Origin of the sequence: Faecalibacterium sp. IP-1-18, assembly GCF_023347355.1 — a bacterium.
Classification (GTDB): domain Bacteria; phylum Bacillota; class Clostridia; order Oscillospirales; family Ruminococcaceae; genus Faecalibacterium; species Faecalibacterium prausnitzii.
On sequence record NZ_CP094472.1, the window covers coordinates 572694 to 630364 of the forward strand.

General features: G+C 59.1%; 45 protein-coding genes, 1 riboswitch and 1 other annotated feature (2 of these 47 cut by a window edge). Of the genes, 29 read left to right on the forward strand and 16 right to left on the reverse strand.

The window, feature by feature from the left end:
- On the forward strand, window positions 1-776 hold the 3' portion of the coding sequence (locus MTP43_RS02760) for a hypothetical protein (protein ID WP_238057035.1). It extends 259 nt beyond the left edge of the window; 776 of the gene's 1035 nt are visible here — the last part of the coding sequence; the start codon falls outside the window, past its left edge; its stop codon occupies window positions 774-776.
- A gap of 336 nt (window positions 777-1112) precedes the next feature.
- Here MTP43_RS02760 and MTP43_RS02765 read toward each other — a convergent pair whose 3' ends face one another.
- The 3 genes from MTP43_RS02765 to serC form a co-directional block, all read right to left on the reverse strand.
- Window positions 1113-2057, reverse strand: a complete 945-nt coding sequence (locus MTP43_RS02765) for a bile acid:sodium symporter family protein (protein ID WP_005924165.1) — start codon at window positions 2055-2057, stop codon at window positions 1113-1115.
- Window positions 2058-2164: 107 nt separating this feature from the next.
- Window positions 2165-2424: a binding site (T-box leader), on the reverse strand.
- A 203-nt stretch (window positions 2425-2627) separates the two neighbouring features.
- Window positions 2628-3788, reverse strand: coding sequence for a phosphoglycerate dehydrogenase (locus MTP43_RS02770; protein ID WP_097782665.1), 1161 nt, complete (start codon window positions 3786-3788; stop codon window positions 2628-2630).
- A 15-nt stretch (window positions 3789-3803) separates the two neighbouring features.
- Complete coding sequence (gene serC / locus MTP43_RS02775) at window positions 3804-4886, reverse strand: 3-phosphoserine/phosphohydroxythreonine transaminase (protein ID WP_015536611.1); 1083 nt, start codon at window positions 4884-4886, stop codon at window positions 3804-3806.
- 483 nt (window positions 4887-5369) lie between these two features.
- Between serC and MTP43_RS02780 the strand changes: the two genes are divergently transcribed.
- The 3 genes from MTP43_RS02780 to MTP43_RS02790 all read left to right on the forward strand — a co-directional run bounded on the left by MTP43_RS02780 (window position 5370) and on the right by MTP43_RS02790 (window position 7737).
- Window positions 5370-5792 (forward strand): BlaI/MecI/CopY family transcriptional regulator, encoded by a 423-nt coding sequence (locus MTP43_RS02780; RefSeq protein ID WP_097782666.1) that lies wholly within the window; start codon window positions 5370-5372, stop codon window positions 5790-5792.
- Window positions 5793-5910: 118 nt separating this feature from the next.
- On the forward strand, window positions 5911-7269 hold the full coding sequence (locus tag MTP43_RS02785; RefSeq protein ID WP_097778542.1) for a citrate/2-methylcitrate synthase: 1359 nt from the start codon (window positions 5911-5913) through the stop codon (window positions 7267-7269).
- A 15-nt stretch (window positions 7270-7284) separates the two neighbouring features.
- Window positions 7285-7737, forward strand: a complete 453-nt coding sequence (locus MTP43_RS02790; RefSeq protein WP_097782668.1) for a MarR family transcriptional regulator — start codon at window positions 7285-7287, stop codon at window positions 7735-7737.
- 69 nt (window positions 7738-7806) lie between these two features.
- Here the strand turns inward: MTP43_RS02790 and MTP43_RS02795 are convergent, their stop codons facing one another.
- The 4 genes from MTP43_RS02795 to MTP43_RS02810 form a co-directional block, all read right to left on the reverse strand.
- Window positions 7807-8922, reverse strand: coding sequence for a ComEC/Rec2 family competence protein (locus MTP43_RS02795; protein ID WP_113621480.1), 1116 nt, complete (start codon window positions 8920-8922; stop codon window positions 7807-7809).
- Window positions 8895-10952 carry a YgiQ family radical SAM protein gene (locus tag MTP43_RS02800; protein ID WP_005927081.1) on the reverse strand — a complete coding sequence of 686 codons (2058 nt, stop codon included), beginning with the start codon at window positions 10950-10952 and terminating at the stop codon, window positions 8895-8897. Before MTP43_RS02800 ends, MTP43_RS02795 begins: the two co-directional genes overlap by 28 nt.
- A 12-nt stretch (window positions 10953-10964) precedes the next feature.
- A complete protein-coding gene (locus MTP43_RS02805) occupies window positions 10965-13823 on the reverse strand; it encodes a DNA translocase FtsK (protein WP_005927084.1) in 2859 nt (952 codons plus the stop codon).
- 253 nt (window positions 13824-14076) lie between these two features.
- Window positions 14077-14760 carry a ClpP family protease gene (locus tag MTP43_RS02810; RefSeq protein ID WP_005927087.1) on the reverse strand — a complete coding sequence of 228 codons (684 nt, stop codon included), beginning with the start codon at window positions 14758-14760 and terminating at the stop codon, window positions 14077-14079.
- Between the two features lie 254 nt (window positions 14761-15014).
- Here MTP43_RS02810 and MTP43_RS02815 point away from each other — a divergent pair, with 254 nt between their 5' ends.
- The 5 genes from MTP43_RS02815 to MTP43_RS02835 all read left to right on the forward strand — a co-directional run bounded on the left by MTP43_RS02815 (window position 15015) and on the right by MTP43_RS02835 (window position 20230).
- On the forward strand, window positions 15015-15656 hold the full coding sequence (locus tag MTP43_RS02815) for a redox-sensing transcriptional repressor Rex (protein WP_005927090.1): 642 nt from the start codon (window positions 15015-15017) through the stop codon (window positions 15654-15656).
- A gap of 4 nt (window positions 15657-15660) precedes the next feature.
- Window positions 15661-16266 (forward strand): thymidine kinase, encoded by a 606-nt coding sequence (locus MTP43_RS02820; RefSeq protein WP_005927093.1) that lies wholly within the window; start codon window positions 15661-15663, stop codon window positions 16264-16266.
- Window positions 16267-16854: 588 nt separating this feature from the next.
- Window positions 16855-18246 (forward strand): ABC transporter substrate-binding protein, encoded by a 1392-nt coding sequence (locus MTP43_RS02825; RefSeq protein WP_044960694.1) that lies wholly within the window; start codon window positions 16855-16857, stop codon window positions 18244-18246.
- Window positions 18247-18432: 186 nt separating this feature from the next.
- The gene (locus MTP43_RS02830) at window positions 18433-19362 is read left to right on the forward strand and encodes a carbohydrate ABC transporter permease (RefSeq protein WP_005927102.1); all 930 of its coding nucleotides are present in this window, start codon (window positions 18433-18435) and stop codon (window positions 19360-19362) included.
- A 16-nt stretch (window positions 19363-19378) separates the two neighbouring features.
- A complete protein-coding gene (locus MTP43_RS02835; RefSeq protein ID WP_431606562.1) occupies window positions 19379-20230 on the forward strand; it encodes a carbohydrate ABC transporter permease in 852 nt (283 codons plus the stop codon).
- 83 nt (window positions 20231-20313) lie between these two features.
- Here the strand turns inward: MTP43_RS02835 and MTP43_RS02840 are convergent, their stop codons facing one another.
- On the reverse strand, window positions 20314-21132 hold the full coding sequence (locus MTP43_RS02840) for a helix-turn-helix domain-containing protein (RefSeq protein ID WP_242651889.1): 819 nt from the start codon (window positions 21130-21132) through the stop codon (window positions 20314-20316).
- 111 nt (window positions 21133-21243) lie between these two features.
- Between MTP43_RS02840 and MTP43_RS02845 the strand changes: the two genes are divergently transcribed.
- The 3 genes from MTP43_RS02845 to MTP43_RS02855 all read left to right on the forward strand — a co-directional run bounded on the left by MTP43_RS02845 (window position 21244) and on the right by MTP43_RS02855 (window position 24874).
- Window positions 21244-22800: a glycoside hydrolase family 28 protein gene (locus tag MTP43_RS02845; RefSeq protein WP_097782676.1), complete on the forward strand. Its 1557-nt coding sequence runs from the start codon at window positions 21244-21246 to the stop codon at window positions 22798-22800.
- A gap of 3 nt (window positions 22801-22803) precedes the next feature.
- The gene (locus MTP43_RS02850) at window positions 22804-23949 is read left to right on the forward strand and encodes a glycoside hydrolase family 88/105 protein (protein WP_005927113.1); all 1146 of its coding nucleotides are present in this window, start codon (window positions 22804-22806) and stop codon (window positions 23947-23949) included.
- Between the two features lie 160 nt (window positions 23950-24109).
- Complete coding sequence (locus MTP43_RS02855; protein ID WP_249235052.1) at window positions 24110-24874, forward strand: M23 family metallopeptidase; 765 nt, start codon at window positions 24110-24112, stop codon at window positions 24872-24874.
- A gap of 45 nt (window positions 24875-24919) precedes the next feature.
- Here the strand turns inward: MTP43_RS02855 and MTP43_RS02860 are convergent, their stop codons facing one another.
- A complete protein-coding gene (locus MTP43_RS02860; protein ID WP_249235053.1) occupies window positions 24920-26113 on the reverse strand; it encodes an MFS transporter in 1194 nt (397 codons plus the stop codon).
- Window positions 26114-26194: 81 nt separating this feature from the next.
- Window positions 26195-26839 (reverse strand): TetR/AcrR family transcriptional regulator, encoded by a 645-nt coding sequence (locus MTP43_RS02865; protein ID WP_112121268.1) that lies wholly within the window; start codon window positions 26837-26839, stop codon window positions 26195-26197.
- 178 nt (window positions 26840-27017) lie between these two features.
- On the opposite strand from MTP43_RS02865, the gene MTP43_RS02870 reads away from it, so the two are divergent.
- From MTP43_RS02870 to MTP43_RS02925, 13 genes are all read left to right on the forward strand, one after another.
- The gene (locus MTP43_RS02870) at window positions 27018-28310 is read left to right on the forward strand and encodes an NAD(P)/FAD-dependent oxidoreductase (protein WP_015536625.1); all 1293 of its coding nucleotides are present in this window, start codon (window positions 27018-27020) and stop codon (window positions 28308-28310) included.
- Window positions 28311-28362: 52 nt separating this feature from the next.
- The gene (cmk, locus tag MTP43_RS02875; protein WP_015536626.1) at window positions 28363-29031 is read left to right on the forward strand and encodes a (d)CMP kinase; all 669 of its coding nucleotides are present in this window, start codon (window positions 28363-28365) and stop codon (window positions 29029-29031) included.
- 23 nt (window positions 29032-29054) lie between these two features.
- Entirely contained in the window at window positions 29055-29666 is a 612-nt protein-coding gene (locus MTP43_RS02880) for a lysophospholipid acyltransferase family protein (protein WP_097782682.1), read from the forward strand.
- A 3-nt stretch (window positions 29667-29669) separates the two neighbouring features.
- Window positions 29670-31580, forward strand: coding sequence for a bifunctional 4-hydroxy-3-methylbut-2-enyl diphosphate reductase/30S ribosomal protein S1 (locus tag MTP43_RS02885; RefSeq protein WP_113621476.1), 1911 nt, complete (start codon window positions 29670-29672; stop codon window positions 31578-31580).
- Between the two features lie 96 nt (window positions 31581-31676).
- Window positions 31677-32252: a GtrA family protein gene (locus MTP43_RS02890; RefSeq protein WP_015536629.1), complete on the forward strand. Its 576-nt coding sequence runs from the start codon at window positions 31677-31679 to the stop codon at window positions 32250-32252.
- 59 nt (window positions 32253-32311) lie between these two features.
- Window positions 32312-32446 carry a hypothetical protein gene (locus MTP43_RS14410; protein ID WP_005927141.1) on the forward strand — a complete coding sequence of 45 codons (135 nt, stop codon included), beginning with the start codon at window positions 32312-32314 and terminating at the stop codon, window positions 32444-32446.
- 18 nt (window positions 32447-32464) lie between these two features.
- A complete protein-coding gene (deoC, locus tag MTP43_RS02895; RefSeq protein WP_015536630.1) occupies window positions 32465-33130 on the forward strand; it encodes a deoxyribose-phosphate aldolase in 666 nt (221 codons plus the stop codon).
- Between the two features lie 215 nt (window positions 33131-33345).
- Complete coding sequence (locus MTP43_RS02900) at window positions 33346-34515, forward strand: GGDEF domain-containing protein (protein WP_117527134.1); 1170 nt, start codon at window positions 33346-33348, stop codon at window positions 34513-34515.
- An 82-nt stretch (window positions 34516-34597) separates the two neighbouring features.
- Window positions 34598-34696, forward strand: a riboswitch (SAM riboswitch).
- Window positions 34697-34795: 99 nt separating this feature from the next.
- Window positions 34796-35950 carry a methionine adenosyltransferase gene (metK, locus tag MTP43_RS02905; protein WP_112121274.1) on the forward strand — a complete coding sequence of 385 codons (1155 nt, stop codon included), beginning with the start codon at window positions 34796-34798 and terminating at the stop codon, window positions 35948-35950.
- A 342-nt stretch (window positions 35951-36292) separates the two neighbouring features.
- Entirely contained in the window at window positions 36293-37435 is a 1143-nt protein-coding gene (locus MTP43_RS02910) for a ribose-phosphate pyrophosphokinase (protein ID WP_005927161.1), read from the forward strand.
- 327 nt (window positions 37436-37762) lie between these two features.
- Window positions 37763-39670: an alpha/beta hydrolase family esterase gene (locus tag MTP43_RS02915; RefSeq protein ID WP_117527136.1), complete on the forward strand. Its 1908-nt coding sequence runs from the start codon at window positions 37763-37765 to the stop codon at window positions 39668-39670.
- Window positions 39671-39877: 207 nt separating this feature from the next.
- Window positions 39878-40582: an ABC transporter ATP-binding protein gene (locus MTP43_RS02920; protein WP_005927166.1), complete on the forward strand. Its 705-nt coding sequence runs from the start codon at window positions 39878-39880 to the stop codon at window positions 40580-40582.
- Between the two features lie 5 nt (window positions 40583-40587).
- Window positions 40588-43854, forward strand: coding sequence for an ABC transporter permease (locus MTP43_RS02925; RefSeq protein ID WP_242993116.1), 3267 nt, complete (start codon window positions 40588-40590; stop codon window positions 43852-43854).
- A gap of 88 nt (window positions 43855-43942) precedes the next feature.
- Here the strand turns inward: MTP43_RS02925 and MTP43_RS02930 are convergent, their stop codons facing one another.
- From MTP43_RS02930 to MTP43_RS02955, 6 genes are all read right to left on the reverse strand, one after another.
- Window positions 43943-45313, reverse strand: coding sequence for an NCS2 family permease (locus tag MTP43_RS02930; protein ID WP_113621470.1), 1371 nt, complete (start codon window positions 45311-45313; stop codon window positions 43943-43945).
- 301 nt (window positions 45314-45614) lie between these two features.
- Complete coding sequence (locus MTP43_RS02935) at window positions 45615-48368, reverse strand: insulinase family protein (protein ID WP_117527140.1); 2754 nt, start codon at window positions 48366-48368, stop codon at window positions 45615-45617.
- A gap of 48 nt (window positions 48369-48416) precedes the next feature.
- On the reverse strand, window positions 48417-48728 hold the full coding sequence (locus MTP43_RS02940) for a hypothetical protein (RefSeq protein ID WP_015536637.1): 312 nt from the start codon (window positions 48726-48728) through the stop codon (window positions 48417-48419).
- Window positions 48729-48841: 113 nt separating this feature from the next.
- Complete coding sequence (locus MTP43_RS02945; protein WP_097782693.1) at window positions 48842-49840, reverse strand: ABC transporter permease subunit; 999 nt, start codon at window positions 49838-49840, stop codon at window positions 48842-48844.
- Between the two features lie 18 nt (window positions 49841-49858).
- Window positions 49859-51400, reverse strand: coding sequence for a sugar ABC transporter ATP-binding protein (locus MTP43_RS02950; protein WP_117527142.1), 1542 nt, complete (start codon window positions 51398-51400; stop codon window positions 49859-49861).
- A gap of 155 nt (window positions 51401-51555) precedes the next feature.
- Complete coding sequence (locus tag MTP43_RS02955) at window positions 51556-52608, reverse strand: substrate-binding domain-containing protein (RefSeq protein ID WP_117527144.1); 1053 nt, start codon at window positions 52606-52608, stop codon at window positions 51556-51558.
- A 735-nt stretch (window positions 52609-53343) separates the two neighbouring features.
- On the opposite strand from MTP43_RS02955, the gene MTP43_RS02960 reads away from it, so the two are divergent.
- The 4 genes in view from MTP43_RS02960 to MTP43_RS02975 are tightly spaced (at most 26 nt apart) and all read left to right on the forward strand, a layout consistent with a single transcriptional unit that may run on beyond the window.
- On the forward strand, window positions 53344-53631 hold the full coding sequence (locus MTP43_RS02960; protein WP_112090406.1) for a chemotaxis protein: 288 nt from the start codon (window positions 53344-53346) through the stop codon (window positions 53629-53631).
- Window positions 53628-55073, forward strand: coding sequence for a terminase large subunit domain-containing protein (locus MTP43_RS02965; RefSeq protein WP_117527146.1), 1446 nt, complete (start codon window positions 53628-53630; stop codon window positions 55071-55073). Before MTP43_RS02960 ends, MTP43_RS02965 begins: the two co-directional genes overlap by 4 nt.
- A gap of 26 nt (window positions 55074-55099) precedes the next feature.
- Window positions 55100-56884: a portal protein gene (locus MTP43_RS02970; protein WP_113621465.1), complete on the forward strand. Its 1785-nt coding sequence runs from the start codon at window positions 55100-55102 to the stop codon at window positions 56882-56884.
- 1 nt (window position 56885) lies between these two features.
- Window positions 56886-57671: the 5' portion of a ribosomal-processing cysteine protease Prp gene (locus MTP43_RS02975; protein ID WP_113621464.1), read on the forward strand. Its footprint extends 141 nt past the window's final position; only the first 786 of its 927 coding nucleotides appear in the window; its start codon is at window positions 56886-56888; the stop codon falls past the right edge of the window.

Below are 57671 nucleotides of genomic sequence, written 5' to 3' on the forward strand. Positions count from 1 at the left end.
GGGAACGTGCCTGGATTACGCTTTCTTACCATTGCTTATCTTTGTTGGATGTGTTCTGGGTAAAAGCAGAAAATGAGACAGTTCGGTTCGAGGAGATCAACCTTTACACGCATTCTCTGGGCAATGACTTTGTGGATATTGCACTGTGTGGACATCAGAAGACTGTAACAAATGCCCATTTTCTGGCTGATGATTTGTCCACGGGTGGATGCTACCCCAAGGCGTGGGTGCACAAAGAGGATGGCTTTTACCTTTATAAAGGCGGTGGAAGAAACGCTGTTGAGCGCGAAGTGCTGGCAAGTAAAATTTGCCGATGCTTTGACTGCCATCAGGTTCTGTATGGGCAGGGGATGTTTGAGAACGAGCCAGTTTCCATCAGCAAAATTATGACTTCACAGCGGTATAGCCTTGTGACGTATGCAGCCTATGATGTCTACTGCACAAACCGTGATTGGAATACGCTGGATAAAATTCTGGAACTGGATGCTCACGGATACTATATGATGAACATTCTGGATTATCTGGTGGGCAACACTGACCGCCATTGGGAAAACTGGGGCCTGTTGGTGGACAATGAGACGAATCAACCTATCCGTCTGCATGACCTGATGGACTTTAATCGAGCGTTCCAGCAGTATAACCACGCTGGAAGGTGCAAACTGCCTGACTGTTGGAAAGCGGCATTTGAGCCAGAGAGAAGCGGCTATGGAGGCAGTACAAGCGATTGGCCTAAACCAGATTTGCGATGTAGAGAGTTCTGTATTTGTTGGATATGAGCAATATGGCGAAATGTTCAGCAGCAGATTGGAAGAAATGACCTCTGAATTTGTGCGAGATTGCGGTGAATGAAAACTGCCGTTTGTAGCAGATCTGTAGCAAATCACTTCGATTTAACGAATCATCGTTCTAAAAAACGAAAAGTCATCATGCATCACACGCAGGGGGTCTGGGGTTCGGGTGCCTTTTTGCTCCCGGGATGTTTGCCTTTGCGCAACAGTCCGGGAAACAGGCAAAGACAGGAAAACCGCGCAGATCACGTTCAATAAACAAAGAAATGGCTGCTGCACCGGGAAGAAACCCTGTGTAGCAGCCATTTTTATTATGGTATAAGATCAGTCCTTCTTCTCGGCGGTGCGGGCAAAGAAGTTGGCGAGGACGGCGCCGGAAATGTTATGCCACACCGAGAACACAGCGCCGGGGATGGTTGCCAGCGGATACTGTGCAAAGTGGGCAGCGGCCAGAGAGGTGGCCAGACCGGAGTTCTGCATACCGACCTCGATGGAGATCGCGCGGCACTTGGTGGAATCCAGCTTCAGCAGCTTGCCCACACCGAAGCCGGTGAGGTAGCCCAGCAGGTTGTGCAGGATGACTACGGCAAGGATCAGCAGGCCGCTGGTCATGATCTTGGCGGAGTTTGCAGAAACAACGGCGCAGATGATGAGCACGATGGCGGTGGTGGAGACCAGCGGCAGCACGCGGATGGCGTTCTGAGTGAAGGCGTGGAAGAAGTGGTTGACCACAAAGCCCAGTGCGATGGGCACCAGCACTACTTTGACGATGGACAGGAACATATTTACAGGATTCACATCCACGCGCTGGCCGGCATACAGCAGGGTGAGCAGGGGAGTCAGGATGGGTGCCAGCACGGTGGAAACGGCAGTCATACCAACGGACAGTGCAACGTCGCCCTTGGACAGATAGGTCATCACGTTAGAGGAGGTGCCGCCGGGGCAGGTACCCACAAGGATGACGCCGATAGCCAGCTCGGTGGGCAGGTGGAACAGCTGCGTCAGCGCCCATGCAAGGAAGGGCATCAGGGTGAACTGCGCAATGCAACCGATGATCACGTCTTTCGGGCGGCTGAACACCACCTTGAAGTCCTCCGGCTTCAGGGTAAGACCCATGCCGAACATGACGATGCCCAGCAGGGTGTTGACCCATGCGGTCTTTACCACGCTGAAGGTGCCGGGGAACAGCAGAGACAGTGCCGCCACCACAATGACGATGGCGGCCATGTACTTGCCCACAAAGTCGCTTACTTTTTCCAATGTTTTCATGATAATACTCCTTTTTCCTGAACACTTATTTTTGCGGATGTAAAGGCAATGAAACATCCGGGAAATGGCTTTCCCGCAAACAAAAACGCCTTTGCCCCTTACGGTTCGTAAGAGACAAAGGCGTATAAACTCCTCTGCGGTACCACTCTTATTGCCGGTGCAAAGCCCGGCCCCTCAGTGCGCATCCAACAATGCGCGGCCCGTGATAACGGGGGCCTGCCGTTCCCGCTTACTGGGGCGTAAACACCGCCCATTCAGCCGGAAAGCTCGGAGAGGATCTTCCCACGGACGCCCTGCACTGCCTTGCACCAGCCGGCAGCTCTCTGCGGCATTCTTTCCGGGTACTCTTTCTCGTCATAGCCGAATATTTCACTGCCACGGAGTATACTCCCCCGGGGGGCTGAAGTCAAGGGATATGACCAGTCTGTTTTTTCATCTGGTTCATATCATGAATGAAAGCAGCTCATGTGATGACTGTCTCGGCCAGCTTCGCCGGGCGTGGATCCTTTATAAAAAAGGTGAAGTGACCGCTGGCCACTTCACCTTTTTGTGTCTCGTGTATTTTTGCTGTTACAGGATGCGCACCCGGATGACGGCGGGGATGCTGCTCAGCTTCTCGCTCAGGCGGGCATCCACGGCACCGGTGGCGTCCAGCATGGTGTAGGCCATGTTCTTTTTGCTCTTGTTCACCATGTTTTCGATGTTCAGACCCGCTTCGGTGGTCAGGGCAGTGATCTGGCTGATCATGCCCGGTTCGTTCTTATGGATGATGCAGATGCGCTTGCCGCCGGCGCGGGGCTGGTGCACCTCCGGCAGGTTGACCGAGTGGGTAATGTTGCCGTTGCGCAGGTAATCGCTCAGCTCCTGTGCTGCCATGATGGCGCAGTTGTCCTCGGCTTCCGGGGTGGAAGCGCCAAGGTGCGGGGTGCACACGATGCCGGGACGACCCAGAATGGCTTCGGAGGGAAAGTCGGTCATGTAGCCGGACACCTTGCCGTTGTCCATGGCTTCCAGCAGGGCGGCGGTGTTCACCAGCTCGCCGCGGGCGTAGTTCAGGATCTTGACGCCGTCCTTGCACAGGGCGAGGGTCTGGGCGTTGATGGTGTCCTTGGTGGTGGGCAGGTAAGGCACATGGATGGTGATGTAGTCGCACAGGGGCAGCATATCGTTCAGGTTTACGCAGTGGTGCACCTGACTGCTCAGGTTCCATGCTGCTTCAATGGAGATGTAGGGGTCGTAGCCGTAGACCTCCATGCCCAGCTCGATGGCGCAGTTTGCCACCCGGGAGCCGATGGCACCCAGACCGATGACGCCAAGGGTCTTGCCCTTGATCTCGTTGCCCACGAACTGCTTTTTGCCCTTTTCTACGCTCTTGGACATGGCCGGGTCACCGGCCAGACCCTGACACCACTGGGCGGCGGCGGCCACGTTGCGGCTGCCCGCGATGAGCATGCCGATGACCAGCTCTGCCACGGCGTTGGCGTTGGCACCCGGGGTGTTGAACACCACGATGCCCTGCTCGCTGCAGCGATCCAGCGGGATATTGTTCACGCCCGCACCGGCGCGGGCGATAGCCAGCAGATTGTCGTTGAAGGTGGTGTTCAAAAGGTCGGCGCTGCGCACCAGAATACCGTCCGGGGCGTCGGCATCCACCGTGACATCGAACTGGTTCTTGGGCAGCTTTGCCAGCCCCACCGGGCTGATGGCGTTGAGCGTTTTGATGGTGTACATATCTGAAACCCCTCTTTATGCATTCTCTTTGCGGAACTTCTCCATGAAGTCCACCAGCTTGTCCACGCCCTCGGCAGGCATGGCGTTATAGATGGAAGCGCGCATACCGCCTACCAGACGGTGACCCTTCAGGTTCACAAAGCCCGCCTCGGCGGCTTCGGCGCAGAACTTTTTGTCCATGTCCGGGTTGGGGCTGGTGAAGGTGACGTTCATGGTGCTGCGGTAGCGGTGCTCCACAGGGTTCGTGAAGAACTCCTGCCCGTCCAGATAATCGTACAGCACCTTGGCCTTGGCTTCGTTGATCTTTTGCATATTGGCCAGACCGCCGATGTCGTTTTCCAGATACTTGAGCACCAGACCGGTCATGTAGATGCACCAGCACGGCGGGGTGTTGTACATGCTGTCCTTCGCCAGCAGGGTGGTGTAGTTCATCATGGTGGGCACGTTATCTGCGGCGTGACCCAGCAGGTCATCCCGGATGATGGCAATGGCCATACCGGCGGGGGCTACGTTCTTCTGCACGCCAAAGTAGATGCAGCCGTACTTGCTGACGTCCACGGGCTTGGAAAGGATCATGGAGCTCATATCTGCCACCAGCGGCACGCCCTCCACCTGCGGCAGCTCCACATACTGGGTGCCGAAGATGGTGTTGTTCTGGCAGATGTGGATGTAGCTGGCGTCCTTGTCGTAGTCGATAGCGTTTACATCCGGGATATAAGTGAAGTTTTTGTCCTTGCTGGACGCCACGATCTTGGCTTCACCAAACTTGGCGGCCTCCTTGGCAGCCAGACCCGAGAAGTTGCCGGACACGATGTAGTCTGCCTTGCCGGTGGTCATAAAGTTCAGCGGCACCATGGCGAACTGCTGGGTAGCACCGCCCTGAAAGAAGCCCACCTTGTAGTTGTCGGGAATGTTCATCACCCGGCGCAGGGAAGCCTCGGTGTCCTTGATGATGGCATCGAACCACTTGCTGCGGTGGCTCATCTCCATGACGCTCTGACCGCTGTCGCCGTATTCCAGCAGCTCGGCCTGTGCCTGCCGCAGCACCTTTTCGGGCAGCATGCTGGGGCCTGCGCTGAAGTTATATACTCGTGCCATAATGAACCTCTCCTTTTCCTGTGATACACCTATTACGCAGCACCGCCGTTTTTGCGGTGCGTCTGTTACTTTCCGTAGCCGTAGTATACCGGTTTTCCCATGCTGAAAACAAGAGCATCTTTGCACAAAGATATGGCCCCTGCACCCCGCCTGAGGGCACAAAGCATACAAATGTACGCCGTGCGGAGACAAAATATAAGACAAATGTAAAAGATATGTGCTATCCCTTGGTTTCATGCGGATTTTCCACTCTTGCGCCTTTGGCAGAAATGCGGTATACTGGAAATACTAAGACAAATGTAAAAGAAAAACGAAGCCCAAACTGTGAAAGTGCGTTTGGAGCGGCCCGCAGGCCGCGACAAACGCGAAATAAAATAGTCATTCCGCTGAAAATGGTCAGAGCGAAGCGGAGACCATTCTAAATCGCCCCACCGCAAAAAACGGTGACTAAGGGGAATTGAATCATTCAAGGAGGTACAACAGATGTACGGCTTACCAGATACCCTGCGGCCGCTTTCGGCGGCGGAAGAACAGGTGATGTTTGCGGTGTGGGCGTGCCCGGGCGCGGCGGCGCGGCGGGACATCAGCCAGAAGCTCAAGGCCACCGGCTGGGCAGCAGCCACGGTGCTGAATTTTCTCTACCGGTTGGAGGAAAAAGGCTGGGTCAGGTCGGCAAAACAGGGCAACTGCAACGTGTATGTGCCGCTGGTCACCCGGCGGGCTTACGGCGTGTACTGTATGCGGCAGCGGCTGGATACCCTGTTTGACGGCGACCTTGCCGCCGCCGTCCATGCGCTGGTAAGCGAGAGCGGCTGCTCCCAGAGCGCCTTGGAGCATGCCATCCAGGTGCTGGAAGAGAAGCATCAGGAGACCGAGGAGTACGATTTGTACGACCCCTACGGCTGAATTGTTTCATATTTTTTTACAAAATGTTGGTTGACAACGAAATATCCGTTCTGTAATATAAAAGCTATTAAAAAATGAGAAACTGATATGGACGAACAGGAAAGGAGCAGCCAGACACATGGATCATTTGCAGAATGTATTAAGCTACTTCGACCAGCAGCAGCCCCTTTGCGCAGAGCACGACCGCATCCCCAAGGACCTCTATCGGGAGTTCGGGGTCAAGGCCGGTTTGCGCGACGAGACCGGCAAGGGCGTGCTGGCAGGTCTGACCAACATCTCGGACATCCGGGCGTTCCAGTATGTGGACGGGGTCAAGCACCCGGCAGACGGTCAGCTGCTGTACCGCGGCTATGACGTAAAAGACCTCATCAACGGCAGCCGCGGCAGCCGCTTTGCCTTTGAGGAGGCGGGATATCTGCTGCTGTTTGGTCAGCTGCCCACCCCGGAGCAGCTGGAGCAGTTCTGTGCGGTGCTGGGCGAGTGCCGCACCATGCCCACCAACTTTACCCGCGATGTCATTATGAAGGCACCCAGCCACGATATCATGAACAGCATGGCGCGCAGCGTGCTGACGCTGGCTTCCTACGACCCCAAGGCGGCAGATTTGGACACCGCCAACGTGCTGCGCCAGAGCATCCAGCTGGCGGGCATCTTCCCCATGCTGGCGGTATACAGCTACCACGCCTATAATCACTACGAAAAAGACGCCAGTATGTATATCCACCGCCCGGACCCCAGCCTTTCCACCGCAGAGAATTTTTTGCGGATGCTGCGCCCAGATATGCAGTACACCCCGCTGGAAGCCCGCGTACTGGACGTGGCACTGCTGCTGCACGCCGAGCACGGCGGCGGCAACAACTCCACCTTTACCACCCGCGTGGTCACCTCCTCCGGCACCGACACCTACTCGGCCATGGCGGCGGCGCTGTGCTCCCTCAAGGGCCCGCGCCACGGCGGTGCAAACCTGATGGTCATGCACATGATGCAGAACATCCGGGACAACCTCCACGACATCGAGGACGACGAGGAGCTGGAAGCCTACCTGAAAAAGCTGCTCCATGGCGAGGCCTTTGACCGCAAGGGTCTGATCTATGGTATGGGGCACGCCGTCTACTCCCTGAGCGACCCGCGCGAGGTGGTGTTCAAGGGCTATGTGGAGCAGCTGGCCCACGAAAAGGGACGGGATAAGGATCTTTCCCTCTATACCCGTATCGAGCGCATGGCACCCCAGCTTATCGCGCAGGAGCGCAAGATCTTTAAGGGCGTCAGCCCCAATGTGGACTTTTACAGCGGCTTTGTGTACGAAATGCTGGGCATCCCCATGGAGCTGTACACCCCGCTGTTTGCCGTGGCGCGCGTCATGGGCTGGAGCGCCCACCGCATCGAGGAGCTGCTCAGCGCCAACAAGATCATCCGCCCGGCCTACAAGAGCCTTGGCGGCACCCACGATTATATCCCGCGCAGCCAGCGGGCATAAAGGGAGGGCATCAGCATGGAAGAGTTGCAGCAGCATCAGGGGGAATGGTTCTTCCTCCACGAGCTTAACGTGGATAAGGTGTTCAGCACCATCCAGCGGGCAGATTATCTCATCCTGTATTATATCAAGGTAGAGCAGGAGGCACATCCCGGCGAAAAGATCTATCTTGCCGACCTTGCCGCCGCCATGGGGCTGCGGGTGACCGAGCTTTCCAAGGGCATCGAGAAGCTGCAGGACAGCGGTTTTGTGACGTGGAAAACCGACCGCGAGGCCGGGCGCACCTATGTGGAGCTTTCCAGCAAGGCGGTGGAGTTGATGGCGGAGGAGCAGGCGCTTTTGCAGCGCTGCTACCGCCGGATGCGTGCCGAGCTTGGGGACGCCGAGCTGCGCCGCGCCGCTGCCATCATGCAGCGCGCCACCGCTATCCTGAAGGAAGAGCGGGAGAAGGAGTTCCCGGCAGCGCAGTAACGATTATGAAAGAAAGATACCGGACAGCTTTGTAGGCTGCCCGGTATCTTTCTTTTTATAAAAATATTTTTATTTGATGCAGCTTGCGCAGGGGGTATAGCCTGCGGCAATGGCTTCATCGTAGCTGGAAAAGAGGACTTGGTTCTTTTCCGCAGGCAGGTTGGGACAGGTGGGCAGGTGGAACTTTTTGCTGTTCACGTTGCCAATGTACGCCTGCTGCGCGGTGCTGGAGGACGACGGGTCGGTGGGGTTCAGCTGGCTGTCCGGCACAAAGCGCTCGGTGCCCACGGTGAAGTTCTGGCCGTCGCTGCCAATGGTGATGGTGCCCTGCAGGTCGGTGCGGTAGACGTCCACCTTTGCGTCCCGCAGGATGCTCAGGGTCTCCTCGTGGGGGTGGCCGTACTTGTTGCCTGCGCCGCAGGAGATGACGCCCATTTCCGGCAGAACAGCGTTCAGAAACAGGTATCCGGTGCTGGTGCTGGAGCCGTGGTGCCCTACTTGCAACACATCGGCTTTCAGGTTGGCACCGCTGTTCACAAGGTCGGTCTCGGCGGTATTTTCCATGTCGCCGGTCAGCAGGAAACTGGTGTTGCCGTAGTCGATGCGCAGCACCAGCGAGGTGTTGTTGGTCTCGCTGTACCCGGTCACCGGGCCTAGCAGGGTAACAGTGGCGCTGCCCAGCGGCCAGACCGTGCCCACGGAAGGCACTTCCAGCTGTAAGCCCTGCTGCTGGGTGTATTTGACAAAATCATTGAAGCATTTGGTGCTGCTCTCGGTCACCGGGCTGTAAGCGTGCCCCGCCGGGAACTTTGCCATTACGGCGGCAAGCCCGCCCACATGGTCCTCGTGAGCATGGGAGCAGAACACATATTGCAGCTGCTCCACCCCCTGCTTTTGCAGGTAGGAGACCACCAGACTGCCGTCGTCCACGTTGCCGCCATCGTAGAGCATGAACTGTCCGTCACACTCCACCAGTACGCTCAGCGCCTGCCCTACATCAATAAAGTGCATTTCAAAGGGCTGGCTTGACCCGGTGGAGGGCTTGACGGTGTGTCCGCCGCTGTCGGGCAGGCTGTCACAGGCGGTAAGCCCCAGCACCAGCACAGCGGCCAGCGCCAGCGCAGCCAGCCGCAGGAACAGGCGGCGGGGGAACAGAGTTACTTTTTCTTCTTTCCGGTTTTCCACGTTGCGTTCTCTTTCTGTTGATTATTCTTGGGTTTATGGCCGGGCGCAGAGTTGGGCGCAAAGCGCGCGCCCGGGCTGGGCTGACGGCCTGCCGGGGCGGTAGTGCGGGCATTTTTGCCGGTACCGCGTCCCTTCTGGTTGGGATGTACGGTATAAGTGCCGTCGTTGTGGATGGTCACCTCGGCGCTCTCTGCCCGGCGGGCGGTGCGCTGCACGGCGCGGCGGCCGACGGCGGGCACCAGCAGGGGGATCAGGTCCTCCCGGTGGGTCAGCTGCAAGGCTTTGACCACCTTTTCCGCGTTGCGGGGCTCGTAGTATTGCAGCAGCGCACGCTGCAATGCCTTGCCCTCGGGGGTCTTTTCCACAAATACCGGCTTGAGGGTGTAGGGGTCAAGGCCGGTATAGAACATACAGGTGCTCACGGTGCCGGGGGTGGGGTAGAAGTCCTGCACCTGCTCCGGGCGCATGTGGTTCTTATAAAGGTACTCGGCCAGATAGACCGCGTCCTTCAGGGTGCTGCCCGGGTGGCTGGACATGAGGTAGGGCACCAGATACTGCTTTTTGCCCGCCTTCTTGCTCAGCTCGTAGAATTTATCCTTGAACTTGTTGAAGGTCTCGATGGGCGGCTTGCCCATGTAGGCAAGGGTGTTGGGGGCGCAGTGCTCCGGGGCGACCTTCAACTGGCCGGACACATGGTACTCCACCAGCTCTTTAAAGAAGGTATCGTCCGGGTCCGCCATCAGGTAGTCGAACCGGATGCCGCTGCGGATGAACACCTTTTTCACGCCCGGCAGCTCCCGCACCCGGCGCAGAATTTTAAGGTAGTCGCTGTGATCCACGATCATGTGGGAGCAGGTGGTGGGGGCAAGGCAGTGCTTGCCGCCGGTGCACATGCCGCGCAGCATCTGCTCGCGGCAGGAGGGAAAGCGGAAGTTTGCGGTAGGACCGCCCACATCGTGGATATAGCCCTTAAAATCCGGCTCGTGGGTCATGCGTTCGGCTTCCTCCACGATGCTGTCGGCGCTGCGGCTGGTGACCCGCCGCCCCTGATGCAGCTGGATGGCGCAGAAGTTGCAGCCGCCGAAGCAGCCGCGGTTCTGGATGATGGAGAACTGCACCTCGCGGATGGCGGGCACGCCGCCCATGCTCTCGTAGATGGGGTGGTAGCGGCGGGTGTAGGGCAGGGCGTACACCTTGTCCAGCTCTCCGCGCACCAGCGGCTTTGCGGGGATGTTCTGCACCAGATACTTTTCGCTCTGCTTTTGCACGATGATCTGGCCGCTGACCACGTCCTGATTGTCCATCTGGATGCGGCAGGCCTTGGCGTAGGCGGTCTTATCGCTGGCCACCTTTTTAAAACCGGCGCACTCCACATACCGCTGGGGCAGGTGGTCGAAATCGGTCAGGTAGCAGGTGCCGTTCACGTCCGTGATGGTCTCCACCGGCTCCCCGGCGGCCAGACGGCGGGCAATCTCCACGGTCTGGTGCTCGCCCATGCCAAAGCTGATGAGATCCGCGCCGGAGTCCTCGGCGATGCTGGGCAGCACGGTGTCCAGCCAGTAATCGTAGTGGGCAAACCGGCGCAGGCTGGCTTCCAGACCGCCTAAGATCACCGGCAGGTCGGGGTAAGCCTGCTTGGCAAGCTTGGTGTACACGGTGGCGCTGCGGTCCGGGCGGGCACCGGCCTTGCCGCCGGGGGAGTATTCGTCCTCGGCGCGGGGAATTTTTGCCACGGAATAGTGGCTGACCATGCTGTCCACGTTGCCGCCGCCGATGAAAAAGCCGTACTTGGGCTTGCCGAACCGCTTGAAGTCCTCGCAGTCGGTATAGCGGGGCTGTGCCAGCACGCCCACCTTGTAGCCCTCGGCCTCCAGCAGGCGGCTGATGATGGCGGTGCCAAAGCTGGGGTGGTCCACATAGGCGTCACCGCCCACCACCACAAAGTCCAGCTGCTCCCAGCCCCGGGCTTCCATGTCTGCCCGGCTGATGGGAAGAAATTCGGTGTAGATCTGGGGAGTAGAATGTTCCATAATGCTCCTTTATTATTCCTCCGGTTGGTTCATCTGCATTTCCAGCCACTGCTGGCGGCTGATGAGCACGGCGCGGGGCTTTGCACCCTCGTAGGGGCCAATGATGCTCTTTTGCTCCATCTCGTCCATGATGCGGGCGGCGCGGGCGTAGCCCAGCTTGCAGCGGCGCTGCAACAGGCTGGTGGAGGCCTGACCGGCGTCGATGACCACGTCCACGGCCTGCTTGAACATGGGGTCGGAGCCTGCGTCCTCCTCGGCGTCGGCACCGCCGCCGCCCTTTTTGCCGTCCTGAATGGCGTGCTTTTCCATGGCCTCGATCATGGCCTCGTCGTACTGCACGGTGGCGCTGGATTTGATGAAGTCCAGCACACGGCTGATCTCCTCATCCCGCACAAAAGTGCCCTGAATGCGGGTGGGCTTGGGTGCGCCCACGGGCATAAAGAGCATATCGCCCTGACCCAGCAGCTTTTCTGCGCCGGCACCGTCCAGAATGGTGCGGCTGTCCACCTGACTGGACACCGCAAAGGCGATGCGGCTGGGGATGTTGGCCTTGATCAGGCCGGTGATCACGTCCACGCTGGGGCGCTGGGTGGCAACGATCAGGTGCATACCGGCGGCACGGGCTTTCTGGGCGATGCGGCAGATGGAATCCTCTACGTCCTTGCCCACCACCATCATCAAATCGGCCAACTCGTCGATGATAATGGCGATGTAGGGCATCTTTTCCAGCTCCGGCTGCTCGGCAGCCAGCTTGTTGAAGGACTTGATATCGCGCACATTGTTCTCCGCAAACAGGCGGTAGCGGCGCTCCATCTCCTGCACCGCGCTGCCCAGTGCACCGGCGGCCTTGCGGGGCTCGGTGACAACGGGCATCAGCAGGTGGGGGATGCCGTTATACTCGGCCAGCTCCACCACCTTGGGGTCGATGAGCAGCAGCTTCACGTCCTCCGGGCTGGAGCGGAACAGCAGGCTCATGATGATGCTGTTCACGCACACGGATTTACCGCTGCCGGTGCTGCCCGCGATGAGCAGGTGGGGCATCTTGCACAGGTCGGTCACCTGCGCTACACCGGCAATGTCCTTGCCAAGGGCGATGCCCAGCGGCGAGGTCATGCGCAGAAAGCTCTGGCTCTCAAAGATGCTGCGGATGGAAACGGCGGTCTTTTTGTGGTTGGGCACCTCGATGCCCACGGCGGGCTTGCCGGGGATGGGGGCTTCCATACGCACGTCCGCCACCGCAAGGTTCAGGGCGATATCGTCTGCCAGCGAGGTGATGCGGCTGATCTTCACACCCGCCATGGGCTGCAGTTCGTATCGGGTAACAGAGGGCCCGCGGGAGATATCCAGCACCCGGGTGCGCACGCCGAAGCTTTCCAGCGTGTCCACCAGCTTTTGGGCGTTGGCCTTCAGCTCCTCCTGTGCGCCGGGGTCGCTCTCCTCCTGCGTTTTTTCAAACAGCTCGATGGGCGGGTACTGGTATTCGTAGCGGTCCACCGGCTCGGTCTCCTCGGCGGGTGCGGTGGCGGCTGCCTGCTCGGAGACAGCGGGCTTTTCCATGGCCGCTGCCACCAGCGAGTTGATGTCTTTTTCCTCCACCGGCTCGGCGGTGATGCTGATCCAGCCGTCCTCGTCCGGCGCAGAGCGGAACGCCACGGCGTTCTCGGCGCTCACCCGGGGCACGGCGGGCTGGATAGGCGCAGCCTCCGGCTGCGTGGGCATCTGCGGCTGCACCACCGGCGCTGCCGGCTGGACGATGGGCGTATCAAAAGCGGGGGCAGGCTCTTCCGGCTGGGGGGCATCTTTGGCAAAGAAATCTGCCGCAGAGGCGACTACCGGGTCTGCCACGATGGGCGGCGGCGTGGGCTTGGATGCAGGGCGCAGCGGGTCCTGCCCGAAGGTGCCGCCCGGCCCGACGATCAGCGGCTCAATGGGCTCGCTGCCGCCCTCGGAGAGGGCGGTGTGGTCGGGGCCAAGGTCTACATCAAAGGCGGCGCGGGGATGGGCAACGCTGACCCGCACCGGGGTGATGGGCGGCGCGGCAGGCTCCGGCTGGGCAGGGGCGGCGGGCGCAGCTTCGGTGTCCGCAGCGTCTGCCTCCATCTCCTGCGTTACCTTGTGTCCCCAGCGCAGCACACCGGACATCCAGTCCGGCACCCCTAGATGCAGCCCGGCAGGCTCGTCCTCCTCGTCCAGCGGCTCGTCCTCGATTTCGTCGTATTCCTCGTCGATCTCCCGCTCTGCCTGCCGGATGGCGGCGCGCTCGGCGCGGCGGGCAGAGCGCTGCTCTGCAAAGGCAGCGCCGCGGGCGTGGATACCGCCGGTGACGGCACACAGCCAGACCCAGACCTCGGCGGGGGTGATATCAAAAATGTACAGGCTGCCGCACAGCAAGAGCACGACCATGATGAGATTTGCTGCCGGACGTCCGCACAGCAAAAGCAGCACGCCGCCCAACACAAAGCCCATTGCGCCGCCGGAGAGCCATGCATTGACGCCGTTGGCGTAGCAGGCGGAAAGCATTTGCAGCGCCGACAGCCCCTGCGGCTGGATATCGGAAAACACGATGACCGTGCCGCAGACAAAGATAAGCCCCAGCACCAGCTTGAGGATGCGGGACAGCAGCTCCTCGCCCCGGGTGTACAAAACGGCCAGACAGCACACGGCTGCACCCAGCACAAAGCTGCCGCAGCCGAACAGCCCGAACAGCACATCATGGAGCACCCGCCATACGGAATCGCCCCGCACAAAGGCCAGCACCATCAGCAGCAGGCCGCCGAACAGGGTGCCAAGCCCTGCCGGAAGCCGCTGCTCTGCCTTTTTACGGCGGGCAGCAGTACGCCGTTTCGTTGATTTTCGTTTTTTCGTTGCCATTCTACTCTGTTCCCCAACTTCCCATAGACACAATAATTGATTCTATTATTGTACCACGCAAGGGCAAAAATGGCAAACCATAATGTTGTTTTTCTTGAGGAAAATGGAACGAACCCAGCCCCTCTCGTGAAAAGGCGTTTGGAGCGCTCCGCAAAGCGCGACAAACGCGAAATAAAAAATAATTTTTCCGCTGTTCCTGCGCAAAGCGAACGCGGAGCGCAGTTCAAATCGTCCGGCGGGGAGACGCAAGGCCTTACCCCCGTTCGATCTCCCCGTACAGCCACGCCAGCGCGTCCGAAAGACCGCCCAGCTCGTCGATGAGCTTTTCCTTTACGGCACGGCGTCCGTCCAGCACCGTGCCCATGTCCATGACCAGTTCCCCGGTGTGGAGCATCAGCTGGGTGTAGCGCTTTTCCGGCATGCCGCTGTGGGCGGCCACAAAGCCGGTGATGCGCTGCTGCATCTGCTCAAAGCAGTGCATGGTCTGCGGGACGCCTAAGATCAGCCCGGAGTGCCGCACCGGGTGCACCGTCATGGTGGCGGTGGGGACGATGAAGCTGTGCCGCGCGCTGACCGCCAGCGGGATGCCGATGGAGTGCCCGCCGCCCAGCACCAGCGTGGCGCTGGGCTTGGAGATGCTGGCGATCAGTTCTGCCAGCGCAAGGCCGGCCTCCACATCGCCGCCCACCGTGTTCAGCAGCACCAGCAGCCCCTCGATGCGGGGGTCCTCCTGCACCGCCACCAGCTGGGGGATGACGTGCTCGTACTTGGTGGTCTTTTGCCCCTGCGGCGCTTCGGTGTGCCCTTCGATCTGGCCGATGACGGTCAGGCAGTGGATGACATGACCGCCCCGGCTCAGGGTGACCGTGCCCAGATCCTCAATATCCTCTTTTTCCATCCGGTGCTGCTCTGCGGGGGTGTCTTTTGCCGTATCCATGCGCGTTCTCCTTCCGTAGCAGGGTCTTTGTGGGGTCAGTATCCCCCGGCTGCCGGGGAAGTATGCAGGAGAGCGAATACAAAAAACTTTGTGAATTTTTTGCTTTTTTACAAATAGGTATTTGACATTCGCCTTTCATGCTGTATACTTTAAATAATATAACAGGATAAAACGGAACATCTCTCTGCGCGCAAAGAAGCCCCTTGCATGGCGGCAGAAGCTGCAGCGCGTTGGGCAGAAAGGAGAATTTTGCTATGAACACCCCCCAGAAAGCATCGATCCCTGTGATCAAGCGTCTCCCCAAATATTACCGGTATCTGCGCTCCTTGCAGGCCGATGGCATTACCAGCATCTCCTCCCGGGAGCTGGCCTCTCAGATGGGCACCACCGCCTCGCAGGTGCGGCAGGACTTTAACTGCATCGGTGACGTGAACGGACGGCAGGGCATCGGCTACTCGGTGGAGAACCTGCTTTCCATTCTGGAAAGTCTGCTGTTCGGCAACGGCGACCGTCTGCCCACCATTCTGATCGGCTGCGGCCGCCTGGGCAAGGCTGTGAGCCGCTTTATCACCACCGACACCAACGGCTACAAGCTGATCGCGGCCTTTGACGTGGCCGAGAACGAGGTAGGCAAGGAGATCAGCGGTATCCGCATCCGGCACATTGACGAGCTGGAGGCCTTTTGCGAGGAAAACAAGCCCAAGGTGGCGGTGCTCTGTGTACCCCGTGATGGTGCACAGCAGGTCAGCGGACGGCTGGTGGATCTGGGCATCGAGGGCTTCTGGAACTTCTCCCACTATGACCTGTCGGTGTCGTACCCCAATGTGGTGGTGGAAAACGTCCATCTGGGCGACAGCCTGATGAGCTTGGGCTACCGTCTGCGCAATCAGGAGTGACGGCATGGCAAAATTGTATTTCCGCTACGGTGCCATGAACAGCGGCAAGAGCACGGCGCTGATGCAGGTGGCACACAACTACGAAGAGCAGGGCATGAAGGTGCTCATTTTGAAGCCGCAGGTGGATACTAAGGGCGGCGGAGAACTGGTGAGCCGTCTGGGCGTGCGCCGCAAGGCAGACCTGCTGATCCCGCCGGAGCTGGACGTGTTCGAAGCTGTGCAGGCGGCAAACGCTGCTTCCGGGCCGCTGGCCTGTGTGCTGTGCGACGAGAGCCAGTTCTTTACCCCGGAGCAGGCCGAGCAGCTGTTCATGATCACGGTAGATCTGAACATCCCGGTGATCTGCTACGGTCTGCGGGCAGATTTTTCCCTCAAGGGCTTCCCGGGTTCTACCCGTCTGCTGGAGCTGGCGCACACCATCGAGGAGATGAAGACCATCTGCACCTGCGGGCGCAAGGCCATCTGCAACTGCCGCAAGGTGAACGGACGGTTCGTCTTTGAGGGCGAGCAGGTAGCCATCGACCTTGAAAACGATGTGCAGTATGTCAGCATGTGCCCCCAGTGCTACTTCAAGGCACGGCGGGCGTTTTACGCTGCAAGGAAAAACTGAGATACTTTTATGTTGTATACAAGCCGCTGTACCGCGCCGGGTGCAGCGGCTTTTTTGCGTGATTTGCGGAAGGGGTTCCCCGCCAGAGTCTCCAACAGGCTGTATACAGACTGATATATCAATTTGTTGCATTTTGCGAGAGGAACTGATATATCAACCGGGCGGAATTCGCACGTTTTTTGCACTATTGATATATCAGTTCGGACCGGGCAGTTACTCGACGGAGGGGAGAGGGAATGGGAGAAGAAGAGAGCGACGGGGGACGGCAGAGCACAAAAAATTACAGGCGGAACGGTAAATGTAACAGGAATTATTGAGATTTTTCCTGTTCTGCCCTTGTTGCATCCCAGATTTTTATGCAAGTCATTGAAGTATACAAGTTGCACAGTTTTTCAGCGCAAGTTTATTCATTTCGGCAAGGACGTCGAATTGCACGCGAAAACAAGGGCAATATTTGTACGTTTTTATCCCGTATCACTGTAATTTGCATCTTTCTTTTTTCAGTGGCTTTTGTTATCATAATTGTATACAAGGGGGCATGTGCAGGCCCCCTACATGAAGATGTTTTCTATTAGGAGGAGAACAAAAATGAGCAAGGCAATTTCTCGTCGTAACTTCCTGATGGCTACCGGCGCTGTCGGTGCTGCAGGTCTGCTGGCTGCCTGCGGCAGCAAGCCCGCTGCTTCTTCCACCGCTTCTTCCGCTGCTTCTCAGGCCCCCGCTGCTTCCGCAGACGAGAGCCTGGCCCTGTCTGACGGCCCCGTCAACCTGAGCATCAGCTGGTGGGGCGGCGACAGCCGTCACGCTGCTTACCAGAGCGCTCTGGAGGCTTTCCAGGCTGAGCACTCCAACATCACCGTGGAGCCCACCTTCGCCGCATGGTCCGGCTGGGAAGAGAAGATGGCTGCTGCCTTCATCGCAGGCAACGCTCAGGATGTCTGCCAGGTGAACTGGAACTGGCTGTACAACTACTCTGCCGACGGCAGCAAGTTCGTGGATCTGAACACCACCTCCAAGTTCATCGACCTGACCCAGTGGGATTCCGCTGCTATGGACGCTTGCTATGTGGCCAACAGCCAGCAGTGCGTGCCCGTCTCCATGACCGGCCGTATCTTCTACTGGAACATGACCACCTTTAATAAGGCTGGCATCACCGAGGTCCCCAAGTCTCTGGACGATCTGATGGCTGCCGGTAAGGCTTTCCAGGAGAAGCTGGGCGACGATTACTACCCCATGCACCTGGGCGCATACGACCGTATGATCCTGATGGTGTTCTACCTCGAGTCCAAGTACGGCAAGGACTGGGCAGATCCCGTTACCTCCACCCTGAACTACACCGAGGACGAGATCGCTGAGGGTCTGGCCTTCATCAAGAGCCTGGTGGACAACCACGTCATGATGAACCTGAAGACCTACTACTCTGCAAACTCCGATACCGCTACCCACCAGTCCAACGAGTGGATCACCGGTAAGATCGCAGGCATCTTCGAGTGGGATTCCGCTGCAAGCAAGTACTCTTCCGCTCTGGACGACAGCAACAAGGACGGCTTCACCGTCGGCGAGGAGATCAAGTTCGGCGATAACAACGGCGGCTTCTCCAAGGTGTCCATGGGTCTGGCTATCACCAAGACCTGCAAGAACGTTGCCGAGGCTGCTACCCTGATCAACTTCCTGCTGAACGAGGAAAAGGGCGCTTCCATCATGGGTTCTGAGTGCGGCATCCCCGCTTCCAAGGCTGGCCTGAAGTTCGCTCAGGACGCCGGCGCTGTCAAGGACCTGGTTGCTGAGGCAAACGCCAAGGTCATGGCTTTCACCACCAACAAGCTGGATCCCCTGTTCGAGAACAACGACCTGAAGGCTTCCGGCACCGGCATCTATCAGGAAGTGTTCGATAACATCGACTACGGCGATCAGACCCCTGAAGAGGCTGTCGAGACTCTGCTGGACGGCATGGAGTCTGTCGGCTACACCATCGGCTAAGCTTACCTCTCTCTGACAGCGGTCAGAACCGGATATTCAGTATCTGAAATAAATAAGGGCATCTGCCGCCCGTACGACAGGTGCCCTTGTTTTATCGGAGAATGGTTATCAAACCTTGAAAGAATTGTTACCGGTCTGTGACCTGCTGCACTGTCTGCTTCAAATCCTGTAAAAGGAGGATTTCGGATGAAAAAAAGTAATGCGCCCGCCGGCGCACGAACTCCGTTCCAGAAATGGGTCGATAAGTATCAGGGTCTGTTTTATCTGATTCCCTGGATCATCGGCTTTCTCGTCTTTAAGGCGTTTCCCTTCGGTCAGTCGCTGTATTACAGCTTCACCGATATGAACTTCTTCAAGGACGGCACCAGTTTTGTTGGTCTGGCCAACTACATTACCGCATTCCACACCAGAAAGATCACCAAGGCGCTGATCATCACCTTCAAGTACGCCTTTATCACCGTGCCCCTGAAGCTGATCTTCGCGCTGTTCATTGCCTATATCCTGAACTTCAAGATCGCCTGCGTCAACCTGTTCCGCACTGTGTACTACATCCCCTCCATTCTGGGCGGCTCTGTGGCTATCGCCGTGCTGTGGAAGGCTGTGTTCAGCGTGGACGGTCTGCTGAACACCGTGGTGCGCGCTGTCACCTTTGGTGCGGTGCAGGGCCCCGAGTGGCTGTCTGACCCCAACTACGCGCTGTGGATCATCTGCTTTTTGCGTATATGGCAGTTCGGTTCCGCCATGGTGCTGTTCCTTGCTGCACTGAAGGGCGTGCCCGCAGACCTGTACGAGGCTGCTACCATCGACGGCGCCGGCAAGTGGCGTCAGTTCTTCTCCATCACCGTTCCGATGATCACCCCCATCATCTTCTACAACCTGGTCACTCAGATCTGCCAGGCTTTCCAGGAGTTCAACGGCCCCTACATCATCACCAACGGTGGTCCCCGTGGTTCCACTACCCTGATCTCCCTGCTGGTTTACAACTACGCATTCAAGTCCTACGACATGGGCATGGCTTCTGCTCTGGCATGGATCATGTTCATCATCGTCTGCATCCTGACGATCATTGCGTTCACCAGCCAGAAGAAGTGGGTCTACTACTCGGATGAAAGGTAAGGTGACCAATATGGGAATGAAAGCATCGAATAAGATCGCGACCTTCTTTAAGTACTTCGTGCTGATCCTAGTTGGTATCATCATGATCTATCCTCTGCTGTGGATGATCAGCGCTACCTTCAAGGATAACAGCGAGATCTTTGCAGGCATCAGCCTGTGGATCAAAAAGCCTACGCTAGATGGCTACCGCAACGCCCTGAACAACTTCGGCGGCTCCATCAACATCCTGCAGGCCATGCTCAACACTTACAGCTATGTCATCCCCAAGGTGATCTGCACTGTGGTGTCTGCCTGTATTGCCGCTTACGGCTTTGGCCGTTTCGACTTCCCCGGCCGCAAGCTGCTGTTCAACATCATGCTGGCCACCCTGTTCCTGCCGCAGGTCGTGCTGAACGTGCCCCAGTACCTGCTGTACAACAAGTTCGGCTGGGTGGACAGCCCCTTCTATCTGGCCATCTGGGTGCACTGCGCATTTGCTACCGAGACCTACTTCGTGTATCAGCTGGTGCAGTTCATGCGCAACGTCCCGCGTGATCTGGACGAGGCTGCCGCCATTGACGGCTGCTCCTCTTTCCAGACTCTGTACAAGGTCATCGTGCCCATGCTGGGACCCGCTCTGGTGTCCTGCGCACTGTTCCAGTTCATGTGGAGCTGCAACGACTTTATGGGCCCGCTGCTTTACGTCAGCACCCCCGGCAAATACCCCATGTCCCTGTTCGTCAAGCTGTCTATGGACGGTGATACCGGCTTTGCATGGAACAAGATCCTTGCGCTGTCCCTCATCTCCATCCTGCCGCAGCTGATCGTATTCTTCTGTGCACAGGATCAGTTCGTTGAAGGTATCTCCGCAGGTGCCGTCAAGGGCTAATGCGCCATAAGAACATCTGACCAAGACCAACACCCCCTGTGCTGCTCCCAACGGATGGCACAGGGGGTGTTTTGGTTGATACATCATTTCGTCTGCTTCTTGCGGTACTGCAAAGGACTGATATCCATCACCTCGCGGAACACGCGGCGGAAGTGGGCTGCGCTGGCAAAACCGGTCTGCTCGGCAATAGCGCTGATGGACAGCTCGGTGGTCTCCAGCAGCTTCTGCGCAGCCTCGATGCGGCGGTTGTTCAGATAGTCCACGATGGACTGCCCGGTCACCCGCCGGAACAGGCGGCTGAGATAGTAGGGGGAGAGGTAGAACCGCGCCGCCACCTCGGTAAGGGAGAACTTTTGCCGGTAGTTGGCGGCAAGGTAGGCACACACCTGCTCAATGGTCTCGTTGCGGGGGCGCGCTGCGGCGCTGCTCTCGGCAAGGCACTCCTGCTCGACATAGTGCAGGATGAGCAGCAGGTACAGCCCGCCGGGGTAGTCCTGCTCCGGCATGGCAGCGCGCATCATCTCCAGCAGGGTGCGCAGGCGGCGAACCCACGGCACCGGGCCGTACAGCACCGTTACCTCGCCGGGCAAAAACAGCCGGGCAAAATCCCGCTGGGTGGCGCTGCGCAGCTCGTGCAGGGCGCTGAGCGGGAACCGACAGCCCACCAGTTCCGGTACGGCTGCACCGGCGGCAGAGAGCACTGCGTCCCCCGCGCCCAGCAGCAGCGCGCTGCCGGGGTTTACCAGCAGGCTGTTTTCCCCCATTTGCAGGGTGCAGCTGCCCTCGCTTACCAGCAGAAAGGTGCACGTCTCCTCGTCTGCCGTCAGCTCCAGCTTGCTGCCGTTCAGCCGCACGGTGTCCGCTTTTACCTTTGCATGGATCTTTTCCCGTTCCGCTTTCATCTTGCGCATCCTTTCCGGAAACAGCCCTCCCGGTAGCCGGGAGAGCGCTTTTCCTCATGATACCACGTCTGCCCCGTGGGGGCAAGACAAACTCACAGGAGGTTATTTCGCATGAATCTGACCCTGATCCGTTCCATGACCCGCAGCGCCGTTTTTGAGCTGGAAAACGAGCTGTGCTACCGTCCGGCACACCCCTTTACCGTTGCCCTGAACGGCAAGACGGTATACGAAGCCTGCAACACCAACGTGTTCTCCCTGTTCTCCCTGCTGCCCGGCACCGCCTATACGGTGGAGGTGCAGGCCGAGGGCGAGACCCTGAAGCTGGATTTCACCACCGAGGCTGAGACCTTCTTTGTGGATGCTGCCCGCTATGGTCTGGTGGCCGATGGCGAGACTGACAACACCGTGCGGCTGCAGGCAGCATTGTCCACCTGCCCCAAGGGCGGCACAGTGTATGTGCCCGCCGGTCGTTACCGCACCGCCAGCCTGTTCATGAAGAGCAACACCACCCTGTATCTGGAAAAGGGCGCGGTGCTGCTGGGCGACAACGACCGCACCCATTACCCCATCCTGCCCGGCGTGCTGCCCAGCGAGAACGAAGTGGACGAGTACTACCTGACCGGCTGGGAGGGCAACCCGCTGGACAGCTTTGCGGGCCTGTTGAACATCACGCAGGTGCATGACGTGGTGGTGACCGGCGAGGGCACGCTGGACTGCGATGCCGAAAACGGCGACTGGTGGGTGAACCCCAAGGTCAAGCGCATCGCATGGCGTCCCCGGGCCGTGGCTGCGGTGGACAGCGAGAACGTCTGCCTGCACGGTATCACGGTGCAGAACAGCTATTCGTGGACCATCCATCCCATCTTTGTCAAGCACCTCGACCTGCTCAACTTCAACATCAACAACCCCTACAACGCCCCCAACACGGACGGCATCGACCCCGAGAGCTGCGAGTATATCCGCATCATCGGAATGAACATCCATGTGGGCGATGACTGCATCGCTATGAAGGCCAGCAAGGTCTTTCTGGGCATGAAGCTGAAGCGCAGCTGTGAGCACACCGTTATCCGCAACTGCCTGCTGGACAAGGGCCACGGCGGCATCGTCATCGGCAGCGAGATGAGCGGCGGCGTGAAGGACATGGTAGTGACCCAGTGCCTGATGGACCACACCGACCGCGGTCTGCGCGTCAAGACCCGCCGGGGCCGCGGCAACACTGCCGTCATTGACGGGCTGGTGTTCCGCAACGTGGAGATGCGGGGCGTCAAGGCACCCTTTGTCATCAATATGTTCTACTTCTGCGACCCGGACGGCCACGGCCCCTATGTACAGTGCCGCGAGCCGATGCCGGTGGACGAGTACACCCCCAAGCTGGGCAGCCTGACCATGGAGAACATCGTGGCCACCGATGCCCAGTTTGCAGGCTGCTATTTCGATGGCCTGCCGGAGCAGCCCATCGAACGGGTGACCATGCGGGATGTGAGCATCACCTTTGACCCCAACGCCAAGGAGGGACAGGCTGCCATGGCCGACAACCGTCCGCTGGTGAAAAAGCTGGCCATCTATGCCGAGAACGTCAAGGAGATCGACCTGCACAACGTGAAGATCGAGGGCTACGAGGGCGAGCGGCTGCACTTTGCCAACGTAGGACATTTTGAGGAGGACTGACCCATGACCCATGAAGAGATCCTGTCCATGCTGGGAGACTATGTGGACTACCTGATCGCCAATTCCAGCGCCGAGGCACCGATGTGGAACATCGAGAAGGTGCGCAGCGGCAAGCCCAACAAGTGGAACTACATCGATGGCTGCATGATCACCGCCTGCCTGAGCCTGTACAAGACCACTGGTGACGAGAAGTATCTGGAGTTTTCCAAGGAGTTCATCGACTACTTTGTACAGCCGGACGGCTCCATCAAGACCTACGACCCCAAGGAGTATAATCTGGACAACGTGAATCAGGGCAAGAACCTGTTCATTCTGTATGATATCTACGGGGACGAGAAGTACCGCAAGGCCATCGACACCATCCGCAGCCAGCTGCTCACCCAGCCCCGCACCAAGGAGGGCAACTTCTGGCACAAGGACATCTATCCGTGGCAGGTGTGGCTGGACGGTACCTATATGGCGCAGCCCTTCTACATGGAGTACGAGACCCGCTTCAACAAGATGCAGGGCTGCATCGACAGCTACAAGCAGTTCATGAACATCAAAAAGCACATGCGGGACGAAAAGACCGGCCTGTACTACCACGGCTACGATGAGAGCCGCCAGATGTACTGGGCAGACCCCGAGACCGGTTGCAGCCCCAACTTCTGGCTGCGCGCCATGGGCTGGTTCCTTGTGGCAATGGTGGATGTGCTGGAGCGCATGGACGAGCAGCTGTACAACGAGTACCGCGGCATCATGGCCATGCTCAAGCAGGCTGTGGAGGATATGCACAAGTTCCAGGACGAGCAGACCGGGATGTTCTGGCAGGTCATCGACCACCCGGAGGCCGAGGGCAACTATCTGGAGACCAGTGGCACCGCCCTGTTTGCCTATGCCGTGCTCAAGGGCGTGCGTCTGGGATATCTGCCCAAACGCATGGCTGCATGGGCGGAGAAAGCCTTCTACGGCACCTGCGACCGGTATCTGTCCAAGAACCCGGACGGCAGCTTGCAGCTGGACGGCATCTGCCTTGTGGCGGGTCTGGGCGGCAAGGATCACCGTGACGGCTCTCTGGCCTACTACTTCAGCGAGCCGGTGGTCTGCAATGACGCCAAGGGCGTAGGCCCGCTGGTGCTGGCCTATACCGAAATGATCGCACGCAAGTAACCAAAAACGGGATACAGCAGGGCTGAGCAGCTGCAAAAAAGTGGCTGCTCAGCCTTTTTGCGTGTCTTTTTTGTCCCCTTGCATAAACCGCCCACCGCTGTCCCACACTAAGCCCAGAAAAAGTTCCCGTACACAAAACGAACAGATGGGAGTAACAAGCATGGAGCAGATCAAAAAATTTCTGCACGGCAAGGGCTTTGCTCTGCTGCTGACCGCAAGCCTGCTGGCTGCGGCTGCGGCAGGGGTGTGGGCGGTGCGCGCCCTGCGGGCAGAACTGCAAAAAAGTCTGGATGGACTAAACGCCCCCGGCACCACCCAACAGACCACCCCGGAAACAGAACCGGACTGGGACGCACAGGAGGATACCACATGGCAGCAGCCCGTGACCGACGTTGCAAACAGCAAGGCAGATGTGCCGCAGCAGATGCCCTCTGGGGCGTCCTCTGGTGCGCAGTCTGGTTCTGGTTCGCTGCGCGAACCCTCGGCACTGCAAGGCGCATCCTCGCCTGCCAGCAGTTCGGCGCAGCCTGCCGCCGCGCCCTCTATGCCGGGGCGCGTGCTCAACGCCTTCAGCGGCGATGAACTGGTGTATAACAAAACCCTTGGGGACTGGCGCACCCACAACGGCGTGGACTATGCCTGCACGCAGGGGGCAGCGGTGGCAGCACCCGTGGCGGGCAAGGTGGTGTCTGCCGGGGCAGAGGGCAACTGGGGCACCGTGGTGGTGCTGGAAGATGCCGCTGGCCGCCTTTGGCGGCTGTGCGGTGTGGCTGACCCTGCTGTAAAAGCCGGGGATACCGTGACCGCCGGGCAGAAGCTTGGCACGGTGGGCACTGTCGGCTGCGAATGCGCCGAGGAAAGCCACATCCATGTGGAGGTAAAGCAGGGCGAAAGCTACCTCGACCCGGCAAAGCTGCCGGAGTAAGCAAACCATAAAAGGGGCTGCAACAGCGGCTCCTTTTTTGCTGTGTCAGACGGTACGGCGCGTTTGCAGCAGCCAGAGAACCAGCGCCGAAAGCACCCCGGCTGCAAGCAGTACATCTGCGGGGTGTGCGGCCCAGTGCTGGAAGGCAATGCCATAGGCTGCCTGCCCGATGGGCTGGGTCAGGCAGGCCAGCACGGTGCAACAGGCGGTAGTTTTGCCCAGCTGTGCCTGCGGCACCAGCACTTGCAGCTGCGCAAAGAACCATACATTGAACAGCGCTGCCACGGCCATAAACACGGCCCCCAGCACCAGAATGCTGCCGAACTGCAGCACTGACACCCGGAGGGCAAGACCCAGCGCGGCGCACACGCCGCTGAGCGCCAGCAAAAGAGGTGTGCCGCTGCGGATGGGATAACGGACAAAGATGGTTCCGGCCAGCACGCCGCCCAGAATGCCGCCTGCGCTCAGCACCGCCTGTACAAGACCAAGGGAGGCATCACTTTTCTGCAGGGTCTGTACCACCAGCACCGGAACACCTACGGTGAGGGCGGGGACTTCCAGCAGGTTTACAGCCGCCATGGCGGCAGCTAACCGCAGCACCGCAGCCTGCCCGGTGAGGAACTGCGCACTTTCCCGCAGGTCGGCCCACAGAGAACGGACGGAGAGCTTTGTGTCATATGGGACATCCTGTGGGATGCGCAGACAGAGCTCCATCCCGGCAGAAAGTGCAAAGCAGCAGCCGCAGAGCACCAGCAGACCCCGGATGCCGAGGTGCTCCAGCAGAACAGCACCCAGCAAGGGACCGAGAAGCTCGTCCACGGTATCCACCAGTTGGATGACTGCGTTGCCGCGCAGCAGCTGGGTGCCGTTCAGTAGCAGAGGCAGGCAGGCGCGTACCACGGGCTGGTAAAGCCCCTGAATGGCGTACAGACTGCCCAGCACTGTCAGGACCAGCGGAAGCAGGGGCAGATGCGGCAGTCCGGCAGCGGCTGCAGCCGCAATACCGGCGGTCACCAGATCCAGCAGTGCCATCAGGCGGGCTTTACGGCAGCGGTCTGCCAGCGCGCCGCCGGTCAGCATTCCAGCAAGGGCGGGCAGCATGGCCAGAGCGGTGATGCCGCCGTACAGCGCGGCAGAACCAGTCTGCCGCAGCAGATACAGCGGCAGCGCAAACCGCAGGGCGGCATTGCCGAACAGGGAGACGATCTGTCCAAGGACGATAAGGATAAAAGTGTTCATGGAAACCTCCTGCTTTTTTATTTACAGACTGCTGGTCTGTATTTGCGTACAAAAAAGGGCGGAGCATTCCGCCCGGGAAATTCAGTCTTTGACCGGTGTGCACAGCTGCACCAGCTGCTCGGCCTGTGCATCCGTCAAAAGATCCAGCCCAAGTGCATGGGTCATTTGCTGAAACACGACGTTCCGCGCCCGCTGCTCGGTCGGTGTGGTGGGGCGCGTCTGGGGAGAAAGCCAGATGTCTGCCAGCACAAACAGCGCTTCGGCCAGCGCATTGGCATCGGAGGTGTGGATGGAGCCGTCCGCCATGCCCTGCCGGATCATGGGCGCAATGCACTCCGGGGCCAGATGCGCTTCAATGTTGGTCAGCTCCATGGCAAGGAACTGCGGGTTGCTGCACAGGTGCGGCAAAGTCTGCGCGATCTGCTGCTGCCGCTGCCCGGCAAAGGAAACTGCAAACACCGCCTGCAGCTTCTGCAGCCCGGTCAGGGCCGGGTCGTCCCGGATATGGCGCAGCGGCTCCCACATCTGGTCGCCCAAACGGTCACCGACGCGCTGCGCGATCTCCTCCTTGGAGCGGAAGTGATGGTACACCGCCCCTTTGGAAAGCTTTGTGGCATCAATGATGTCCTGCAGGGTGGTATTCTGGTAGCCCTTCTGGAGGAAGAGCAGGGCGGCGGCGTCCAGGATCTTTTCAACGGTCTGTTCCGGGTATTTGTTGCGCGGCATGGCGGATGCTCCTTTTTTACAAACTAACGGTCTGTAAAAAGAATACAGCAGCCCGGCTGCTTTGTCAAGAGGGTGTGGAACCGAAAATCCATTCATTTCCTGCGGCGCTGCATTGCTTTTGTGCGGGGTTTCTGGTATGATACAATAGAATCAACAGGCGATTTTGGGAGGATGACAGATGGCAAGGGTTTTGATCGTGGGAGCCGGGGCAGCCGGACTGATGGCGGCGGGCGCCGCCGTGCGGCAGGGACATCAGGTGACGGTGCTGGAGCATACCGAGAAGCCCGGGCAGAAGATCCTTGTCACCGGCAAGGGGCGCTGCAATGTGACCAACGACTGCCCGGCAGAGGAATTTTTGCGCCATGTGCGCACGAACCCGCGCTTTTTGTACTCCTCGCTGGGAGCGTTCCCCCCGGCAAAGACCATGGAGCTGTTCGAAGGCCTTGGCGTGGAGCTGAAGGTGGAGCGCGGCCGCCGGGTGTTCCCGGTATCGGATAAGGCCGAGGAAATCCGGCAGGCGCTGCTGCGTTATGCGCAGGACGCCGACATCGTCTACGACGGCGCAAAAAAGCTGCTGCTGGAGGACATCGTGCCGGAGGCAGAGCCCGCCCCGGCGGCAGCGGAAAACCCGCGTCACCCCAAAAAGAAAAAGGCGGGCCCGGCGCTGCGCTGCGTGGGCGTGCGGGGCACCTCCGGCAGGGAGTACCGGGCGGATGCGGTGCTGGTGGCCACCGGCGGCGTAAGCTACCCCACCACCGGCTCTACCGGCGATGGCTACAAGCTGGCGCAGCAGGCGGGACACACCCTTGTGGAGCCGGTGCCCAGTCTGGTCAGCCTTGTCAGCCGCGACCCGGACTGCAAAAAGATGATGGGTCTGGCGCTAAAAAACGTCACCCTGACCCTGCTGGAGGACGGCAAGGCCATCTTTGACGAGCAGGGCGAGATGCTGTTTACCCACTTTGGCATCAGCGGGCCGCTGACCCTGAGCGCGTCCAGCCATCTGGGGGACATGAAAAAGCACAGGTACATCGCGGAGATCGACCTGAAGCCCGCCCTGAGCGAGGAGCAGCTGTACGACCGCATCACCCGGGACTTTGCGCTGCTGGCAAACCACGCGGCGCAGGGTGCGCTGGTCAAGCTGCTGCCCTCCAGTATGCAGCCGGTCATGGTGGCGCGCTGGGGCATTGACCCCGCCACCAAGGCAAACCAGATCACCCGGGAGCAGAAGCGGGAGCTGGTGCGGCTGGTCAAGCACTGGCAGGTGTCCATTGACGCCCGGGGCGACCTTGCCCACGCAGTCATCACCAGCGGCGGCGTATCGGTGCGGGAGGTAGACCCCAAGACCATGCAGAGCAAAAAGGCGCTGGGACTGTACTTTGCGGGCGAGGTGCTGGACGTGGACGCCTACACCGGCGGCTACAATCTGCAGATCGCTTTCTGCACCGCACAAAGCTTTGCGAATAACCTGTAAAAACAGCGCAGCCAATTTCCTGTGTACTATATATAAATAAGGAGAACATATCATGGTATCTGTTGCAATTGATGGGCCTGCGGGTGCAGGCAAATCCACTCTGGCACGCCGTCTGGCGGCAGAGCTGGGCTATATCTATGTGGACACCGGTGCAATGTACCGCGCCATCGGCCTGTACGCCCTGCGCGCGGGCAAGGACCCCAAGGACAACGCAGCGGTGGATGCTCTGCTGCCCCAGATCGAGCTGCGGCTGGCCTCCATTGCGGGCGAGCAGCACATTTACTTAAAGGACGAGGATGTGAGTGCCGCCATCCGCACCGAAGCCGCGGGCATGGCGGCCTCTGCCGTGGGCGCAAACCCCGCGGTGCGGGCATTTCTGCTGGACTTGCAGCGCAGCATGGCAAAAAAGCAGGATGTGCTGATGGACGGCCGGGATATCGGCACGGTGGTGCTGCCGGACGCTACGGTGAAGATCTTCCTGACCGCCAGCCCGGAGGCACGCGCCACCCGCCGCTGGAAGGAGTATCAGGCCAAGGGCATCGACACCCCCTACGAGGAAGTGCTGGCAGATGTGAAGCAGCGGGACTATCAGGACACCCACCGCGCCGCCGCTCCGCTGAAGCAGGCAGAGGACGCCGTGCTGCTGGATACCTCGGCGCTGGATTTTGAGCAGAGCCTTGACGCTATGAAGCAGATCATTGCCAAAAAGATCGGCGGATAAAACAAACAGGACAGGAATAAAAAATGGTACTATATTATATTCTGGTGCCCCTTGCATGGCTTGTGTGGCACATCGGTTTCCGCATCCGGGTGGAGGGGCGTGAAAACCTGAAAAAGGTGCAGACGAAGGGCTATATCCTTGCGCCCACCCATGTGTCTGCCATCGACCCGGTGTTCATCGTTGTCACCCGGTGGGGCAGGCGGATGGTGGTGTTCGCCAAAAAGGAGTTGTTCGAGATCAACGCCTTCCTGACGTGGTTCTTCCGCTGCTGCGGCGGCGTGTGCGTCCGCGGCACCAAGGACGAGATGGCGGTCATTTCCCAGACGGTGGAAGCCTGCAAACAGGGCAAAACGCTGCTCATCTTCCCGGAGGGCACCCGCGAAAAGGAGGGCAAGCTTCTACCCCCCAAGAGCGGCCTGTTCGTCATTGCCGCCGAGGCGGGGGTGGACGTTGTGCCCTGCCGCATCCTGTACGACACCCCGGACGGAAGGATGCACCTGTTCTGCAAGGTGCGGGTGATCTACGGCGAGCCGATGCCCGCAGTGCAGTTTGCCATGGAGGGCCGCCGGGACACCAAAAAGCTCCGTGCCAACAAGCAGGCACTGCTGGAAGCATGGGAAAAGATGGGGGCGTAAGAGATGGAGATCCATTTGGCGAAAACGGCGGGGTTCTGCTTTGGTGTGAACCGTGCCGTGGAACTGACCTACGGCCTGCTGGCCGAGGGGCATAAGGTGGCAACACTGGGCCCGCTGATCCACAACCCGCAGGCGGTGGAGGATATGCGGCGCAAGGGTGCACAGGTAGTGGACACTGTGCAGGATGTGCCCGCCGGGTGCGAGGTAGTCATCCGCAGCCACGGCGTGCCCCGCAGCGTTTACGATGAACTGGCCGCGCGCGGCATCCCGTACCATGACGCCACCTGCCCCTTTGTGCAGAAGATCCAGCGCATTGCCGCCGAGGCCGAAAAAGAGGGTGCGGTGCTGCTGGTGGCGGGGGATAAGACCCACCCGGAGGTGCAGGGCATTGTGGGACACACCCGGGGCGAGGTGTTCGTTTTTGCCGATTTAGCCGAGTTAGAGGCGTGGAACGGCCCTTCTGACCCCCAAAAACCCCTTTTTGCAGTTGCACAGACCACATTTCAGGTTACAAAATGGAAAGAAAGTTCGGAGTTTCTCAAAAAAGCCTATACAAACGCCCGAATTTTTGATACAATATGTAATGCGACGTGGGCGAGGCAACAGGAAGCGGAAGACCTCAGCCAAAAATGCGACATTGTTGTTGTCATTGGCGGTCATCATTCTTCCAATACCCAAAAGCTGGTACAGGTCGCCGCAAAACACACGCGTGCCGTAACGGTCGAAACAGCGAGCGAACTTCGGCCGGAATGGTTTGCAGATGTTAAAGTGGCGGGCGTGACAGCCGGGGCTTCAACGCCATCGTCTATTATTGAGGAGGTACTTAACAGTATGAGCGCAGAAATCAATGACAACATGAGCTTTGAGGAGATGCTGAACGCATCCGAAGAAAAGCGAGTTCATGCAGGCAGTATTGTGAAAGGAATCGTGACCAGCATCTCTGCCAACGAGATCCAGGTGGATATCGGTGCGAAGCAGACCGGCTTTGTCAAGCTGAGCGAGCTGACCGATGATTCCTCCGCCAAGGTCGAAGACCTGGTGAAGGTTGGCGATGAGCTGGACCTCATCGTCGAGAAGGTTATGGATCAGGATGGCGTCATCCAGCTCTCCCGCAAGAAGCTCGCATCTCGCAAGGGCATGGAAGAGATCGCCAAGGCAGCAGAATCCGGTGAAGTCGTCGAGGGCGATGTTACCGAGTTCAATAAGGGCGGCGTTGTCGTCAACGTCAAGGGCGTCAAGGTGTTCGTTCCCCGTTCTCAGGCCACTATGCGCCGCGACGAGGACTACACTGCTCTGGTCGGCCAGCACGTTCAGCTGGTCGTCACCGAGTGCTCCGGCCGCAAGATCGTGGGCAGCATCAACAAGGTGACCGCTGAGCAGAACAAGGCAAAGCGCGAGGAGTTCTGGGCAAACGTTGAGGTGGGCAAGACCTACACCGGCGTTGTCAAGAGCCTGACCTCTTATGGTGCATTCGTTGACATCGGTGGTGTTGACGGCCTGTGCCACATCAGCGAGCTGAGCTGGAACCGCATCAAGCACCCCTCCGAGGTCGTCTCCGTTGGCGACACCATCGAAGTGTATGTCAAGGACATCGACACCGAGAACCACAAGGTTTCTCTGGGCTACAAGAAGTCCGAGGACAACCCCTGGGAGCAGCTGAAGAACAACTACCCCATCGGCAGCACCTTCCATGCTCCGGTCGTTTCTCTGACCAAGTTTGGTGCATTCGTCCGCATCCTGCCGGGTGTTGACGGTCTGGTCCACATCAGCGAGATCAGCAATGACCGCGTTGAGAAGGTCTCCGACGCACTGAAGGTCGGCGATATGGTCGATGTGAAGCTGCTGGATGTTGACTTCGATAAGAAGCGCATCAGCCTGTCCATGAAGGCTCTGCTGAACAACGACGCTGAGTAATCAGCCCTTCGTGCAAAAGCATAGCTTCTGACACAATGCGATCTGCAGCCCCGTTGCCGGGAAAACGGCGGCGGGGCTGTTTTTGTTAACAAAGCCATGATAAAATTCTTCAAAAAGCACTGGGAAGTGCTTAGTTACCTGATCTTTGGCGTGCTGACCACCCTGCTGAATATTGTGCTGTACGCGCTGTTCAGCCGACTGTTCGGCTATACCGCAGCCAACAGCTGGGGCAATGTGCTGGATAACGCTTTGTGCATCCTGTTTGCCTACTGTACCAACCGGGCGTTCGTGTTCCGCAGCAAGACCACCGGCAAAGCCATGGCAAAAGAGTTTGGCACCTTTGTCACCTGCCGTCTGGGCACCATGGTGCTGGATGCCGCTATCATGATCGTGGGCGGCAACCTGCTGGCTGCGCAGGGCGCGGCGCTGATGGACGGTCTGATCGGACATTTTATCCCGTCCGGGGTAAGCTATACCGGCGCGGCGGCTTCGGCAGCAGCATCGGCAGCAGGTGTTGTCATCATTGGCGGTGCAGACGGCCCTACGGCGATTTTTGTCAGCTATAACGCGCAGGAGCTGTGGGGTCTGTGCGTCAAGGTATTCTCCAACGTGGTGGTCGTGGTGCTGAACTATGTGTTCAGCAAGCTGATCATCTTTAAAAATCGTAAGTGAGATATTTTCTCCGCCGCAGGCGGAGAAAATATCCAATATAATTTAGGAGGTACGGTATTATGAAACGTGGTCTGAAAGGGTTCGCATTCCTGGTTTCCGGTCTGGTGCTGGGCATCATTGGTGCAACGGCATCGGTGACTGCGATCGCACTGAGCGCTGTGGGCATGGCAAAGGTGCGCCGTGCCAGCAAGTAAAATAACGGAGGAACGAACATGAACCGCGAAGAGATCCTGTCCCATGTCGATCATACCCTGCTGAAGCCGGAGGCCACTTGGCCCCAGATCCAGCAGCTGTGTGACGAAGCCATTGCAAACCACACCGCATCCGTCTGCATCAACACCTGCTACGTCAAGCAGGCTGTGGAGTATATGGCAGGCCGCATCCCCGTGTGCTGCGTGGTGGGCTTCCCTCTGGGTGCCATGGATACCGCCAGCAAGGCCTTTGAAGCCAAGACTGCCATCGCCAACGGCGCAGCCGAGGTGGACATGGTCATCAACATCGGCCGCCTGAAGAACAAGGAGTACGATGCTGTCCGTGAGGACATCCGTGCCGTGAAGCAGGCTGTGGGCGATAAGATTCTGAAGGTCATCATTGAGACCTGTCTGCTGACCGAGGAAGAAAAGGAAAAGATGTGCGACATCGTCTGCGAGGCCGGTGCCGACTACATCAAGACCAGCACCGGCTTTTCCACCGCAGGTGCAAACTTCCATGATGTGGAGCTGATGGTCAAGGGCGTGCGTGGCCGCTGCAAGGTCAAGGCTGCCGGCGGCATTTCCACCGTGGAGGATATGGAAACCTTCCTTGCACTGGGCGCTGACCGTCTGGGCACCTCCCGCGCTGTCAAGATCCTGAACGGCGAGCAGGCAAAGGGCTATTAAGTTTTCTGCAAAAAATGTATTTCGGCAAAGCTCTGGGCTTGGCTGAACTGCAAAGGATGATCTCTCAAGGGCTGCTGCACAAATTGCTGTGCAGCGGCCTTTTTGGTGCCCAAGCCTTGCAAGCAGGGTGTAGCAGGGTGTATAATATAAATAGGTATTGTATAAAATAGGGGCTGCTCGCTTTATGGGGTAAGGCGGGCAGAGGAGGAAATGCAATGAATATACCCGAGATCCTTGTGGCCAATGGCACAGGGGCGGTGCTGGTAAGCTTTCTGCTTTTATTGCGGGTGCGCGGCGAGAGTAAAAACAGCGTGGGAACAGCGCTGTTTTGCCGGATTCTGGTGGTGACGCTGCTGGCACAGGCCACAGAGACGATCAGCTTTCTGCTGGACGGCGTGCCCGGCGCTGCAAGCCGGTTCTGGCTGTACCTGACCAACACCGTCTGCACCGGCGCTACCGTGTGCGTGGGCTATGCGTGGTGCTTGTATGTGGACTTCCGGGTCTACCGCAGCATTGGACGCCTGCGCAGAAGGCACCTGTTGCTGGGCGCGCCGCTGCTGGCGCTTTTGGTGCTGCTGGTGGCAAACCTTTTTGGCACGGGGTGGATCTTTTCCATTTCGGCGGACAACGCTTACCATCGGGGCCCACTGAACATTTTGCTGTATCTGCTGCTGTTCGGCTATTATGCCGAGAGCGTGTGGCAGGTGCATAAGGCCAAGCGCGATGGCATTACGGTGGAGTTCTTCCCGGTGTACTACTTTGTGGTCACCTGTGCGGTGGGCACGCTGCTGCAGGGCGCATTCTACGGCATGGCCTTTGGCTGGCTATCAGTAGCCATCGCTTTTGTGTTAGTGGACAGCCAGACCCGCAGCCTGCGCGGCTATACCGATGAGTTGTCCGGCCTGTTTGGGCGCAAGTACATGAACTACTGTCTGGACCGCATCCACGCCACGCAGGAGAAGGACGTTTACGGCATTATGATGGACGTGAACTGCTTCAAGGAGATCAACGACACCTACGGTCACGCCGAGGGTGACCGCGCCATTCAGGAGATCGGGCACATCCTGTCCGGGGCGCTGGTGGCAAACTCGGTAGCCATCCGCATGAGCGGCGATGAGTTCATGGTGCTGATCCGTCACGGTTCGAAGGAGCTGCTGGACGAGATCTGCACCGCCATCGAGCAGCGGGTGCAGCACTATAACGCCACCGCTCCGGCGGGCAGCTTTCAGCTGTCCTTCTCCACCGGTGTGGCAAAGTACGAGGGCGGCAGCGTGGAGAAGTTTCTGGTGGAGCTGGATCAGCGGATGTACGCAGAAAAGCGCGCTTTCCACGCCGCCCGGGACGGCCATGCCGCACCGGAGCAGGGAAATGCTCCATCAATTTAAAAGGAATGTCTAAAATAAGTGCGACTTATCTTGACAATCTGACGCTGCAATGATAGAATATGTGGCGTACCAATTGAATACCGACTTATCAAGAGCGGCTGAGGGGACAGGCCCTGTGAAGCCCGACAACCTGCGCGAGAGCGTAAGGTGCCAAATCCTGCGGGAAACCGGAAGATAAGAGTGCAACGCTCAGAGCTTTCGGCTCTGGGCGCTTTTATTTTTCAGAACAAACTTGATGGAATGGTAAATACACGCAACTGCAACATTTAGGAGGCAAAAAATGGCTAGACACCTGTTTACTTCGGAGTCCGTCACCGAGGGACATCCCGACAAGATCTGCGACCAGATCTCGGATGCAATTCTGGACGAGATCTTGACCCACGACCCCAACGCCCGCGTGGCCTGCGAGACCTGCGCATCCACCGGCCTTGTGCACATTATGGGCGAGATCACCACCAGCTGCTATGTGGACTTCCAGAAGGTCGTCCGCGAGGTGGTGGCAGATATCGGCTACACCCGCGCAAAGTTCGGCTTTGACGCCGACACCTGCGCCGTCATCTCCAACATTGACGGCCAGAGCCCCGATATTGCACTGGGCACCAACGATCAGGTGGGCGGTGCAGGCGATCAGGGCATGATGTTCGGTTATGCCTGTGACGAGACCCCCGAGCTGATGCCCATGCCCATCAGCCTTGCCCACAAGCTGGCAAAGCGCCTGACTGAAGTGCGCAAGAGTGGCGAGATGGATTACCTGCGCCCGGACGGCAAGAGTCAGGTGACCGTGGAGTACGACGAGAACAACAAGCCCGTGCGCGTGGACGCCGTGGTCATCTCCAGCCAGCACAGCGAGAGCGTGAGCATGGAGCAGCTGCGGGCAGACGTGATGGAAAAGGTCATCAAGGCCACCATCCCCGCTGAGCTGCTGGACGAGAACACCAAGTACTACATCAACCCCACCGGCCGCTTTGTTGTGGGCGGCCCGCAGGGCGATACCGGCCTGACCGGCCGTAAGATCATCGTGGACACCTACGGCGGCTATGCACGCCACGGCGGCGGTGCTTTCTCCGGCAAGGACCCCAGCAAGGTGGACCGCAGCGCAGCCTACGCTACCCGCTGGGTGGCCAAGAACATCGTGGCTGCGGGTCTGGCAAAGCAGTGCGAGGTACAGGTGGCCTACGCCATCGGCGTGGCAAAGCCTGTGTCCATCATGGTGGATACCTTCGGCACCGGCACCGTGGCAGACGAGAAGATCGAGCAGGCTGTGGAGAAGGTGTTTGACCTGACCCCCGCCGCCATCATCCGTGACCTCGACCTGCGCAAGCCCATCTACCGCCGGCTGGCCGCCTATGGCCACATGGGCCGCGAGGATCTGGGCGTGAAGTGGGAGAACACCGACCGCGTGGATGCCCTGAAGGCTGCCGTGGCTGCCCTGTAAAAAGCGTTTTACCCTGATAGAAGGTAAGTGAAGAGAGACCGCTGCACCCGACCGTGCAGCGGCTCTTTTGCGTCACAGGGAAAAGAAAATGGTACGGTAAAAAGTATTACTTTTCATCAAAAATCAGATAAACTTTGCGAAACGGTAAAGATTTGGTCGCGTTTTTGTAAGAAACTCACATTCTCTTGAAGGAAAAAGAAAAACAGCTGTGCAAGGCGCAGAAAATCGATACATGAAACAAATTGATATGGAACAATCGACAAAATGTGATAAAATAAAACTAGATATGCGCACTTGTGTGCATGGTACGGATGGTAAACAGCAATAAGGAGTTATGTGACTATGTCTATTGAAATTTCCCCTAAGTCCTTCTTTGAGCAGCCCAGTGTGGCGGATATGCGGCTGATCGCCTGCCCCGGTGCCGAGGAGCTGACCGGCCTGATCGACAAGCACCTTGTCCGTTGGGCAAAGGCTGCCGGAATTGAAAAAGACACCTTCATTATTTCCTGCGACTGCCCCCGCTTCCAGAGCGGCGACGCCAAGGGTCTGGTCAAGGAGTCTGTCCGCGGCGATGATATCTTTATCGTGGTGGACCCGGGCAATTACAGCGTCACCTACAAGCTGTTCAACTACGAGAACCACATGTCCCCGGACGACCACTTTGCAAACCTGAAGCGTCTGATCCAGGCCGTGGCCGGTAAGGCACACCGCGTTTCCGTCATCATGCCCAGCCTGTACGGCGGCCGTCAGCACCGCCGCGTGGTGCGCGAGAGTTTGGACTGCGCTGTGGCCCTGCAGGAGCTGCAGACCATGGGCGTGCGCAACATCATCACCTTTGACGCACACGACCCCCGCGTGCAGAACGCAGTGCCCCTGATGAGCTTTGATAACGCCATGCCCACCTATCAGGTGCTCAAGAGCCTGCTGAAGAAGGACCCCACCCTGTCCTTCGATAAGGAAAAGTTCACCGTGGTCAGCCCGGACGAGGGCGCGATGAACCGCAACATGTACTTCTCCAGCGTGCTGGGCTGCAACCTGGGTATGTTCTACAAGCGCCGCGATTACACCCGCGTGGTGAACGGCCGCAACCCCATCGTTGCCCATGAGTATCTGGGCGAGAGCGTGGAGGGCAAGACCGTCTTTATCGCAGACGATATCATTGCTTCCGGCGAGAGCATGCTGGAGGTTGCCAGCAACCTGAAGGAGCGCGGCGCTGCCAACATCATTGCCAACGCCACCTTCCCCCTGTTCACCAGCGGTCTGGAGAAGTTCGACAAGGCTGTGGCAAACGGCACCCTGACCTACGTTGTGGGCACCAACCTGACCTACCGTATGCCCGAGCTGCTGACCCGCGACTGGTATGTGGACGTGGATGTTTCCAAGTACGCTGCCTACTTTGTGGTGGCGCTGAACCACGATATGTCCGTTTCCAGCATCATCGACCCCCTGAAGAAAATCGAGAGCCTGCTGGCAAACCGCAAGTAAGAAGCTGTTCCAAAGCCCCTGCACCCTGTGTGCGGGGGCTTTTTGAATTTTCATAGAGAAAAGGAAGTGTATCATTAGAAACAGCAGTGGTATAGGGGACTTTCGCTGATCAGCACTTTTTACAAAAAATGATATACTAATATATTAATTGAAACAAAAAAACACTAAATACTATTTACAAATTGTGATATAAATGGTATTCTTTGTACAATGTTGAAGCAGGAAGGCACCTGCCGTGAGAAAAAATCGGAGAAAAAGCAAGAGAGTCCGGCCTTCAAAGCCGGGCATAACAAAGTGCGCAGGCACTTACAAAAAGGAGAAAACACTATGAAACGCCGCGATTTTATGAAGCTTTCCGCCGCTACCGCGCTGGGTGCTACCGTAGCCGCTATGGCACCCTCGGCTCTGGCTGCGACAGAGCTGGACCAGACCAACGGAGATCTGCACACTACCGTAGATCGCAAGACCGCAGCTATGGGTCTGGGCGATGGCAAGACCTTTGCTTATGACCCGGAAAACCCGTACCTGAACGTGAATGTGGGTCTGTTTCATGATGCGCAGGTAATGGTGGGCGGTCAGAATGTTGGTGCTGCTACCTATTACCTGCCCGACGGCATGGATCCCTGGGCGCCGGCAGTTATCGTGCTGACCCCGGACAACACCACCGCAAGGGCGTTCTCCGGCTCGGTCACAGGTCGTATGTGGCGCACGGTGGCGTGCAAAAATAAGATCGCCGTTGTATTTTTCGGTCCTGAAAACGGCGGCAGCTGGAACCTTTCCCTGAGCTCTGCCGGTCGTGATGACGCAGCAGCGCTGGATGCATTGTATCAGCTCATGCGCAAAAAGGGCGTTAAGCTGTCCGGCGCATTCTCCATGGACAAGTCCCACACTGCACTGGTGGGCTACAAGGAGGGCGGCGCAGCCGCTCTGCTGTTCGGCGCTCGCTGGGCAAGCGATTTCAGCTCCATCTGCGCCGTGGATGCCGTTGAGGTCCCGGCAGCTTCTCTGGAGGCAGTGGGCGGCGAGTATGTGCTGCCCTTCCCCGGCGACTCCACCCGTGGCGTGCAGGAGGAAGCCATTGCGGCAAAGACAGTGGATACTCCCGTTTGGTTCGTCCGCTCCAAGGCGGATACTGCCAATAAGGCAGCGCTGGATTTCTACCTGAACGCCAATCAGGCCGTGTCAAAGGGGAACGGCGTGTATGTCAGCAGCCGTACAGGCTCTGCCGCCGAGGTGTGGGTCACCGAAAAAGCACAGTGTCCGGCAGCCATCTGGGAAAAGTTCTCCGGTCAGTTCAAGCGCTTTATGGCACTGCAGCTGCCGGGTCGCGTAGCAAAGGCAGAGGACTTTACCCGTCGGGGCTTTGATATCCATGAGGAGTGGGTCAACGGCGAGCTGCGCCGCTGGATGGTCTATGTGCCGTCCACCTATACCGGCAGCAAAAAGGTGCCGCTGGTGCTGGTGATGCACGGCTACACCGCCTCCATGTACGCCATTGCCGAAGAGTCCCGCTGGTACGATGTGGCGGAGCAGAACGGCTTTATCGTGGTGTTTGCGCAGGGCCTGGTACGTCCCGCAGACCTGATGGGCAACATTCCCACCGCCATGTGGCTGGCAGGTCCCTTTGCCGCACTGGCTGGTAAGGATACCGACCCCAGCGTGGATTTGGAGTTCATCAACAGTCTGCTGGACCGCATGGAGCGGGATTACAGCATCGACACCACCCGCGTGTATGCTACCGGTCACTCCAACGGCAGCCTGATGACTTGGGCTACCGCCTGCCGCTACGCAAGCCGCTTTGCCGCCATTGCACCCGTCGGCTATATGTTTGCCCCACTGCCGGAGCTTGACCCCGCTGTTCTGCTGCCGACATGGGCTTTCCTGGGCGAGTACGACTCGGCAGGTGTGGCAGAGCTGGTGGAGGATAACGGGACGGTGAAGGCGCTGCAGGGCTGGAACGCCCACAACGCCACCAACGAGGCAGCTGTTGCAGAAAGCACCTCCTACGATGGCGCTTTTGTGACCAAGAGCTTTATGGGGGGCAACGCTCCGCTGGTGCAGTACACCGTGGTCAAGGATACCCCTCACGTTTACCTGCAGGAGGAGAGCGTTGCCATCTGGAATGAGTTCTTCTCCCGTTACAGCCGCGGTGCGGACGGCACCCTGTACTATCAGGGCAATGCCGTGACCGCCGGTAAGCATCAGCCCAGCGCAGACTGGTACGCTGCAAAATAAGCTGATAATGCCCGCCGCGCGGCGGTACAGAAGCTTTATATCTCGGGACACCGGAACGTCTGCGGACGCTCCGGTGTCCCTTTTTATGTTTTGCGGCGGCTTGTGTTAAGTTTTTGAAAATTCGTGCCGGGGGCTTTGCAAATCCCGGTGGGTTTATGCTATATTTAAGTTGAAATACTTTGCATTCTGACAGAAAGGAAAAACGCCATGGAGCATTTTGTGGAGTTTGAAGATGTCTGTAAATATTACCAGACCGGCAGTGTGAAGATCGCTGCCGCCGACCACCTGAATTTCTATGTGGACAAGGGCGAGTTCTGCATCATCGTGGGGCCCTCCGGTGCGGGCAAGACCACCCTGCTGAATATTCTGGGCGGCATGGACAACTGCGACGAGGGCAACGTCTGGCTGGACGGCCGCAACGTGAGCCGCTTTTCCGCCCGGGAGCTGACCACCTACCGCCGGTATGACGTGGGCTTTGTGTTCCAGTTCTACAACTTGGTGCAGAACCTGACCGCGCTGGAAAACGTGGAGCTTGCCAGCGAGATCTGCCGCGACCCGCTGGACCCCGCCGAGACCTTGCGCAGCGTGGGGCTGGGCGAGCGGCTGAACAACTTCCCGGCGCAGCTTTCCGGCGGCGAGCAGCAGCGGGTGTCCATTGCCCGCGCACTGGCCAAAAACCCCAAGCTGCTGCTCTGCGACGAGCCCACCGGTGCGCTGGATTACCGCACCGGCAAACAGGTGCTGGGCCTTTTGCAGGATACCTGCCGCAAGACCGGACGCACCGTCATTGTTATTACCCACAACACGGCACTGACCGGTATGGCCGACCGCATCATTCAGGTGCGCAGCGGCCGCATCGTGTCCAATCAGGTCAACGAGCACCCGGTGCCGGTGGAACAGATCGAGTGGTGAGTACTGTGCAGAAAAGTTACCGCAAAAATATCCTGCGCGAGATGAAAAGCAGCATCAGCCGGGTGGTGTCCCTGTTTGGCATCGTGGCGCTGGGGGTGATGATGCTCACCGGCCTGATGTGCATTGCCCCCGATATGCGCACCGCTGCCCAGAAGTATTATGTGCAGCAGAATGTGTTCGACCTGCGGGTGCTGTCCACCCTTGGCCTTAGTCAGAGCGATATCGACGCCATTGCCGCTGTGGACGGGGTGGACGCCGTGCAGGCGGTGAAGTATCAGGACGTGGAAGGCCACTGGACAGGGGACGACCAGACCACGGTGGCGCGGCTGTATCAGCTGCCTGCCGACCCGCAGGCCGATACGCCGGAGAACATGAACCGTCCGGTGCTGCTGTCCGGCCGGATGCCGGAAGCTGCCGGGGAGTGCGTGGTGCATGTGATGGGCCACGGCAGCCCGGTGGAGCTGGGCACCCAGTTGACCCTGCCGGAAGAGACCGAAGGGGTCAGCGGGCAGGTGTTCACGGTGGTGGGCACGGTGCAGGACCCGCTGCATTTTTCCTCCGATTCCGAGAGCAGCACCGTGGGCGATGGCCAGCTGGACTGCATCTTGTTTGTGCCGGAGGGCACTTTGACCGCAGATTATTATACGGTGTGCTATATCAAGACAGAAAACGCCGGATTGTATGATAATTATTCCGATGAATATCAGGCGGCAGTGGATGCCGTAGCGGAAAAGCTCAAGGCCATCCAGAGCGTGCAGTGCACCGCCCGGCGGGAAGAGCTGATGGACACCGCCAACGACAAGCTGACCGAAGCGCGCACGGAGTACGACAGCCAGAAGGCCGAAGCCGAACGTCAGTTTGCCGAGGCGGAGGCAAAGCTTGCGGACGCACAGGCACAGCTGGATGCCGCCAAGGCGCAGCTGGAAGCCGGGGAAAAGGAGCTTGCCGCCCAGAAGACTGCCCTGCCGGACACCATGCAGAGTGGTGCCGACAAGCTGGTGAGCAGCGAGGAGCAGGTGCTGGAATTTGAGGAACAGTTACAGCAAATCGAGCTGCTGGTCAACCTGAAAAAGGTGGCAGACCCCCTGCTGAGCTACGCGGAAACCGCCCTGCGCAACGCCGAAAAGGCGCTGGACGAAGCCGAGCCGGAGGACGAGGATTACATTGAACTGCGAGATGCGCTGGCCAAGGCGCAGGCCGCTTACGACAATATCTATAACCAGCTGCAGGGCTATCAGCAGCAGCTGGACGCGGGCAAGCGGCAGATGTACAAGCAGGGGCTGATCTCCTCGCCGAACCTCTCCAACGACCAGCTGGTGACCGAGGCCAAGGCTGCGCTGCGCAAGATGAAATTGCAGCTTTTGCAGGGGCAGTTGCAGCTGACCACCGGCACAGCCAGCGCCTACACCCAGTTCGATGCCGCACAAAAGCAGCTGGAAGAGGGCTGGGCAGAATATCACGACGGACAGGCCCAGCTGGAAGAATCCCGCACCGAGTACGAGAGCCGGAAAGCCGAGGCAGAGCAGAAGCTGGCGGACGGCCTTGCCCAGCTGAACGATGCCGAGGAGCAGGTGAGCCAGATCAAAAAGGGCGAGTGGTATGTGCTGGACCGCACCTCCACCATGAGCTGCGTCACCTTTGCCCAGTACGCCGACCGCATGGACGCCATTGCCCGGGTGTTCCCGGTGTTCTTCTTCCTTGTGGCGGCGCTGGTGGCTACCACCACCATGACCCGCATGGTGGACGAGAACCGCCTGCAGATGGGCACCTTAAAGGCGCTGGGCTACTCCAATTTCAGCATCGCGGGCAAGTACCTGTTCTACGCGATGCTGGCCACCATTCTGGGCAGCATCGTCGGCATGGTGGTGGGCTTTGTGGTGTTCCCTATCATTATCTGGAACGCCTATCAGCTGGTGTTCAGCCTGTCCACCTTCACCCTGCACTTCTACCCGAGCATGGCAGCTGCCAGTGTGGGCATCAGCGCCGCCGTCATCGGCTTTGCCACATGGTACGCCTGCCGTTCCAGTCTGGCCGAAAAGACCGCAGCTTTGCTGCTGCCCCGGGCTCCCGTGGCGGGCAAGCGCATCCTGATGGAGCGCATCACCCCGCTGTGGTCCCGGATGTCCTTCTCCCAAAAGACCACCGCCCGCAACCTGTTCCGGTATAAAAAGCGGTTCTTCATGACCGTGCTGGGCGTGGCGGGCTGTACCGCGCTGCTGCTTATCGGCTTCGGCATACAGGATTCCCTGCTGCCCATCGTCACAAAGCAGTCTACGGAGCTGACCCACAACGATATGTCCATCACCCTCAGCGACCCCAAAGCCCTGACCATGGAGCAGGGGCTGGCAGAGGAGCTGGACAGCAACAGCGCTGTGCAGAACTGGGGCGCGGTGTATACCAAATCCACCACCATCTACAATGCCGAAGGCGAGAGTGCAAGCGTGAGCATCGTGGCTGCGGCAAAGGACAGCGACCTGACCCGCTATGTTACCTTCCGCACCCGCAAGGGGCACAAGGCCATCAGCTTTGACAGCGGCAGCGCCATCCTGACCGAAAAGACCGCCGAGAACTTGGGCCTGCACACCGGCGATACCTTCTGGGTGGAGAACACCGAGGGTGCCCGGGTGGAGCTGACCCTGACCGGCATCACGGAAAACTATATGTTCACCCGGCTGTACCTCCCCCGCGCACAGCTGGAAAGCCTGCTGGGCACGGAGGATATCCCGTGGAACACGGTCTATGGCCAGACCACCTGCACCGATGCTGCCGGGTACAACGCCCTGCGCACCGACCTGCTGGACTGCAACTACGTCAGCAGCATCAGCTTTACCGAGGACACCACCGAGCTGTTCGATAACCTCATCGTCAGTCTGGGCTATGTGGTGGTGCTGATCATCATCTGCGCGGCGGCGCTGGCGGCAGTGGTGCTGTATAACCTCATCAGCGTCAACCTTGGGGAGCGCAAAAAGGAGCTGGCGACCATCAAGGTGCTGGGCTTCTACGATCAGGAGGTGTACCGCTACATCTTCCGCGAGATCGAGCTGCTGGCGCTTATCGGCTCCGGCGTGGGTCTGGCACTGGGGGTGCCGCTGCACAAGTTCATTGTGTTGACCGTGGAGATGGATCAGCTCATGTTCATCCGCACCATTGCGCCCCGCAGCTACCTGCTGGCGGTGGCGCTGACCATGGTGTTTACCGTGGTGGTCTGCTTTGTCATGCGGCGGCACGTCCGGCGCATCAGCATGGTGGAAAGCATGAAGGCTCCGGAGTAAAATTACAAAGCAAAACCATAAAAAGCACCCCCTGCGGCCTGTACGGGCAGACCGCAGGGGGTGCTTGGCTTTTCAGATGCGCAGGGAATTAGAGGCACACATACTTGAGGATGAACAGCACGGTGAGCACATACATCAGCGGGCTGATCTTCTTCTCCTTGGCCTTGCCGGTGATCACATTGATGATGGTCCAGGAGATGATGCCGATGGCAATACCCTCGGAGATGCTGTAAGCGGTGGGCATAGCCAGAATGGTCAGGAAGGCGGGGATGCCCTCGCTGGGATCATTGAAGTCGATCTTGATGGCAGAACCCATCATGTAGAAGCCCACGATGATCAGAGCCGGAGCGGTAGCAAAGCTGGGAATGGTGAGGAACAGCGGGCTGAAGATGGTAGCCAGCAGGAACAGCACGCCGGTGGTCATAGCGGTCAGACCGGTGCGGCCGCCTTCGGTAACGCCGGAGGCACTCTCCACGAAGGTGGTGGTGGTGGAAGTACCCAGCACAGCGCCCACGCAGGTGCCGATGGAGTCTGCCATCAGTGCGCCCTTGATGTTGGGCAGACGGCCGTCCTCGTCCAGCATATCAGCCTTGGAGGCCACGCCGATCAGGGTGCCCAGCGTGTCGAACAGGTCCACGAAGAGGAAGGAGAACATCACGGCGAAGAAGTTCAGCAGGCCGACACCGGAGAAATCGGTCTTGAACACCTGACCAAAGGTCTCGCCCAATGCGGAGAAGTCAAAGCTGACAAAGGCGGTGGGGATCACGGAGTACATGCCGGCTTCCACATCGGGAACGTAGATACCGGTCAGCTCGCACACGATGCCCAGCAGCCAGGTGATCAGGATGCCGTACAGGATGCCGCCCTTGACCCTTTTGACCAGCAGGATGGCGGTGATGACCACACCCAGCAGAGCAAGGATGGCGCCCACGCCCACGCTGTGGAAGGTTGCGCCCTTGAAGTGCTGGTAGGTGACCAGCGTGGAATCGCTGTTGACGATCAGCTTGGCATTCTGCAGGCCGACGAAGGCCACGAACAGGCCGATGCCCACGCTGACGGCGCTCTTCAGGGTCATGGGAATGGCGTTGAAGATGCCCTCGCGCACATTGGTCAGGGACAGTGCAATGAAGATGACGCCCTCAACAAAGACGGCCATCAGAGCCAGCTGCCAGCTGTAACCCATGGTCAGCACGACCGTGTAGGCAAAGTAGGCGTTCAGGCCCATGCCGGGAGCCAGGGCAAAGGGGTAGTTGGCCAGCACAGCCATCAGTGCGGTGGCAATAAAGGATGCCAGCGCGGTGGCAATCAGCACAGCCTTGGAATCCATGCCCGCTGCGGACAGGATGTTGGGGTTGACGGCAAGGATGTAAGCCATGGTCATGAAGGTGGTGATACCGGCCATGATCTCGGTCTTTACATCGGTGTGGTTTTCTTTCAGGTGAAAGAACTTTTCTAACATGAGAAACCTCCTGCTTCCAATAAAACACTCCGCCGGTTGCGGACGGCGGAGAAAGAACAGCTCCCATTCTATCAGTTGAAAACGTTTTTGTCCACACCAGAAACACACAAATTTCGCAATTTGTTCAAATTTTCTTAAATAAGTATGACTTATCTCGCAAAAAATCTAGCATATTTTAGTAATTTGGACGGAATGCAGGCGATATGTGCAGAAAAAATGTGTGAGGGAAAAAAGTAGTTCCGAAACACCCTGCGGGTGTTTCGGAACTACAAATAAAATATTTTTTACAAATTACCGGCGCTTACAGCGTCTCTACCCGGTCGAACAGATCCTTTGCGGCTTCCACGGCGTCCTTGCTACCAAAGGCCACCCGTACGCCGCCGGACAACACATCAGACAGGGCGGCGGCCTGTGCTTTGAGCAGGGCAGCGTCCACGCTGCACAGCGCCTTGCGGTCGGCGGCGAGCATCTCGTCCGTGATGCCGCAGAAGTACCGGTGATCCAGCTCCCGGGCGGCGGCACGCGCCTTGCGGGGCGTGTCCAGCTTGGCGGCGGTGCCCACGATGAATTCGTCCAGATCCCGGGCGGTGTAGTCCCGGGCGGCAAGGGCGGCAGGGGCATTTGCAAAGATCTCGTAGCTTTCCCGCAGGTGGGGGTCCCGGTAGGTGTACAAAAACTCGATGCCGTCGGCGCAGAGCATTCCTGTGCCGTAGGCACCGCCCACCTCCCGGATGGTGTGCCACAGGTATTCGTAGCTCATCACCCGTGCCAGCACCCGGCGGCGGCTGTCCCGGGGCATGGGCCAAGCCAGCACATCGTAGTTCACGCCGCCGTCAATGATAAAGGCTTCGTTCACCGGGGGTGTCAGGGGCTGGGTGTAGGGCTGCGCCGGGGTGCGCCGGGCGGCGGCAAAGCGGCTTTCCGGCAGCAGGGTGCGCAGCTTTTCCAGTGCAGCTTCGGTGCCGTGCAGGCTGACGGTCAGGGCGGCGTTTTGCAGCACCCGGCAGCGCACAGCATCCAGTTTTGCGCCCAGTGCGGACCAGTCGGCCTTTTCCAGCAGATTGCACAGGAAGTGGTAGTAGCTCACGCCGGTGCAGGCTTCGTCCGCAGCGCCTTCTACATAATAATGGGCGCGGGCGCGGGTGGAGGCAAACTCATTGCCCTGCTGGATAAACAGCTGCTCCATGCGCAATTTCAGCTGGCTGACCACCCGGGCATAGGCTGCTTCGGCGGCAGCGCCGGTAAGGACGGTATCGTACAGCCACTCGCCGCCGATCTCCACCGCCTTTTCCAGGCTGCGCTCCAGCAGGCTCAGGCAGAGGGTCAGTTTCGCGTGGCAGGGGCTGCCCTCCTGCCGCCCGGTCCAGAGGTCCAGCTGGGCGCGGCTGTCGCCCAGCCATGTGCTGCGCAGGGTGTTCAGCTGCTGGGCGGTGTGGGCGGGGGTGTCCAGCTCGTCCAGCACATCGGTGAGCAGGTTCAGGTATTGCAGCTCTTCCGGGGTGACAGTGCCAAGGTCATAGTAGAAATTCAGGTACAGGCTGCCGGCAGAGGGGTGGCGCAGCAGGGTGGCACCGGCCAACTGCTCGGCGCTGCCCTGCGGGGTGGCATCGCCCGCGCCAAGGTCGGCGGCGGTGAGGGGATGCTCCAGCACCAGCTTGCCATCGGTGCGCACCGGGGCGGCGGCGTCTGCGGCCTTAGGTGCGCTGGGGATTTGCACCACCTGCACCGGGGCGGGGGCAAACAGCTCCCGCAGCAGGGTGTCGAACCATCCCTCTTCCAGCTTGCTGCGCAGGGCGGCAAAGAGCTTGTCCGTGTGCAGCAGCAGGGCGGCATCGCCGGTGTGCAGCCAGCCGGTGGCGGCGTTGATGGCGTCCAGTACGCCGTCCGGCAGGCTGCCCGGGCGCTCCAGCGAGGCAAACTCGGCCTCGTTCAAAGCGGCCAGCAGCAGGTCGTGAGGAATGCCGGTCTTTAGCAGCTCGTCCACGGCCTTGCGCACAGCGGGGGCAAACTTGCGGGCAGAATCCACCGTAGCGCCGCGCAGCAGCAGCTCCAAGGTGGGCTGCAGGGTGCTGTCGTCAAAGCCGATGTCGATATCTGCGCCCAGCTGCTCGGCCAGCAGCGCGGCCTTGAGGGGGGAGCTGTTGGTGCTCAGCAGTGCACCCAGCAAAATCTCCACACCCAGCTGCCGCTCACGGTCGGCAAATGCGCCGGTGTACCATGCCAGTGCGCACTGCACCTCGTCCGGCTTGGGTTGGTCGGTGTAGTAGGGCAGCTCCACGAATGCGCCGGGCTGCTCGTCCTGCATGGTCAGGCGGGGACGGGCAGCGGCCTTGGGCATCTTGGACAGGTAGTCCTTATCCAGCCGTGCCAGCTTATCGGCCATGTCCATCTTGCCGTACAGGGTGATGCAGCAGTTGTCGGCGCTGTAATGGCGGCGGTACACCCGCTGGTATTTCTCGTAGGTCAGGGCGGGAATGGACGCCGGGTCACCGCCGGACACAAAGCCGTAAGCGGTATCCGGGAACATCGCCCGTTGCAGGGCGTTTTGCAGCTGAGCATCCGGGGAGGCCAGCGCACCCTGCATTTCATTGTAGACCACACCGCTGACCGTGCCGTCTGCATCCCGGTGCCAGCCCTCCTGCTCGAACACCGCAGAGTCCACCATAGCCAGTGGGCAGAACACCGCGTTCAGGTAAACGTCCATCAGGTTGCAGAAATCGGTCTCGTTGGGGGTGGCAAAGGGGTAGACCGTCTTGTCCGGGAAGGTCATCGCATTGAGGAAGGAAGCCATGCTGCTTTTGAGCAGCTGCACGAAGGGGGAGCTGACGGGGTATTTTTCGCTGCCCGCCAGCACGGAGTGCTCCAGAATGTGGAACACGCCGGTGTCATCGGAGGGGAAGGTGCCGAAGCCGATGCCAAAGGCCTTGTTGACGTCCTCGTTCTCCACCAGCAGCACGGCTGCGCCGCTGACGTCATGGGTGAGCAGGGTCAAAGTACCGTGCTGCTCGGGGCAGTCCTCGGTGCGCAGGACGGTATAACCGGGATAGTGTGCCATTTTTATTCTCCTTTACGGGATGTTTTTCACAGAGGATGCGCCTGCGGCTCAGCCGCCGAACAGGCCGAAAAAGCTGGTGTGGGTCACGCCCAGCACAAGGAAAAGGGCAATCAGGGCGAACAGCACGCCGATGATGATGTCCATCTGGTGCACCGTGAGCGGAAATTTATCGTAAAGCTTTTCCTTGGGGTTTACAAAGTCCTTGCGGCCGTTGTCCAGCAGGCGCTTTTTGCCCTGCTCAAAATCGGCCTTCTGCGCCTGCAATTCAGCCTGCTGGCGGGCAAGTTCTGCCTCGCGGGCGGCCAGTGCGGCCTCGCGGCGTTCAAGCTCGGTCTGGGTATCCGGGGTGGGCTGTGCCATGGAAAGTCCCTCCTGTAAGCATAAGATGTTTTCCTTATGATACCACAAAAATGTGGACAAAAAAAGCACCCGCAGTACAAAGACTGCGGGTGCAAAGGGGGATGATGAGGAGATTACTTCTTAGCCAGATACTTGCGGATATCAATGGCGACAGCCACGATAATGACAAGGCCCTGAACGATGTAGGTGTAGGAGGAGTTGACGTTCATGAACTGCAGAGCGACCTTCATCAGCTCAAAGACCAGAACGCCGACCAGAACGCCGGGCACGGTGCCGACGCCGCCGGTGGTGGAAACACCGCCGATGGTGCAGGCTGCGATGGCGTCCAGCTCATAGCCCTGTGCGGTATTGACGGATGCGCCGCCGGACTTTGCAGCCAGCAGGCAGCCGGCCAGACCGAACATGCAGGAGGCCAGGATGTAAATGCGGATCTTGGTGGCGTAGACGTTGACACCGGCCACCTCGGCAGCAGCCTCGTTGCCGCCGATGGCGTACATATACTTGCCGTGACGGGTCTTATTATACAGGAACCAGAAGCAGAAGGCCACGATCAGGGCGAACCAGATCAGCACGGGAATGGCAAGGAAGGTATCCTTTGCCAGTGCGGTGAAGTTGGAGTTCAGAGAGCCGATGGGGGTACCGCCGGTGTACACAAGGCAGATACCGTAGACCACCTGCTGCATACCCAAGGTAGCAATGAAGGGCTGCACCTTCAGGTAGCTGACCACCAGACCGTTGCACAGACCCACGATGGCGCAGATGGCAATGACCAGAATGAACACCACGGGGGTGGACAGGGTGGGCATATTGGGATAGAACTTGCCGGAAGCGCCTTCGGTCTGCGCAAAAATGCAGGCAAGGCAGGCGGCAAAACCAGCCAGACGGCCAGCGGACAGGTCGTTACCGGTGGTGATCAGGCAGCCGGAAATGCCCAGCGCAATGATGTAGCGGATGGACACGTTCTTGAACAGGTTGATCATGTTGGTGCCGGAGAAGAAGTTGGGGTGAATGATGCCAACGATCAGGGTGACGGCCAGCATCATCATGATAATGGCGTTGTTGCTGAGCCACTTGCCCACAGCCTTGCCATTCAATTTTTTGGTAGCTTCCACGATAGACAGCCTCCTTAATTACTGATTTGCCGCAGCTGCGTCAGGTGCGGTCTCGAACTGGGTAGCCAGCGCCATGATGTTCTCCTGGGTGGCATCCTTACCGTTGATAAAGCCGGTGATGCGGCCATCGCACATGACCATGACACGGTTGGACATACCAATGATCTCGCTCATTTCAGAGGAGATCATGATAATGCTCTTGCCCTGCTTGGCCAGATCAGCGATGATGCAGTAAATTTCATACTTTGCACCGACGTCGATGCCGCGGGTAGGCTCGTCCAGAATGAGCACATCGGGGTTGTTGGCAAGCCAGCGGGCGATCAGCACCTTCTGCTGGTTGCCGCCGGAAAGGCTCTTGATCTGGGTCTTGGGGCTGGGTACCTTGATGGCCATCTTTTCCTTGTTGGTAGCCACCAGATCGAGGATCTTTTTGTTGTCCAGCATGATGGGGCCTTTGCGCAGGGCATCCAGGGAAGCGATGGAGATGTTATCGGCAACGCTCAGCACGCCCAGAATGCCGGTAGCACGGCGATCCTCAGTCAGCAGAGCAACGCTCTTGCGGATGGCATCGCGGGGCTGCTTGATGTTGACCTCTTCGCCCTTGATCCACACCTTACCGGAGGTATGGGCACGCAGGCCGAAGATGCCTTCCATCAGCTCGGTGCGCTGCGCGCCCACCAGACCGGCAACGCCCAGAATTTCGCCCTTTTTCAGCTCAAAGCTGCAATGGCGGAAGGAGCGGGGATGGATGGAGGTGAAGTCCTCCACCTTCATCATGACCTCGTCCGAGGGCACGTTCTCCAGCGGGGGGAACAGGTTGGAAAGCTCACGGCCGACCATCTTTGCAATGATCTCTTCCTTGGTCATGCTGGCAACGTCCCACTTGCCGATGTACTGGCCATCGCGCATGATGGTAACTTCGTCTGCGATGACCTTGATCTCGTCCATCTTGTGGCTGATGTAGACCAGAGCAACGCCCTGCTCCTTCAGCTCCCGCATGATGCGGAACAGGCTCTCGACCTCGTTTGCGGTCAGAGAGGAGGTGGGCTCGTCCAGGATCAGCACCTTGCAGTTGGCGGAAACAGCTTTAGCAATTTCCACCATCTGCATCTGGGCGATGCTCAAAGAGCCCAGCTTTGCATGGGGGTCGATGTCCAGCTTCAGCTTCTTCAGCAGTTCATCGGTATCTTTGTACATTTTGGCATGGTCCACAACGGTGATGATGCCGTATTTCTTGGTGGGGTAGCGCCCCAGCCAGATATTCTCAGCCACGGTACGGGCCGGAATGGGCTGCAGCTCCTGATGCACCATGGCGATGCCGCGGTCCAGTGCATCCAGCGGGGTGGGGATGGTTACCTTCTGCCCCTCGTATTCGATCTCGCCCTCGTCCATCTTGTAAATGCCGAACATACATTTCATCAGAGTGGACTTACCGGCGCCGTTTTCGCCCATCAGAGCCATGACTTTGCCGGGACGGAGTTCCAGCTGTGCATGATCCAGGGCTTTGACACCGGGGAAGGTCTTGACCACGCCTTTCATTACCAGACGGTATTCTGACATTCCGCAAAAGCCTCCTTTATGGTTGTTTACAGGCGGGCAGGTTTTTTCTAAAATAAGGCGCGTGCGCGGAGAAGATTTCTCGCACGCACGCGCTTTTTAGCTTTCGTTCAAGCCGTTAAGGCCTGCTGCGCACCTTGCATTGGTTCCGGGAAACTTTAGTCTTCCTTCAGGTACTGAGAAGCGTTGTCCTTGGTGACCTTGACGTAGTCGACCCAGTAGTACTTCTCAACATCCTTGCCGTCAACGAACAGCTTGGTAGCCTCGGCAGCCTTGGTAGCCTGACCCACGTCGTCGTTCAGAACGGTACCGGTCATGTTGCCATCGACAACGTTCTGCACAGCCTCTACCAGAGCATCGACACCGACCAGGTAGACGTCCTTGCCAACGGTGCGGCCAGCCTGCTGGATGGACTGCAGAGCGCCCAGTGCCATTGCGTCGTTGTTGCAGAAGACGACTTCGATCTTGTCGCCGTACTGAGACAGAGCGTTTGCAACGTCCTGCTGAGCGGTGGTCTGATCCCAGTTGTCCAGGTACTCGTACAAGCACTCAACTTCCTTGCCGGCATCGGTCAGAGCCTTGATGGAGTACTCGGTGCGGTACTGAGCATCGATGTTCTCGGGGTCGCCCTTGCACATGATGTAGGTGACCTTGCCGTCGCCGTTGATATCGCCCTGAGTCTCGGTATCCAGGATCAGCTCGCCCTGATAAGTACCGGACTGACGTGCGTCAGCACCGACGTAGCAGCACTTGCCCTTGTAGGAATCCAGAACGCTCTCCTCGGGCTCACGGTTGATGAACACGATGGGAGTGCCGGAGGGAGAAACGGTGTCAACGATGGTCTGAGCGGAAGTGGTCTGGACGGGGTTGATGACCAGCACGTCCACGCCCTGCTGCAGGAAGGTGTTGATCTGCTCGGTCTGGGTGTTCTGGTCGTTCTTGCCGTCCATGATGGTGACGGAGTAGCCCATGTCCTTCAGGTAGCCTTCCAGATCAGCGCGGTACAGGGTCATGAAGTTATCAGCAAACTGATAGATGCAGACGCCGATGTTGGCAGAGCCGTTGGTAGCAGCGGCAGAAGCAGCGGTGGAAGAAGCAACGCTGGAAGCAGCGGTGCTGGTGGAGGAAGAACCGCCGCAAGCGGTCATAGCAGCGGTAGCGCCCACAACAGCGGAAGCCTTCAGGAAGTCGCGACGAGAAATCATTTTCATAATAGTAATCTCCTTCATTTGTGCATCACAGCATATTCACAGACGCATTTGTCGCACGCGTCCGCAATCCCTGACAGTATTATACCCTTGTGCGGGGGTGTTCCGCAAGAGAATAAGTTCACAATATTGGTGCAAATGTTTTGTTATGTTTCTACAAAAGCGGACCAAAGGTTACAAAATCTTTTCGCGAATTATCACAATTTTTCATGCCGATGCAACCAACATACAAATATGATGCAGGTATGTAAAAAAATATGCTTGAACATGACTGAATGTTGCATGACTGCTAAAAAACCGCGAAAAGGGGCGATACATTTCTTGAAAGATATTTTCAGGGATACTACGCAGCGGAAAGAAAATGCCTTTTATACAGCCTTGCCTAGCGAGAAAAACAACACAGGTCGAGAAAAGCTCTGCTCCCCGGGTGGGGGTGGTGCTGCGACCTTGGGGTACGGCGCCGCTGTACCTTTATAGTGATAGGGCGTGCGGGACGCAGCGAACGTTTTTGTGGGAAGCACCCGAAATACAAGCGGACGTTTTTTGCGTGCCGCACCAGCTGGGAAAATAAATCTGACGCAGCTGCGTTGTGCCTTGAAAATATAAAATATACTATTTGGATAATACTTGCATGAAAATACCCGATGACCCCGCAAAAGTGCACACTGTCGGGTGCGGCGGGCGGGTGATATCCTGTGTACAGAGCCCGGGATACCGGACGAAAGGAGGAAGAACATCATGGGGCAGACAAAGCCCGCCGCCGGGCTGAAGAGCCTGAACCGCGCCGCCGACACCCTGAGCACCCTGTTGGCGCAGGAGGTAAAGGAGCTGAACGAGCGTCAGAAGGCCGCCCGGCGGGAAAACACCCCCGACCCCGGGATGATGAAGGGGCTGAAGGAAGCCACCGCTGTGCTCAAGGATCTGGCGGGCGTGGTAAAGACCCTGAACGATCAGGGCACAGAACTGGAAGGGACAGAGTGCGGCGTGGTGCTGCTGCCGCCGGTGGAACAGGAGGAAAAGGCATGAGCAGGACTGAGCGTGCAGTCATCGTGTGGAAGCCGCAGCCCCGGCAGCTGGAATTTATGCGCAGACCGGAACCGGAAGCGCTGTACGGCGGCGCGGCGGGCGGCGGCAAGAGCGATGCACTGCTGATCGAAGCGCTGCGGCAGGTGCACATCCCGCATTACCGGGCGTTGATCCTGCGCAAGACCTACCCGCAGCTTTCCGACCTTGTGGATAAGAGCCAAATGTATTACCGCCGGGCTTTCCCGGAGGCGCAGTACAACGCCACCTCCCATGTATGGGTCTTTCCCAGCGGGGCAAAGATCTGGTTCGGCTCTATGCAGTACACCAAGGACCGCACCAACTATCAGGGCAAAGCCTACGATTTTATCGGCTTTGACGAGCTGACCCACTTTGAGTGGGACGAGTACAGCTACATGATGAGCCGCAACCGTCCCACCGGGCCGGGCACCCGGGTGTATATGCGTGCCACCACCAACCCCGGCGGCATCGGCCACGGCTGGGTGAAGGCGCGGTTCATCACCCCCGCCCCGCCCGGCACGCCCATTGTGGAAACGGTCACGGTGCGCCTGCCGGACGGCACCGACCAGCAGATGGAGCGGGCGCGGGTGTTCATCCCGTCCAGCGTGTTTGATAACCCTGCCCTGCTGGCCAACGACCCCGGGTATCTGGCAAGCCTTGCCAGCCTGCCGGAAGCGGAAAAGCAGGCGCTGCTCTACGGCAGCTGGGACAGCTTTTCCGGGCAGGTGTTCACCGAATGGCGCAACGACCCGGCGCATTATCAGGATCAGCGCTGGACTCATGTCATCGCGCCCTTTGCCATCCCCAAGCACTGGCCCATCTGGCGCGGGTACGACTTCGGTTTTTCCAAGCCCTTTTCGGTGGGGTGGTATGCAGTGGACGAGGAAGGGCGGCTGTACCGCATCAAGGAGCTGTACGGCTGCACCGGACGCCCCAACGAGGGTCTGCGCATCGACCCGGTGGAGCAGGCAAAGCGCATCCGGGAAGCCGAGCAGAACGACCCGCTGCTGCGGGGCAGGGTGATCCACGGGGTGGCAGACCCCGCCATCTTTGACGAAAGCCGGGGCGAGAGCATTGCAGCCATGATGGAGCGCAGCCCGCATTTTTTGCGCTGGCAGCCCGGGGACCACACCCGGCTGGCGGGCAAGATGCAGTTCCACTACCGGCTGCGGTTCGCGCCGGACGGGCGGCCGATGCTGCAGGTGTTCAGCAGCTGCAAGCACTTCATCCGCACCCTGCCGAACCTTGTGTACGACGAGAGCAATGTGGAGGATATCGACACCCGGCAGGAGGATCACATCTACGATGAGTGCCGCTATGTGCTGATGGAGCATCCCATCAGCCCGCCTGAGACTTCTGCCGCGCCGCCAAGGCCGGACGACCCGCTGGAACTGCACCGGCAGGCGCGGTTCTACCGCATCTGAAAAAACAGGACAGAAAGGAAAGAACTATGGAAGATACAAGAGCAGAGAGCCTGCCCATCGGCGCGGCAGAGGCGGCGGCTGCGCTGCAGACGCTGCAGCGCTACAAGGCGGGCAAGGCGGCGCTGGACAAGCGCCTGATCGATAACGAGCTGTGGTTCCGCATGGGACACTGGAAAAACTACCGCGACCCGCTGATGCCCGGCAAGGCGCAGCCCTCCAGCGGATGGCTGTTCAACAGCATCGCCAACAAGCACGCCGATGCCATGGACAACTACCCCGAGCCCATGGTGCTGCCCCGGGCGGCAGACGATCAGGCCACGGCGCAGGCGCTTTCCAGCGTGCTGCCGGTGGTGCTGGAGCAGGCAGATTACGAGCAGGTGTACAGCGATGTCTGGTGGCGCAAACTCAAGCAGGGCACTGGCGTTACCGGCATCTTCTGGGACCCGGCGGCGCGCGGCGGGCTGGGTGACATTGCGGTGCGTAGCGTCAACCTGCTCATGCTCTACTGGGAGCCGGGCGTGCAGGATATTCAGGACTCGCCGGACTTGTTCCACCTCAGTTTGGAGGACACCGCCCGGCTGACTGCGCAGTATCCGCAGCTGGCAGGGCACGCCGCCGGTGTGGTGGACGTGCCCCGGTACATCCACGAGGACGGCCAGACCACCGCCAACAAGAGCGTGGTGGTGGACTGGTACTATAAGCGCCCAGACGAGAACGGCAAATTGCGGCTGCATTACTGCAAGCTGTGCAACGGCGTGGTGCTGTATGCCAGCCAGAACGACCCGGCGCTGGCGGCGCGCGGATTATACGACCACGGCAAGTACCCCTTTGTGTTCGACCCGCTGTTCGTGGAAGAGGATTCTCCCGCCGGGTTCGGCTACATCGACGTGATGAAGGACTGCCAGAATGCCATTGATAAGATGAACCACGCCATGGACGAGAACGTGCTGCTGGCCTCCCGCCAGCGGTATGTGCTCAGCGATACCGCCGGAGTGAACGAGGAAGAGCTGGCCGACCTGAGCCGGGACATCGTGCACGTTGTGGGCCGCCTGAACGAGGACAGCTTCCGTCCGCTGCAAACGGCGGGCCTGCAGGGCAACAGCCTGAGCTATCGCAACAGCCGCATTGAGGAGCTGAAGGAGATCAGCGGCAACCGCGACCTGACGCAGGGCGGCACCACTGGCGGCGTGACCGCCGCCAGCGCCATCGCCGCCTTGCAGGAAGCGGGCAGCAAGCTGAGCCGGGATATGCTCAAGAGCGCCTACCGCGCCTTTGCAAGGCAGTGCTACCTCATCATTGAGCTGATGCGGCAGTTCTACGACGAGCAGCGGGTGTTCCGCATCACCGGGCAGCGCGGCGAGAGCGAGTTCGTGCCCTTCTCGGCGCAGGGGCTGCGCGCAAAGCCCATGCCCGCCGTGGGCGGGGTGGAGCTGGGCAGCCGGGAGCCTGTCTTTGACATCGTGGTCAGCGCCGCCAAAAAGAGCACCTTCAGCCGCCTGTCTCAGAACGAGACCGCCAAGGAGTGCTACAAGCTGGGCTTCTTTGACCCCGCCAACGCGGACGCTGCCCTTGCGGCGCTGGAAATGATGGACTTTGAAGGGGTGGAAAAGGTGCGCGCCCGGGTGCGGCAGAACGGCACGCTGGCGCAGCAGCTGGTGCAGCTGCAGGGGCAGATGGCAAGACTGTCTGCCGCTCTTGCGCAGCAGCCCGGCGGCACCCAAGCGGCGCAGGACACTGCCGGTCTGACGGCACAGCTGCCGGTGGCGGCGGCTGCCCGCGCCATGAACTGGAACGGAAAGGAGGTGAAGTGAGATGATCAAGGTATGTTACAGCGAACTGGACGGCCCCAAGGGGCTGAGCCTGCGGCTGGAAGCCGCCGGTCACGCGGGCTATGCGCCCGCCGGGCAGGACATCGTATGCGCTGGCGCAAGCACCCTGATGCAGGCACTGGTGTACCTGCTGGCAGGGGAGGAAAACGCCCGCAGCGATGCATGGGACGAGCCGGAAGGCCCGCGCCTTGCTGTGGCAGCGCAGGCACCGGTAGCGCCGTGGGTGCAGGGCGCGTTTGAGCTGGCCAAGGCGGGCTTTACCCTGCTGGCAGAGCGCTACCCGGACAACCTGCGCTTTGCGGATGTGAGCCGCAGCGGACAGCAGAGCATGATGGACCTGCAGCTGTTTGCGGAAGGTGAAGCCGCCCCCGCGTTGAGCCCGGAGCAGACCCGGCAGGCAGTGGCTGCGGGCACCCTGAAGCCGGAAGCTACCGCCGCGCAGCCGGAAGCACCGCAGCAGACCCCGGCAGAGCCGGAGCCGCAGCCGGAAAAGCCCGCACAGCCGGAGCGTCCGGCACTGCCTTCCCTGCCGCTGCCGGTGCAGAACACGGTGCGCGGCCTGCACGCCCGCTGGGCGGCAGAGGAAGCCGCCATGCGCCGCAGCCAGCCGAGCTTTGACCTGAAAGCAGAGCTGAAGAACCCGGAGATGCGCCGTCTGATGCAGCTGCCCGGGATGCGGGTGCAGGACGCCTACCGCCTTGCCCACTACGAGGATGCCATGCGTACCACGGCACAGACCGTGGAGCAGGGCGTGGTGGAGCGGGTGCAG

Coding starts and splice junctions, on each gene's coding strand:
- MTP43_RS02870 (WP_015536625.1), top strand. CDS start 27,018: ATGGCAAGGGTTTTGATCGTGGGAGCCGGGGCAGCCGGACTGATGGCG.
- metK (WP_112121274.1), top strand. CDS start 34,796: ATGGCTAGACACCTGTTTACTTCGGAGTCCGTCACCGAGGGACATCCC.
- MTP43_RS02820 (WP_005927093.1), top strand. CDS start 15,661: ATGGCAAAATTGTATTTCCGCTACGGTGCCATGAACAGCGGCAAGAGC.
- MTP43_RS02780 (WP_097782666.1), top strand. CDS start 5,370: ATGTACGGCTTACCAGATACCCTGCGGCCGCTTTCGGCGGCGGAAGAA.
- MTP43_RS02770 (WP_097782665.1), bottom strand. CDS start 3,788: ATGTACACCATCAAAACGCTCAACGCCATCAGCCCGGTGGGGCTGGCA.
- deoC (WP_015536630.1), top strand. CDS start 32,465: ATGAACCGCGAAGAGATCCTGTCCCATGTCGATCATACCCTGCTGAAG.
- MTP43_RS02965 (WP_117527146.1), top strand. CDS start 53,628: ATGAGCAGGACTGAGCGTGCAGTCATCGTGTGGAAGCCGCAGCCCCGG.
- MTP43_RS02955 (WP_117527144.1), bottom strand. CDS start 52,608: ATGAAAATGATTTCTCGTCGCGACTTCCTGAAGGCTTCCGCTGTTGTG.
- MTP43_RS02845 (WP_097782676.1), top strand. CDS start 21,244: ATGAATCTGACCCTGATCCGTTCCATGACCCGCAGCGCCGTTTTTGAG.
- MTP43_RS02885 (WP_113621476.1), top strand. CDS start 29,670: ATGGAGATCCATTTGGCGAAAACGGCGGGGTTCTGCTTTGGTGTGAAC.
- MTP43_RS02815 (WP_005927090.1), top strand. CDS start 15,015: ATGAACACCCCCCAGAAAGCATCGATCCCTGTGATCAAGCGTCTCCCC.
- MTP43_RS02765 (WP_005924165.1), bottom strand. CDS start 2,057: ATGAAAACATTGGAAAAAGTAAGCGACTTTGTGGGCAAGTACATGGCC.
- MTP43_RS02970 (WP_113621465.1), top strand. CDS start 55,100: ATGGAAGATACAAGAGCAGAGAGCCTGCCCATCGGCGCGGCAGAGGCG.
- MTP43_RS02930 (WP_113621470.1), bottom strand. CDS start 45,313: ATGTTAGAAAAGTTCTTTCACCTGAAAGAAAACCACACCGATGTAAAG.
- MTP43_RS02950 (WP_117527142.1), bottom strand. CDS start 51,400: ATGTCAGAATACCGTCTGGTAATGAAAGGCGTGGTCAAGACCTTCCCC.
- MTP43_RS14410 (WP_005927141.1), top strand. CDS start 32,312: ATGAAACGTGGTCTGAAAGGGTTCGCATTCCTGGTTTCCGGTCTGGTG.
- MTP43_RS02900 (WP_117527134.1), top strand. CDS start 33,346: ATGAATATACCCGAGATCCTTGTGGCCAATGGCACAGGGGCGGTGCTG.
- MTP43_RS02935 (WP_117527140.1), bottom strand. CDS start 48,368: ATGGCACACTATCCCGGTTATACCGTCCTGCGCACCGAGGACTGCCCC.
- MTP43_RS02790 (WP_097782668.1), top strand. CDS start 7,285: ATGGAAGAGTTGCAGCAGCATCAGGGGGAATGGTTCTTCCTCCACGAG.
- MTP43_RS02855 (WP_249235052.1), top strand. CDS start 24,110: ATGGAGCAGATCAAAAAATTTCTGCACGGCAAGGGCTTTGCTCTGCTG.
- MTP43_RS02880 (WP_097782682.1), top strand. CDS start 29,055: ATGGTACTATATTATATTCTGGTGCCCCTTGCATGGCTTGTGTGGCAC.
- MTP43_RS02800 (WP_005927081.1), bottom strand. CDS start 10,952: ATGGAACATTCTACTCCCCAGATCTACACCGAATTTCTTCCCATCAGC.
- MTP43_RS02960 (WP_112090406.1), top strand. CDS start 53,344: ATGGGGCAGACAAAGCCCGCCGCCGGGCTGAAGAGCCTGAACCGCGCC.
- MTP43_RS02860 (WP_249235053.1), bottom strand. CDS start 26,113: ATGAACACTTTTATCCTTATCGTCCTTGGACAGATCGTCTCCCTGTTC.
- MTP43_RS02830 (WP_005927102.1), top strand. CDS start 18,433: ATGAAAAAAAGTAATGCGCCCGCCGGCGCACGAACTCCGTTCCAGAAA.
- MTP43_RS02835 (WP_431606562.1), top strand. CDS start 19,379: ATGAAAGCATCGAATAAGATCGCGACCTTCTTTAAGTACTTCGTGCTG.
- MTP43_RS02825 (WP_044960694.1), top strand. CDS start 16,855: ATGAGCAAGGCAATTTCTCGTCGTAACTTCCTGATGGCTACCGGCGCT.
- MTP43_RS02915 (WP_117527136.1), top strand. CDS start 37,763: ATGAAACGCCGCGATTTTATGAAGCTTTCCGCCGCTACCGCGCTGGGT.
- MTP43_RS02805 (WP_005927084.1), bottom strand. CDS start 13,823: ATGGCAACGAAAAAACGAAAATCAACGAAACGGCGTACTGCTGCCCGC.
- MTP43_RS02940 (WP_015536637.1), bottom strand. CDS start 48,728: ATGGCACAGCCCACCCCGGATACCCAGACCGAGCTTGAACGCCGCGAG.
- MTP43_RS02785 (WP_097778542.1), top strand. CDS start 5,911: ATGGATCATTTGCAGAATGTATTAAGCTACTTCGACCAGCAGCAGCCC.
- serC (WP_015536611.1), bottom strand. CDS start 4,886: ATGGCACGAGTATATAACTTCAGCGCAGGCCCCAGCATGCTGCCCGAA.
- MTP43_RS02890 (WP_015536629.1), top strand. CDS start 31,677: ATGATAAAATTCTTCAAAAAGCACTGGGAAGTGCTTAGTTACCTGATC.
- MTP43_RS02850 (WP_005927113.1), top strand. CDS start 22,804: ATGACCCATGAAGAGATCCTGTCCATGCTGGGAGACTATGTGGACTAC.
- MTP43_RS02910 (WP_005927161.1), top strand. CDS start 36,293: ATGTCTATTGAAATTTCCCCTAAGTCCTTCTTTGAGCAGCCCAGTGTG.
- cmk (WP_015536626.1), top strand. CDS start 28,363: ATGGTATCTGTTGCAATTGATGGGCCTGCGGGTGCAGGCAAATCCACT.
- MTP43_RS02920 (WP_005927166.1), top strand. CDS start 39,878: ATGGAGCATTTTGTGGAGTTTGAAGATGTCTGTAAATATTACCAGACC.
- MTP43_RS02810 (WP_005927087.1), bottom strand. CDS start 14,760: ATGGATACGGCAAAAGACACCCCCGCAGAGCAGCACCGGATGGAAAAA.
- MTP43_RS02840 (WP_242651889.1), bottom strand. CDS start 21,132: ATGAAAGCGGAACGGGAAAAGATCCATGCAAAGGTAAAAGCGGACACC.
- MTP43_RS02865 (WP_112121268.1), bottom strand. CDS start 26,839: ATGCCGCGCAACAAATACCCGGAACAGACCGTTGAAAAGATCCTGGAC.